We start from the raw sequence: 57554 nt of genomic DNA, 5'->3' as shown, positions 1-57554 counted from the left end.
GTCGGCTCCAGCTCATAGGTGGCGTTGAGCAGCCGGTGAAGCTGAGCCTGACCCTTGACTGGTGTGTAATGTCTGTCCACTCCGGCGGCAAAGGTCGAAAAGCCCACTGCATCGCCCTGGCGCAGGGCAACGTAGCTTAGAAGCAGACAAGCGTTCAGTGCGTGGTCGAAATGAGAGAGGTCGTCGTCCTGACTGCGCATCTGGCGCCCGCAATCCAGCAGAAAGACGATCTGCTGATCGCGCTCATCCTGGTATTCCCGCGCGATGGGCATGCGCTGACGCGCGGTCGCCTTCCAGTCGATCTGGCGCAGGCTGTCGCCGTCGCGGAATTCCCGCAACTGATGGAACTCAAGACCCGTGCCGCGGCGCTGGTGCTGGCGTATGACGATTTGCCCCAGCAGGTTGTCCACTGCCAGTAGCTGACCATTGTGCAGCCGAGCGAAATCCGGATAGACACGGACGACATCGGTCAGCGGCAGGTATCTGCGGCTCCACCACAATCCCAGCGGGCTGCGCAGTTGAATCTCACATTGCCGCAGGGCCAGAGGACCTCGGCGCACCGGGCGCAGGCGATAGCCGACCTGGGCACTGCTGTGCGGTTCGAGCGTCAGGATTTGCGGCAGATGCTCGAACTCAAGCTCAGGTGGTGGATGATCGAACAGGACGATGGTTTGCCCGGACTTCGCCAGCGACTCGATTTCCAGGCGCACTTCGCTCCAGCGCCCCAGCGCCAGACTGCCCGGCAGTTGCCGACGCAGCCGAGGCGAAGGCTGACGGGCGAGCCGGATGGCGTCGACCAGCGCGAATCCGGTCAGCGCCAGCATCACGGCCCAGTACAAGTCTGCCGCTACCGACGGCAGACGGTCATTCGCGATGCCAAGCACAAGCCCGACGCCCGTCAGCACGCCTGTGTAGCCTAACAGCGCAACCGAAGGTTTCAGCGTCTGCTTCATGAGCGCGGAGCCGGCACCTGGTCCAGCATTTGCCGGAGTACCTGATCCACGGAAATACCTTCGATATCCAGTTCCGGTGAGAGTCTTACGCGGTGACGCAGCACCGCCAGCGCGCACGCCTTGATGTCGTCCGGCACCACGAACCCGGCTCCGCGCAACAGCGCTCGCGCCCGACCGCCGCGCACCAAGGCAATGGAAGCCCGAGGTCCGGCGCCGAGCATCAGTCCGGGCCAGGTCCGGGTGCTGCGCGCCAGCCGCACGGCGTAGTCCAGGACCTGATCGTCGATGGGCAGGTCGCTGGCAATGCGTTGCAGCGCCTGGATGTCCCGCGCCTGCATGATGACCTTCAAGGGCTGTACGTCGAGCATGTCGGCCCGGGTCGAGCGACTGACCTGACGAACCATGTCCAGCTCCTGCTGGGCTGCCGGGTAGTCCATGCGCAGCTTGAGCATGAAGCGGTCGAGCTCGGCCTCCGGCAGCGGGTAGGTGCCTTCCTGCTCGATGGGGTTCTGGGTCGCCAGCACCATGAAAGGCTGCGCGATGGGCAATGCCCGGCCTTCCAGCGTCACCTGTCGTTCCTGCATGGCTTCCAGCAGAGCCGCCTGGGTCTTGGCCGGCGCCCGGTTGATCTCGTCGGCGAGCAACAGATGGGTGAACAGCGGCCCCTTGCGCAATTTGAACTGCTCGGTCTGCATGTCGTAGACGGCGTGTCCGGTGACGTCGCTGGGCATCAGGTCCGGGGTGAACTGGATGCGGGCGAAGTCACCGCCGAAACACCGGGCCAACGCACGAACCAGCAGTGTCTTGCCCAATCCGGGTACGCCTTCGAGCAGCACGTGACCCGCGCCGATCAGCGCAGTCAGTACATCGTCGATCACCGCGTCCTGGCCGATGACTGCTTTCTGCAGTTCGCCACGCAACGCCTGCGCCAGCTGACTTGCGCGCTGACGCTGCTGGACCGGGTTGCTGACAGGCGTGTCGGTTGTCGGTGTATCGCTTCCTGAGGTCGTGGACCGCGGGTCGCTCGCTGGATCGCTCATAGGGAATTCCTGAGGGTTTGCAAATGGGCCACCTGACGCGTGAAGTCAGTCTGCGAGATATGCTGCGCGGGCCTGGGACGCAGTGCGTCGCTGACGAAGGCCGTGGTCTGTTGGCTCAATCGCGCCAGCACCTGCCATTGCTCGGCGACGACCAGATGTTCGAAGCCGGGATGACGCTGGCGGGCGCGACGCGCGATGTCCTGGCGAAGGTTCGTAAGCAAGACTTGCTGACCGCCGCGCCGCGCCATGAAATCGGCGCAGGCGCGAGCATGTTCGGCGAGTTGGCGCCGAGCCCTGGTGGCGGCGGGCAGGACTGGGCCGGTTCGCGACGCGTAACGCCACAAGGCCAGGATCAGTAGCAGCGTCAAGGCAGTCAGCGCCAGCGGGAAGTGGCGCACAAGCAACGTGAACAGATTGTCATGCCGGGTCTGGACGACCATCGTCACCGCGCTGTCCTGGGTCAGATACCACAACAGCCAGGCGTTGTCGTAGCGGGCGATGGCGCGGTTCTTCCACAGTTGCGCATCGCTGAGCACGGTAATGGTTCCAGTGCCTCTTTCGATCTGGAGCAGGTGAGTCGCTTCCGCGCTGTTGGCCCATGAGTGTGCTATATCGTCCGGGTCTTCCAGATGCAGGGCGGGGTCGAAACTCATGTAGGCCGGAGCCTGCTCGTTTTCCAGATACAGGCGGGTCAGCTCCGGCCAGGGCGTGGCCGGTGGCTGGTAAGGCGCGGGTGCCAGGGGAACCGGCAGGTTCGACTGCGCGATGCTTTGCTGGCGGTCCTGTGCCTTGATGTCCCTTGTCAGGTAATGGCGAACGCCCAGTCTGTCCAGCAGCAGGTCTCCGCTTCGGTCGCGCGTGGGCACCCACAGTTGCTCGGCGGCGACTATCAGGCGTCCGCCGGACTCGACCCACGCCAGCAAGGCATCGACATCACCGGGCGTCATGCCCTTGCGGCTGTCGAGTAACAAAAGTGTTTTGGCTTGCCGGCTCGGGTCCGGGAGGTCTTTGTAGGTGTCAGCGACGCTCACCGCAACCGAGCGTTGGCGCAGGAAGTACTCCGCTGCGAGATAAGGGTTTCCTCTGGCCTGGGGCGACGGACCCTGGTCAACGACCTCTTCGTAGTATTCCAGGCGTGTAACGGCATAGCCCGCGAGCAGCACCAGCAGCACCAGGCCCCCCAGCAGCAAGTAGTTCCTGCGTCGGCTCATGTCGTGGCCCTGTTTTCGAACAACTGACGCCAGCCGCTGCAAAGTTCGACCTGGACCGAGGCCGGGGGCAGTTGGTGGCCGTAGGCGAGATTTTGCCAGTGGAATGTCAGGCTCCGACTGAACCGGTCGAGCGCGGGCTGATCCAGGCCGGCGATTCGGACCAGTATTTCTCCCTCCGTATCCGCGCTGGTGACCGGTAACCGGTGCTCGACAAGCAGTCGGCTGAGCAACGCCCGATACAGCAGGGCCAGTGCCTCCCTGGGCTGTGTGGACCAGAGCCGTTCCGCGCTGCCGGCAATGTCGTCCGGAAGCGTTTCCACCCCGATCCGCAGACCGAACAATCGCTCGGGTATATCCCGCGACGGCACGGCAGAAGCGATCCGGCGTGGGACGAACACGGCGAACCATGCGCGGTAACGCCAGATCAGCACAGCGATAGCTGCGAGCAGAGCCGCCCACAGGACAATCTCGAAAAAGCGGGCAATGGCCTTGGCCGAACTCATCAAACGCTCTAGCCAGGCAAAAAAGGAATCTGCACCTGCCCCTGACGATAAGCTGCGCGCATCAGCTTGCTTTTCAGGAAACCGCCAGCCGGAAACCCGCTCGAGATTGGCGAAGGGTGGTTGTTGCAATACAGCCTTGATCGATTGCTGCGCGGCCTGGCTCGACAGCGCCTGGCCCATAAGGCGGGGTACGTCCGGTGGTGCTGCCTGCTCGGCCGACGGGATTGCGGATTCCGGTAGCGGGCAGACCATGACCGGCTCGTCCGCCCACACCGGAGCACTGTTCGGTACAAGCGCGAGTGTCGCTACGATCAACAACAGGTAAGCGCTGCCGGTCAGCCGCTGGCGCAGGCGTCTGAACACCAGTTCGATATCCCAGGCCTCCAGTACGGTGCGGCGGTTGAGATACAGCGTGAATCCGCAGGCGACGTAGACAGGCTCCCAGACGATCAGAACCAACGCATAAAGCGCGTTGCTCAGATGGTCCAGCCAGACGGTTTCGATGTCTGTCGTCAGCAGGCTTCGCCAGAGCCATTCGGTTTCCATTTGTTGGGGAACGAGGGCGAACAGCAATAACGCCAGCCCCGTCCAGAGGATCGTTTCCAGGTGCAGGCCGACCACGGTCAGCAGCCGGGCATGACCTCGGTCCCGGCGACAGAGTGTTTCGATCCGTTGTGCGCGCTGCCGACCAGAGAGCTTTTCGAGCTGTTGTACCGGCAGCAGGAAGCTGCGGCTCAGGCTCAGGCGCCGCCATAGCAGGCTGGGGATCAACTGTGACCTCAAGGTCGCCGGCCATGCCTTGAGCGCCTGGGTTAGCGAAGGCGCCTTGCCGAACAGCGCCTGTGACAGGATCAGCAGCGGCAACCGCTCGAAGGCAGGCTTCAGCCACCAGAACACAAGCACAGCGAGGTACGGTCGATCATGAAAGATCAGGCTCAGCAAGGCGAATACGGGCAGGGTGACGATTGCCCAGCTGCTCATCAGCAGGCAACGATGTTGACCAGCCAGCAGGACACCCAGATCGATGGCTTCCATGGGTGAGCGCGGGCGCAGCTCCACCGAGGCTTCAGTCAGGCGCATGAGCGCGGCGTCCGGCGAAGGTCAGATAGCTGACGACCACTACCCATAACAGGACGCCGGTCAGATATTTGAGCGCGGGTCGGGGCCATGCCATCGACGACCAGTAAGCCTCGATGAATGCGGCGATCACCAGTAACAGGATCACTCCCGCCATCAGCTCTATGCTTGACCTGCCGGCCTTGCGCAGCGCTTCAGCCCGTCCGTACCGTCCTGGCGCGAGCACCGCCCAGCCGAGTTTCAGGCCGGCTGCCCCGGCCAGCGTGATACCGGTCAGCTCGAACGCACCGTGGGCGATCACGAATGACCAGAAGTTATGGCCGGAACCCGCGCCGGTGAGATGACCAGCGACTGCGCCGATGGTGAGCCCGTTGAACAGCAGGAAGAACAGACTCCCCAGTCCCAGCAGCAGGCCCGAGGCGTAGGTCTGAAAGGCGATGCCGATGTTGTTCATGATGTAGTAGCCGAACATCATCCAGTCCTCGCTGGATTCCCGCTCAAGAGGCCCTCCGATGCGCGACCTCGCTGGGTCGTACAGGCTTTCCATCTCGTTCACCTGTTCAGGATCGATCACGCTGTAGACCAGTTCCGGAAACTGATAGACCAGTAATCCCATGCCGATCAGGCTGCTGAAGAACAGCAACCCCGCGGTCAGCACGAACCACCGCTCGGCCCTGACCCGTCGGGCAAACCCGGCGAGTACGAAGCCTGCCAGCCAGGCGCCGGGCGTATCGCGATGGCGGTATAGCTGCTGGTGCGCGCGCATCGCCAGACGATGCAGATGGTCAATCAGATGACTGCTGTAGCCGCGCTCCCGGGCCAGTGCCAGTTGATGACACAGCTTGCGATAGTCGCCCGCGAATGTCTCGGCGGCGGGCGTACCGCCGCGACCGCGTTCGATTTCATCGAGCTGCTCGCTGAATCGCTGCCACTGCGGGTGATGACGGGCTTCGAACAGACTCTGCTTCATAATGGCTCCAGCAGTCCGCGCGCCAGGCCGTTGACGTGGGCGACCGCTGCGTCGTCCGGGATGTGCAGGGGCGCTGCGATGAGGACGGCCAGTTCCTGGGTCCGCTCGCTGGACAGTTCGCGCTGGCGCTCGGCCAGGTCGAGGATGGCGTGCTGCTCTTCGAGCCGGAGCGCGACCGGAGCGGCCAGAGGCGCGGCTGGCGGCAGAACGGGACGGGCGAGCGGCGTGTCCTGGTGAATGACCAGCGTGCCCGCCGCAAGGTCGCCGAGTCGTTTGAACTCGGCGTGATTGAGACAGCTGAAGGCGCCGATGCAGTAACCGAACGGCAGCATGTCGACGAATCTCAACAGGTTGCGCGACAGGGAAGAAGCCCAGCCTATCGGGGTTCCGTCGTCATGCACTACCCTGAGCCGCAACATCCGCTTGCCGGGGGTACGGCCTTGGTCCAGGACTTCGAAGAGCACCATGTACCACCAGTTGAGGATGAACCATGCGATAGCGGCCAGTCCGAAGCCCAACTGGTCGAACACCAGGAAAATCACGACCAGCACGCCGGATGCGAGCGCGCGAATGGTCAGGTCAATGGCGAAGGCCAGGGCGCGGGGCACCAGCCCGGCGGGCCGCAGGACCAGGTCGGTGCCTTCCGGTGTCTCGATTCTGATCCGCGTGTCCAGTGCCCCGTGCAAGGGGGCTGCCTGTGGCGGCATTTGAGCTGATGTCATTAGCGGCGGGCGTCGTCCGTTGTGGAAACTGATGCTAGCTACCACGAGGTTGCCAGGCAACCTGCCAGAGTCGCCGATGCTTGTATGAAAGGGTTACGTCTGTGGATGGATGTCTCCGGATTGGCCAGACCCTGGTCGCAAGCCCTACACTTTGCGGGACTCAGGTTCAGGACAACACAGTGACTTCCAGCATCTTCTGGTACGACTACGAAACCACCGGCATCAACCCGCGCAACGATCGCGCGCTGCAGATGGCGGGGATTCGTACCGATGCCGATCTCAATGAGATCGCGCCTCCCGTGAATCTTTTCTGTCAGCCCGCGGATGACATCCTCCCCCATCCGGCGGCCTGTGTGATCACCGGGATCACGCCGGGCCGTCTGGCCGAGAAGGGCCTGTGCGAGGCCGATTTCATGACCCGTGTGCATGCCGAACTGGCCGCGCCGGGCACCTGTGGCGCGGGATACAACACCTTGCGATTCGACGACGAGGTAACCCGTTACAGTCTGTATCGCAACTTCTTCGACCCCTACGGCCGCGAATGGCAGGGGGGCAACAGCCGCTGGGACCTGATCGACGTGGTACGAGCAGCCTATGCGTTGCGTCCGGATGGAATCGTCTGGCCCCAGGAAGAGGGGCGGGTCACGTTGAAGCTGGAAAGGCTGACCGCCGCGAACGGGATCGATCACGGTCAGGCCCACGATGCACTGTCCGATGTGCGCGCTACGATCGCACTGGCACGGCTGATCCGTGACCGGCAACCTCGCCTCTATGACTATCTGTTCGCCCTGCGCAGCAAGCACAAAGTGCAGGAGCAGATTCGTCTCATGCAGCCGCTGGTGCATATTTCCGGCCGCTTTTCCGCGGCCCGCAATTATCTGGGCGTGGTCGTGCCACTCGCCTGGCACCCGCACAATCGCAACGCGCTGATCGTCTGTGACCTGCATCTTGACCACGCTCCGCTGCTCGAACATGACGTCGAGGTGCTGAGACAGCGTTTGTATACCCGTCGCGAGGCGCTGGCGGAAGGCGAATTGCCGGTCCCGCTCAAATTGCTCCATATAAACCGCTGCCCGGTCATCGCGCCTTTGAATGTCCTGCGCGAGGAGGATCAGCAACGGTTGCAACTCGATATGTCGAGCTATCGCGCCCGTGTCGCACAGTTGGACGAGAGTCGTGAAGTCTGGCAGGAGAAACTGCGTGCGTTGTACGGGAAGGACGACTTCGAGGGTCACCAGGACCCTGAACAGCAGTTGTACGGTGGATTTATCGGCGAGCGTGACCGTCAGTTGTGCGAACAAGTACGTCAGGCGCAGCCCGAACAGTTGGGTAAAGAATCCTGGCCGTTCGACGACCCGCGCTTGCCCGAATTGTTATTCCGCTACCGCGCCAGAAACTTTCCGGACACCTTGACCGGCGCGGAACGCAAACAATGGCTGGAGTTTTGTCAGGCCCGGCTGCAGCATCCGGAATTCGGGGCTCCCAACACGTTATCAAGTTTTACCCAGGCGCTGAACGAATTGTTGCCAACTGCGACAAGCGAGCAGGTCGGCATCTTGAGTCAATGGCAGGACTATGTAGCGTCCTTACGAGCACGACTAATGATATGACGTTAAAGGGTAAAAATTCTGACAATAAAAAACGCCAGCGTGCTGGCGTTCTTTCAGATCACAAGGTACAGCCCCCAAGGCTCAGCCCAGCAAAGTAGCCCAGCTTTCTACCTCGTCACCGCCCCACTTGGCTTTCCACTCTTTCAGCGTCTTGTGGTTGCCGCCCTTGGTTTCGATGACTTCGCCGTTGTGCGGGTTCTTGTACTGCTTGACCTTGCGCGCGCGCTTGGTGCCGGTGGTTTTTACCGCGCCACGCGAGCCCTTGTTAACTTTGGCGTCCGGATCCAGCAGGGCGATGATGTCACGCAGGGACTTCTGATATTCGCCCATCAGGGTGCGCAGTTTGCCTTCGAATTCCAGCTCGGTTTGCAGTTTGTCGTCTTGCGACAGGTTCTTCAAACGGGCCTGGAGTTCTTTGATGGCTTCTTCCGTGGCGCGGTATTCGTTGATCAGGGACATGAGGGAGACCTTATGTTGAGCAGGGTTTCAGGGTTACAGTGGGGGCAATAATAGTCAGAGGTATCTGGCAAGTAAACATGAAATAAATGTTTTATTTGAACTGCGCGTCAATATACGTGCGTCCTACAGACGCGATGAACTAGCTACGGACTGTATCGAGCCGCAAATACAAGGTCGATAAACCTGTACAGCCGCTGTCGCGCCGGGAAGAATCGTGTGAATGCAATGATCAATAGTGGCAGTCTGCAACTGGATAGCAGCGGGCGACATGACGTGGTCGGCATCCTGTGAAACGAATACTGCAGTTTTGTCCCGCAACCGCTAGAATGGGCGCCTTTGCGAAGTTCTGGAGTTTTCCCTAATGCGCACTTTTCGTCTGGTGATTTCTTGCCCGGACCGTGTCGGCATCGTTGCCAAAGTCAGTAACTTTCTGGCCGCCCATAACGGCTGGATTACCGAAGCGAGTCACCATTCGGACAATCTCAGCGGCTGGTTCTTCATGCGTCATGAGATTCGTGCCGACACCCTGCCGTTCGATCTGGAAGGTTTTCGCGAGGCGTTCGCGCCCATCGCCGAAGAATTCTCCATGGACTGGCGCATCACCGACTCGGCGCAGAAGAAACGCGTCGTGCTGATGGCAAGCCGCGAATCGCATTGCCTGGCCGACCTGCTGCATCGCTGGCACAGCGATGAGCTCGATTGCGACATCGCCTGCGTGATTTCCAACCACCAGGACCTGCGCAGCATGGTGGAATGGCACAACATTCCGTACTACCACGTTCCGGTCGACCCCAAGGACAAGGAGCCGGCATTCGCCGAGGTATCGCGTCTGGTCGGCCATCATCAGGCTGACGTCGTGGTGCTGGCGCGTTACATGCAGATCCTGCCGCCAGCGCTTTGCCGCGAATACGCGCATCAGGTGATCAACATTCACCACAGCTTCCTGCCATCCTTCGTGGGCGCCAAGCCGTACCACCAGGCGTCGCTGCGCGGCGTGAAACTGATCGGAGCGACCTGCCACTACGTCACCGAGGAGCTCGACGCCGGCCCGATCATCGAGCAGGACGTGGTCCGCGTCAGCCACAGCGACAGCGTCGAGAACATGGTTCGTTTCGGCCGCGACGTGGAAAAGATGGTGCTGGCCCGCGGTCTGCGCGCGCACCTCGAAGACCGCGTTCTGGTTCACGATAACAAGACTGTGGTATTCGACTAAGCATCTCGCAGGCGGGCGAGCAGCTTGAGGGCTGTTTTCCCGCTGCATGCCATCACCGGGAGCAAGCGCCATGCACGATCCTCTCGACAAAGCCGTTTCCAGGGCGCCGGCCACGGTGGGAGAGGGTTGTCTGAGCCGCTACGATCCCGACGAGTTGACGGACGACAACGGCGCCGACTTCGACGGAGCCGAGCGGCTCTGGCGCGAGCTGCATCCCGCCAGCGACGAATCTGCTCCATCGGATGCCAAGACCGACGCCTGAGCATTCAGCCAGGCGATCTTGGTCATTGGCGTGCGACCCTGTTCCAGCAAGCGTTCGATCAGGTTCAGCCAGTAGTTGCGCGACATTTCGTGGAGCATGTCGACTGGGTGCAGGCCGAGTCGAATGACGGGGGCCGCCTCCAGCCTGCGTTCTCGCCACAGGCTGTAGACGCGTGAAGCCGCGCGTCGCCAGGCACTACGAGCGCTCCAGACGATGCCGGGAGCGTCTATCGCCGAGAAGTCTGGCAGTCTGTAGAAACAGTTGACGTCGCTGGTATAGGTCAGCGGCAGACCGCGCAGTGCGCAGCGCGTGCCTTCGCTCATCAGCCACGCCGGGGCGACGAAACCCTGTACCGGCCAGTCCAGCCGGGAAAACAGTTCCAGGCCTCGCTGGATGCGAGTGGATGCCTGTGCCTCGCTCAGGGCATAAAACTCGCCTTCCCAGGTAATGACACGGCGCATGAGCCAGTCGCGTGGGGTGCGCGGCGCCGGCCCGTCGTCGCAGTGGTAGTAACCGTGCAAAGCCAGTTCATCTCCGCGTTGCAAACGCTCGTGCAGCAGCTGTTGCAAGCCTTGGGCACGCTCCAGAGCGCCTTGTCTGTGAAAGTCGGGTACGACCAGCCAGGTCATGGGGATATTCGCCTGCCTGTCGATTCGCTCCACGAACGCCCGGTAGGCAGGCCAGGTCTGCGGCGCGACATCGTGCAGCACCACGATCAGATGGGTCTCAGGCATGGGCGGCCACCGACAGGGTACGGCCCAGAACCGCCCGGTAATGCTCCAGCAGACCGGCGACGACCGAGTCCCAACTGTAGCGGCGCTCGACATGAAAGCGCGCCGCCCGGCCTTTCTCCCGCACGTCATCGCAGAACAGCTGGCGCACCACGTGAGCCATATCGTCGGGGTCGTTCGGCTCGCAGAGCAGGCCGCACGCAGGCGTGACGATTTCAGCAAAGGCGCCGGCGGCGACCGCAACCACCGGAAGGCCGCTGGCCATCGCTTCAAGCACGATCAGCCCGAAGGTTTCCTGATCACCCGCGTGGAGCAGCGCGTCTGCGCTAGCGAGGAGCCGTGCCAACTCTGTGGTCGCGCAGAAATGGCCGATGACCGACACGTTGCCGGGCACTTGCAACGGCATGTGCGAGCCTACCAACAGCAGGTGATAGCGTGAGCCGAGCCGTTTCATGCAGCGCAACAGGATCGGTAGATTCTTTTCTTTCGAGCCGCGCCCGGCAAAGATCAGCAAGCGGGTATCCGGCTTGAGTCCAAGCTCCTGCCTCAGACGATCGTCCCGGCGGTCGGGGTTGAACATGTCGAGATCGACACCCAGCGGCTGTACGTGAACGTTCTCTACGCCCATCGCACTGAGCCTGTCGACCATGATCTTGCTGGGCGCCAGCACCCGATCGAAGTTGCCATACAGTTTGCTGATGTAGGCCTGAACTCCGGTCTCGGTCCAGCTGCCGACGCGATTGCTGACCAGCAACGGCAGGTCGGAGTGATAGAAGCCGATCACCGGCACTTCCAGCTGGCGGCGAGCGGCCAGTGCCGCCCACGCGGTCAGGTACGGGTCGCCGACCTCGATCAGGTCCGGTTGCAGTTCGTGCAAGGCGGCGTGCCAGGGCGAGGCGCGGAGCGGAAAGCGATAGCCGTTGCTGAACGGCAATGTCGGCGCGGGCACCTGGTAAATACCGTTCTTGTGACCGGCCTTGGGCCCTGGAATCAGCAGGCTATGCCGCACCTCGGGATGAGTTCCCAACCTGAGGTGCTTGGCATCGAGATAAGTGCGCACGCCGCCGCTGGCCGGCGCGTAGAACATCGTCATGTCCGCAATGTGCACGGGAACACTCCTGATCGTTCTTTGCTGATCTCAGACAAGAATAGTTGCTCGAAGCGGAATCCACTCGTGCTTGAAAGAGCTCGGGGCCGCGCTCAGGGCTCGACCTCAAAGCGGTCGCCGGGACAGTTGGCGAAACTGGTCAATACTTGCCACTGCCATGTACCAAGGGCCAGCGAACGTGCCGAAGAAAGAGGATGACGACATGCAGGATTCTCAGCAGATTGCGCTGGGCGCGGACCCGTCCGCGCAACCGGTGTATCAGGCGTTGCGCCTGACCAATCGCCACGGATTGATCGCAGGCGCGACCGGGACCGGCAAGACCGTGACTTTGCAGCGGCTGGCGGAAGCGTTCAGCGATGCGGGGGTCACCGTATTCGCCGCCGACGTGAAAGGTGATCTCTGTGGTCTGGGCGCCGCGGGTAGCCCACAGGGAAAGATTGCCGAACGCATCGCGCAGATGCCGTGGCTGACCCATGCGCCGCAGGCTTGTCCGGTGACGCTCTGGGATGTCGACGGCCAGTCCGGGCATCCGCTGCGCACCACGTTGAGCGAAATGGGTCCGCTGCTGCTGGGCAGCCTGCTGGAATTGACCGATAGCCAGCAGGCTGCGCTCTACGCTGCATTCAAGGTGGCTGATCAAGAGGGGCTGTTGCTGCTTGATATCAAGGATCTCAAGGCACTGCTCAATCACTTGCGCGACAACCCTGGGTTACTCGGCGAGGACAGCGCGCTGATGACGACCGCGTCCAGTCAGGCCTTGCAGCGCCGGCTGGCGGCGCTGGAGCAGCAGGGCGCCGAAGCGCTGTTCGGCGAACCGGCTTTGCAGTTGGAAGACCTGTTGCAGCCGGCGGCGGACGGGCGAGGGCGCATTCACCTGCTGGATGCCCGCCGCCTGGTGCACGAAGCGCCCAAGGTCTATGCCACCTTCCTGTTGTGGTTGCTGGCGGAGTTGTTCGAGCAGTTGCCCGAACGAGGCGACGCGGACAAGCCATTGCTGGCGCTGTTCTTCGACGAGGCGCACTTGCTGTTCGCCGATACGCCTAAAGCGTTGCAGGAACGTCTGGAACAGGTGGTGCGGCTGATTCGCTCCAAGGGAGTCGGCGTATATTTCGTGACCCAGTCACCCGGCGACCTGCCCGACGACGTGCTGGCGCAGCTCGGATTGCGCATTCAGCACGGGCTACGGGCCTTCACCGCCAAAGAGCAGAAAGCCTTGCGCGCCGTCGCGGACGGGTTCCGGCCGAATCCGGCTTTCGACACGCTCAAGGTGCTGACAGAGCTGGGCATCGGCGAGGCGCTGGTGGGAACGCTGGAGGCGAAAGGCACGCCGGCAATGGTGCAAAGGGTCATGATCGCACCGCCTCAGTCGCGCATTGGTCCGCTGGACGATAACGAGCGTCGTGCCCTGGTGGCAGCGTCGCCTTTACGGGGGCGTTACGATCAGGCGGTCGACCGGGAATCGGCCTATGAAATGCTGGTCACTCGCAAAGTGGCTGAACCGGCCTCCAACGAACCGGCGCAGCGCAGGGAACCGAACGAAGAGAGCTTCAGTGAGAAGGCGGGCGAATTTCTCGGCGGGCTGGCCGGGCAGGCCATGAAGAACGCGATGCGTCAGGCGGCCAATCAACTCGGCAGGCAATTGGTCAGAGGCTTGATGGGATCGTTGCTGGGAACGAAAAAGCGTCGCTAGGCAAGAGGGCGACGCGGGTGCGCCGCCCTCTGCTTGATGTCAGGCCAGGACCAGAGTCGCCAGCCAGAACAGGAATGCCGACAGCGCGACGGTTGCTGGCAGGGTCAGGACCCAGGCCAGCAGGATGTTGCGCACGGTGCCGCCCTGTAGGCCGCTCTTGTTGGCGACCATGGTGCCGGCCACGCCGGACGACAGGATGTGAGTCGTCGAGACCGGCAGGCTGAAGACGTTGGCAAGACCGATGGCCGAAGCGGTCACGATCTGCGCTGACATGCCCTGGGCGTAGGTCATGCCCTGCTTGCCGATCTTCTCGCCGATGGTCAGTACCACGCGCTTCCAGCCCACCATGGTGCCGATGCCCAGCGCCAGCGCCACCGCCAGGATCACCCAGAACGGCGCGTACTCGGTCGTTCCGGTCAAGTCCTTGCGCAGCTTCTCCAGATCGGACTTCTCTCGCGCGCCCAGGTCAGGCAGTTTGCTGACCTTGCGAGCGGTGTCGTCCAGGCACAGCAGGTAGCGACGGACTTCGATGCGCTGCTCGGAGGACAGCGCGTGGTAGTCGGTCACGCCGGTCAGGCGATCGAGCAGTGCGTTGATGGTCGGCTCGGTCTGGTCCGGGTTGCACGCCGCGGTGGAAGGCAGGTCGCCCTTGGCGGCCTTGCCCAGCGCCAGATACTCGCCCAAGGTGGCGTTGTTGCGCTGATAGAACTGGCTCAGGTGCAGCGTCGCGTCCCGGGTACGTTCGATCTGGTAGGTAGTGCTGCCCAGGTCGAGAACGAACTGGCTCGGCACGATGCCGATCAGCACCAGCATGATCAGGCCGATGCCTTTCTGACCGTCGTTGGACCCGTGCACGAAGCTCACCGCCATCGCGGAGATGACCAGTACCAGCCGGTTCCAGAACGGGGGATGTTTCTTGTCGTCCAGCTTGCGGCGCTGTTCCGGCGTCTTGTGCATCTTGGACTGCGGACGCCACCATTTCAGACCGATCAGCACCAGCCCGGCGACCGCGAAGCCCGCCAGCGGCGAGAACACCAGCGAGGCGGCGATATCGATCGCTTTCTGCCAGTTGACGCCGTCGGCCAGTGGAATGTGGTTGAGCAGGGCGTTTGCCAGGCCCACGCCCAGAATCGAGCCGATCAGCGTATGCGAGCTCGAGGCCGGGATCCCGAAATACCAGGTGCCCAGGTTCCAGGTGATCGCCGCCGCGAGCAACGAGAACACCATGGCAAGGCCGTGACCGGTGTTAACGTTGATCAGCAGTTCGACGGGCAGCAGGTGCACGATGGCGTACGCGACACCGACCCCGCCCAACAGCACGCCGAGGAAATTGAATACACCGGAAAAGAACACGGCCAGATGAGGCGGCATGGCTTTGGTGTAGATGACTGTCGCCACCGCGTTTGCAGTGTCATGAAAGCCGTTGATGAACTCGAACGTGAGGACGAACGCCAGAGCGAGCAACAGGCTCACAATCACCCAAGCATCTAGCCCGCTGAATAAATCGATCATGTAGGTTTTCTGACCCGGTCTGAAGGGGGCGCGATTATGACAGAAAAAATACTGATCGACTTGCAGCGGCTGACCGGTGTCGCCTGAGATCAACAAAAAGACGCACGAACGTCGCTCTCGCGAGCAGGACGCGAGGCTTGTCGCATGGGGGCCCAAGACGCTCGCGGACGTGCTGCCGCGCGTGATCAGGACTCGCTTTTCAGATCCTGCTCCATCTTTTGCAGCTCTTGCTTGAATGCCTGATCGAGAATGCTGGCTTTCTTGCGCCAGGGTTTGCGCTCAGGATCGGGTTGGGCGGCATACGTGGTAACTTCTCCGCCATACACTTCCTTGTATCGGTGCTCCTGGCGCTCTAGTTCCGCGCGCAGTTCATCTTTAGTCACGGTTGTACCTGAATAAGTGAAAAGGAATCTGGCGTTAGACGGTGTTCGCAAGATAACCGGACTCGACAGTGCCGTATGAAATCGCCTGAAAAATGCCTGTTTACCCAAGGTCGACAGCATTTCTCGACAGGCTCGACTTGTCTTCGCTCGTCTGATCCGCAAACGCCCTCTGCACACAGCACCGCAAATGCGCCCACTTGTGCGACCCGACCGTCATGCGGATAAATCCCGTGCAGTCCGGGCAGCCTGGAGCGCTGTTGGGGCTCGTGGCTACGGGCACCAGATTCGATAGCTGTCGTAGCGACATGCGCCTGTTGGAGCCGGCTTCGCGGCCACTACAGCAAGCCGTGGGCAGACGCCTCATGATGGGCCGCGCGCAAGTATGCGCCGACCCTCTGCGAGCTACTATCTCCAGAAAGTTTGGAGTCGTCAACTAGGTGATCGGCAGGTTGACCTGAAATTTCATTAAAAAGGGTAATGGCGGAGGAGGTCTGTCTAGTTTCATGTGTTATTGAAAGTGACAGAACTTTCATAATGGTTATTCCGTCGCTGACGGACGGAATTCTGACGACGGAAAGTCTCGATTGTTCTGCACGAGTGAACAGTGAATCTATGGCGCAGATGACATGCGATAGGTGAACGCCGAAATGAAAACGGCCTCGCTGTCAGGCAAGGCCGTTGCCGAGGACTTCTCAGTGGGTACCTGACCAGTATTTCCAAGAAGTCACTTCGTGGCAGGGCTAAAGGTATAAGCATATTTGCGACGGGTCAATTGCGATTATCGGCCAGTCGTTCGATAATCGCACAAGCTGCCGGGCTTTAGAGACGACGGGCGAGCGAAAAGACATCTATATGGCGGTATGGGCAGGACGAGGACACGGCGATGAATGATGAACTGAGGAACTCCTTTGCCTCGTTGGCGCCGCCCATCGTGGCGTCGCCGGCCAAGCGAATACAGGCATTTACCGGGGATCCGGATTTCATGACGTCCCTGGCGCGGGGCTTGGCTGTCATCCATGCCTTCCAGGAGCGCAAGCGACATCTGACCATCGCTCAGATCAGCCATCGCACCGAGATCCCGCGCGCTGCCGTTCGTCGGTGTCTGCATACGCTGATCAAGCTCGGCTATGCCACGACCGACGGGCGCACTTATTCGTTGTTGCCCAAGGTATTGACGCTTGGGCATGCCTATCTGTCATCGACGCCGCTCGCCGTCTCTTCTCAACCGTACCTTGACCGCATGAGCGATCAACTGCACGAAGCCTGCAACATGGCTACCCTTGAAGGCGACGACATTCTTTATATCGCTCGCTCCGCTACGACCCAGCGGCTCATATCGGTGGACCTGTCGGTGGGTGGACGACTGCCGGCGTACTGCACGTCCATGGGACGGATTCTGCTGGCGGCGCTGGATGACGTGTCATTGCGCGAATACCTGGATCATGTCGATCTGCAGCCCAAGACCAGTCGAACGATCCGGACCACCGAGGCGTTGCTGGAATGCTTGCAGCAGGTACGTCAGCAGGGCTGGTGCATCGTCGATCAGGAGCTGGAGCAGGGGCTGCGTTCGATTGCAGTCCCGGTCTATGACGCGTCGGGACAGGTACTGGCGGCACTCAACGTCAGCACCAGCGCGGGCCGCGTCGCCCGCAGTGAACTGGAACAGCGTTTCCTGCCGATCATGCTCGACGCCAGTCGTGATCTGAGCACGCAATTGTTCACCTGACGAGAGTGCATGAATTGGTTCGATAATCGAACGGTTAGTCGATTATCGGATTGTTTGCGCCGACTCGCAGGCATAACCTCCTGTTCATACCAGCGCAGTCCTGCGCTGATCAATGAAATGTGATGGTGAGCCTGGGAGCACGTCATGGCTGAAATTCTTTCCTTACGCGATGCGGTGAAGCAACTGGTCAACGATGGCGACACCGTTGCGCTGGAAGGCTTCACCCATCTGATCCCCTCCGCGGCGGGACATGAAATCATTCGTCAGGGCAAAAAGGACCTGACCTTGGTTCGCATGACTCCGGACCTGATCTATGACCAGTTGATCGGCGCTGGCTGCGCGAAACGCCTGGTTTTCTCCTGGGGCGGCAACCCCGGTGTCGGTTCGCTGCACCGTCTGCGCGACGCGGTCGAGAAGCAATGGCCGCATGCGATGGAAATCGAAGAGCACAGCCATGCCGACCTCGCCAATGCCTATGTCGCCGGCGCTTCAGGCTTGCCGTTCGCCGTGCTGCGCGCTTACGCCGGGTCCGACCTGCCCAAGGTCAACCCGCTGATCAAGACCGTGACTTGTCCGTTCACCGGAGAAGTGCTGGCGGCCGTGCCATCGGTTCGGCCAGACGTGACGGTGATTCATGCGCAAAAAGCCGACCGCAAGGGCAACGTGCTGCTCTGGGGCATCCTCGGCGCGCAGAAAGAAGCCGCGCTCGCCGCGCAGCGCTGCATCGTGACGGTCGAAGAGATCGTTGACGATCTTGAGGCGCCGATGAATGCCTGTGTGTTGCCAACCTGGGCGCTGAGCGCGGTCTGCCTGGTACCGGGTGGCGCGCATCCATCCTATGCCCATGGCTATTACGAGCGGGACAATCCTTTCTATCAGGCCTGGGACCCGATTGCCCGGGACCGCGAGGCGTTCACCGCGTGGATCGATGAGTACATCCACGGCACGGCGGATTTCAGCGAGTTCCAGAGCAAACTGGCCAGCGCGGCGGAGGCAGCACAATGAGCTACAGCACCAGTGAAATGATGACCATTGCCGCGGCCCGGCGCCTGCGCAATGGCGCGGTCTGCTTCGTCGGCATCGGCCTGCCCTCCAAGGCCGCCAACCTGGCACGCCTGACGTCGTCTCCGGATGTCGTGCTGATCTACGAGTCTGGCCCGATCGGTGCCAAGCCCAGCGTGCTGCCGCTGTCGATCGGCGACGGCGAACTGGCGGAAACCGCGGATACCGTGGTGGCGACCAGCGAGATCTTCCGCTACTGGCTGCAGGGCGGCCGAGTGGACGTGGGCTTTCTGGGCGCGGCTCAGGTCGACCGCTTTGGCAACATCAACACCACGGTCGTGGGCGATTACCACAATCCCAAGGTGCGCTTGCCGGGTGCGGGCGGCGCGCCAGAGATCGCCGGTTCAGCCAAGTCGGTGCTGATCATCCTCAAGCAGTCGGCACGTTCCTTCGTGGAAAAGCTCGATTTCGTGACCTCCGTGGGCCACGGCGAGGGCGGCGATTCGCGCAAGCGACTGGGGCTGCCCGGCGCGGGGCCCGTCGGGATCATCACCGACCTGTGCATCATGGAACCGGAAGCCGGCACCAACGAGTTTGTCGTCACCACCCTGCATCCGGGCGTCACCCGTGAACAAGTGATCGCCGCCACCGGCTGGAAGATTCGCTTCGCCGATGACGTGGCGTATTCCGAAGAACCTACTGATGTCGAACTGACCGCCTTGCGGGAACTGGAAGCGCGTACCGCTGCCGCTCACGGTCAGGTCGCAGGAGAAGCCTGATGCGCGACGTATTCATCTGCGATGCCATCCGTACCCCCATTGGCCGGTTCGGCGGTGGCTTGTCGACGGTGCGGGCCGACGATCTGGCGGCCATCCCGATCAAGGCGCTCATGGAGCGCAATCCATCAGTTGACTGGGAAGCGGTGGACGAGGTGTTTCTCGGCTGTGCCAACCAGGCCGGGGAGGACAACCGTAACGTCGCGCGCATGGCGGCACTGCTCGCCGGGCTGCCGGAAAGCGTGCCGGGCGTCACCCTCAACCGCCTCTGCGCCTCGGGCATGGACGCGATCGGGACCGCGTTCCGGGCCATCGGCTCGGGCGAAATGGAGCTGGCGATCGCCGGCGGGGTAGAGTCCATGTCTCGCGCGCCGTTCGTGATGGGCAAGGCTGACACCGCCTTTTCACGCAACATGAAACTCGAAGACACCACCATTGGCTGGCGCTTCGTGAATCCGCTGATGAGGGAACGCTACGGGGTCGACTCGATGCCCGAAACCGGCGACAACGTGGCGGATGATTACCAGGTTTCTCGAGCCGATCAGGACGCTTTCGCCCTGCGCAGCCAGCAACGCACCGCCGTTGCCCAGGCTGCGGGCTTTTTCGATGAAGAGATCGTGCCCGTTCGTGTGGCACACAAGAAAGGCGAAACCATCGTCGACAAGGACGAGCATCCGCGCGCCGACACCAGTCTGGAGACGCTGAGCAAGCTCAAGCCGGTCAATGGCGCCGACAAGACCGTAACTGCGGGAAATGCTTCAGGCGTCAACGACGGTGCCGCCGCGTTGATCCTGGCGTCGGCCGAAGCGGTCCAGCGCCACGGCCTGACGCCACGGGCGCGCATTCTGGGCATGGCGAGCGCGGCGGTGCCGCCACGGGTCATGGGCGTCGGCCCGGTGCCGGCAGTCAAGAAGCTGGTGGAGCGCATCGGCCTTTCGGTTGCCGACTTCGATGTGATCGAACTCAACGAAGCTTTCGCCAGCCAGAGTCTGGCGGTGGTGCGCGGGCTGGGTCTCGCCGACGACGCGCCGCAGGTCAATCCCAACGGCGGTGCCATCGCGCTGGGCCACCCGCTGGGCATGAGTGGTGCGCGACTGGTGCTGACCGCGCTGCACCATCTTGAGAAGACTGGCGGCCGTCGCGGTCTGGCGACCATGTGCGTCGGTGTCGGACAAGGACTCGCCCTGGCGATCGAGAAAGTTTAAGGCAGCTCACAGGGCTTTAATGGCCCGACATTCAACCACCCGGATCACGGCTTTGCCTCCACGAAAAGGCAAACCCGTGATCCGGGTTGTTGTGCTTGTCATGCCGTGGTGTTACTGATTGTTTCTGGTTATCAATCTGGATGGGGTAATAATGACAACTACAACGACAGAGTCGCACTACACCGGGGAAGAACGCAGCAAGAGGATTTTCGCCATCGTCGGCGCGTCTTCCGGCAACCTGGTGGAGTGGTTCGACTTCTACATCTATGCCTTCTGCGCAATCTACTTCGCGCCGGCTTTCTTTCCCTCGGATGATCCGACGGTTCAATTGCTCAATACCGCCGGGGTGTTCGCCGCCGGCTTCCTGATGCGTCCCATCGGTGGCTGGATCTTCGGCCGGGTCGCCGACAAACATGGCCGCAAGAATTCCATGCTGATCTCGGTGAGCATGATGTGCGCGGGCTCGCTGATCATTGCCTGTCTGCCGACCTACGCTTCCATCGGCGCCTGGGCACCGGCGCTGCTGCTCGCGGCGCGGCTGCTGCAAGGCTTGTCGGTGGGTGGCGAATACGGCACCACGGCCACCTACATGAGCGAAGTGGCGCTGCGCGGCAAACGCGGCTTCTATGCGTCGTTCCAGTATGTGACCCTGATCGGCGGGCAGCTGCTGGCGGTACTGACCGTGGTCATCCTTCAGCAATTTCTCACCACCGAAGAGCTGCGCGAGTACGGCTGGCGCATCCCGTTCGTGATCGGTGCCGCCGCCGCGGTCATTGCCTTGCTGCTGCGTCGCAGCCTGAACGAAACCACCACCGCCGAAAGCCGTGAGGACAAGGATGCCGGCAGCATCAAGGCGCTGTTCAAGCATCACAAGGCGGCTTTCATAACCGTACTGGGCTACACCGCCGGCGGCTCGCTGATTTTCTATACCTTCACCACTTACATGCAGAAGTATCTGGTGAACACTGGTGGCATGGAACCCAAGACCGCCAGTTACATCATGACCGGCGCGCTGTTCCTTTACATGTGCATGCAGCCGCTGTTCGGCATGCTGGCCGACCGGATCGGGCGTCGTAACTCCATGCTCTGGTTCAGCGCGTTGGGCGCTCTCTTCACAGTGCCGATCCTGATGACGCTGAAAACCACCACCAGCCCGTTCATGGCCTTCGTTCTGATCACCGTGGCACTGGCGATCGTCAGTCTCTACACCTCGATCAGCGGTCTGGTGAAGGCCGAGATGTTTCCCCCGCAAGTGCGCGCGCTGGGCGTTGGTCTCGCCTATGCGGTCGGTAACGCGATATTCGGTGGCTCGGCGGAATTCGTCGCGCTCAAGTTCAAGGCGGGTGGCATGGAAAGCACGTTCTACTGGTACGTCACTGTCATGATGGTGGTAGCGTTCCTGTTCAGCCTCCGCCTGCCCAGGCAGCCGGCGTATCTGCACCACGACCTCTGACCGGTCAGGCATAAAAAACCCACCATGCGGTGGGTTTTTTATTGCTCGGTCAACCATTCGATCAGAACAATTGGACCGAAGGTTTTTCCTTGGCGATCGGTTGATTGTCGCCCGTGTTCTCGTACCAGCCGCCACCGAGGGCCTTGTACAGATTGACCTCACTGGTCAGCTGGGCAAGACGGTCGGTGATCAGGGTCTGCTGAGCGCTGAACAGCGAGCGCTGCGCATCGAGGAACGTCAGGTTGCTGTCGATGCCGATCCGGTAGCGACGCTCAGCCAGGCGGTAGTAATCCTGGTTGGCCGCGACGAAATCGCGTTGCGCCTGGAGCTGGTCCTTGAACGTGCGACGCGAAGCCAGACCGTCGGACACTTCCTGGAAGGCTGTCTGAATCGACTTCTCGTAGTTGGCGACTTCGATCTCTTTCTGGATTTTCGAGTAATCCAGGCTGGCGCGCAGGGCGCCGGCGTTGAAGATCGGCAGGCTGATATTCGGCTGGAACAGCCAGGTGCCCGAACCGCCTTTGAACAGGCCGGACAGGTCGGTACTGGCGGTGCCGGCGTTGGCAGTCAGGCTGATGCTCGGGAAGAACGCGGCCCGCGCCGCGCCGATGTTGGCGTTGGCGGCCTGGAGCGCATGTTCGGCCTGAAGAATGTCCGGACGGCGCTGCAACAGATCCGAAGGCAGGCCGGGCGGCAGCTCGGTCAGCAGATCGGCATCGAGTTTCTGCGGCGTCGGCAGGTTATCCGGCAGACCGGTGCCCAGCAGCAGGACCAGGTTGTTCTGGTCCTGAGCGACCAGACGCTGGTACTGCGCCAGTCGCGCGCGAGCGCTTTCGACCGAGGTGCGGGCCTGGCTCAGGTCCAGCGCCGAAGCGACGCCCACTTCGTTGCTGCGCGAAGTCAGCCGCAGGCTTTCTTCGTACGTCTTGAGGGTGTCCTGGGTCAGCTTGAGCAGCTCTTTGTCGGCCTGCCAGGTCATGTAGGCGTTGGCGACGTTGGCGACCAGACTGATCTGGGTGCTGCGACGCGCTTCTTCGCTGGCGAAGTAGGTCTGCAGCGCCTGCTCGCTGAGGCTACGGATACGTCCGAACAGGTCCAGCTCGTAGGCGCTGACGCCCAGCGTCGCGGAGTAGGAACTGGTGATGCCCGAACGGCCCAGCTGAGACATGTCGGCCGGCACGCGCTGGCGCGAGCCGGTTGCATCGGCCGAAACGCCGGGGAACAGGTCGGCACGCTGAATGCGGAACTGCGCCCGGTACGCTTCGATGTTCAACGCCGCGACCCTAAGATCACGGTTGTTGACCAGTGCGGTCTGGATCAGCTGTTGCAGCGCCGGATCGCGAAAGAACTGGCGCCAGCCTTGCTCGGCGGCGGCCATGTTGGCCGCCTCGGCCGGCGTATACGCCGGGCCTTGTGGGTATTGCGCGGCAATCGGAGCTTCCGGTTGCTTGTACTCGGGGATCAGGGAGCAGCCGCCGAGAATGAACGCGGTGACTGCCAGAGAGATCAGGGACTTGCTCATTGGCCAGCCTCGGTGTGTGGAGTTTCGTTCTTCTTCGCCTGGTCCTTGTCTTTGTCCTTGCCCTTGAACATCGAGGACACGGCGACATAGAACATCGGGACCCAGAAGATCGCCAGAATGGTGGCTGTAATCATACCGCCGATCACGCCCGTACCGATGGCGTGCTGGCTGCCCGAGCCGGCGCCGCTGGAAATGGCCAGCGGAACCACGCCGAGGATGAAGGCCATGGACGTCATGATGATCGGACGCAGACGCATACGGCAAGCTTCCATCGCCGCTTCGACCAGGGTCCTGCCTTGCTCATGCAGTTCCTTGGCGAACTCGACGATCAGAATGGCGTTCTTGGCCGCCAGACCGATGGTCGTCAACAGACCCACCTGGAAGAACACGTCGTTCGACAGTCCGCGCAGGCTGGTTGCCAGCAGCGCGCCGATGACGCCCAGCGGCACCACGAGCATGACCGCGATCGGGATCGACCAGCTTTCGTACAGCGCCGCCAGACAGAGGAAGACCACCAGCATGGACAGTGCGTACAACGCAGGCGCTTGCGAGCCGGACAGACGTTCTTCGAACGACAGGCCGGTGAACGAGTAGCCGATGCCCGCCGGCAGCTTCTGAGCGATGGCTTCGACTTCCGCCATGGCCTGACCGGAGCTGTAGCCCGGAGCCGGGGTACCCAGGATTTCCATCGCCGCCACACCGTTGTAGCGAGAGAGCTTCGGCGAGCCGTAGATCCATTCACCGGTGGCGATGGCGGACAGCGGAACCATGGTGCCGCTGTCGTTGCGCACGTACCACTTGTTCAGGTCTTCAGGCGTCATGCGACCGAAGGCTTCGCCCTGTACGTACACCTTCTTCACACGACCGCGGTCGATGAAGTCGTTGACGTAGCTGCCGCCCAGTGCGATGGACAGGGTCTGGTTGATGTTGGACAGAGTGATGCCCAGCGCGCTGGCTTTCTCGTCGTCCACGGTGAGCTGGTACTGCGGCTCGTCGTTCAGACCGTTCGGACGTACGCCGGCGAGGATCTTGCTCTGCGCCGCCATGCCGAGGAACTGGTTGCGGGCTTCCAGCAGTTTCTCGTGACCGACGCCGGCCTGGTCTTGCAGGTAAACGTCGAAACCGGTGGCGTTACCCAGTTCCAGAACCGATGGCGGTACGACGGCGTACACCATCGCGTCGCGGAAGCTGGCGAAATGCTGCTGCGCACGCTCGGCGATCTTGAACACAGTATTGTCGCTGTCGCGCTCGTCCCAAGGCTTGAGCATCACGAACGCAAGACCCGAGCTCTGGCCGCGACCGGCGAAGTTGAAGCCGTTGACGCTGAACACCGAGTTCACACCGGCGCCTTCACCGTTCTCCTTGTCGAGCAGGAAGGTACGCATCTCGTCGATGACTTTCTGCGTACGCTCCGCCGAGGAGCCAGCCGGAGTCTGGACCTGGGCGAAGATCACGCCCTGGTCTTCTTCAGGCAGGAACGCCGACGGGATGCGGGTGAACAGCCAGATCATGCCCGCGACGATGATCAGGTACACGACGAAAGCCGGCAACTTGTGGGTCACCATGCGCTTCACGCCGTTCTCGTAGCTGACCACGCTGCGGTCGAAGGTACGGTTGAACCAGCCGAAGAAGCCGCGCTTGGGTTGACCGTGCTTCTCGGGATCGATCGGCTTGAGCATCGTGGCGCACAGCGCCGGGGTGAAGATCAGGGCCACGAGCACCGAAAGGGCCATGGCCGAGACGATGGTGATCGAGAACTGCTTGTAGATCACACCTGTGGAACCGCCGAAGAACGCCATCGGCAGCAGTACCGCCGACAGAACCATGGCGATACCCACCAACGCACCCTGGATCTGCTCCATGGATTTGCGCGTGGCTTCCTTGGGTGACAGATGCTCCTCGGCCATGACCCGTTCGACGTTTTCCACCACGACGATGGCGTCGTCCACCAGAAGACCGATGGCGAGAATCATGCCGAACATGGTCAGTGTGTTGATGGTGAAACCGAACGCGGCGAGGATGCCGAAGGTGCCCAGCAATACGACCGGCACGGTCATCGTGGTGATGATGGTGGCGCGGAAGTTCTGCAGGAACAGGTACATCACCAGGAACACCAGCACGATCGCTTCGATCAGCGTATGAACGACGCCGCTGATGGATTCGGTCACGGTCGGGGTGGTGTCATACGGATAGACCACCTTCATCCCTGGCGGGAAGAAAGGCTCCAGCTCGGACACGGTCGCGCGAATGGCCTTGGCGGTATCCAGTGCGTTCGCGCCGGATGCCAGCTTGATCGCCATACCCGAGGCAGGGCTGCCGTTGAACTGCGCGTCGATGCTGTAGTTCTGACCGCCCAGTTCGATGCGGGCGACGTCTCGCAGACGAACCTGAGAACCGTCGGTGTTGACCTTGAGCAGAATGCTGCCGAACTGCTCCGCGGTCTGCAGGCGGGTCTTGCCGATGATGGTGGCGTTCAGCTGGGTGCCGGGCAGGGCGGGCAGGCCGCCGAGCTGGCCGGTGGCGATCTGTACGTTCTGGGCCTGGATCGCTGTGCTCACATCGACCGGCGTCAGCTGGAAGTTATTGAGCTTGGACGGGTCCAGCCAGATGCGCATCGCATACTGCGAACCGAATACCTGGAAGTCACCCACACCCGAGGTCCGGGAGATCGGGTCCTGGATGTTGGACACGATGTAGTTGGACAGGTCGTCCTTGGTCATGCTGCCGTCTTCGGACACCAGACCGATCACCAGCAAGAAGTTTTTCACCGATTTTGTGACTCGCAGACCCTGCTGTTGCACTTCCTGAGGAAGCAGCGGGGTCGCCAGGTTCAGCTTGTTCTGGACCTGTACCTGGGCGATGTCCGGGTTGGTGCCCTGGTTGAAGGTCACGGTGATGGTCATGCTGCCGTCGGAGTTACTTTCCGAGGACACGTATTGCAGGTTGTCGATACCGTTGAGCTGCTGCTCGATGATCTGCACCACAGTGTCCTGCACGGTCTGCGCGGAAGCACCCGGGTAGGTCACCTGGATCGCGATGGCGGTCGGAGCGATCGCCGGATACTGGTTGATCGGAAGCTTGAGGATCGAAAGCGTACCCACCAGCATGATCACCAGGGCTAATACCCAGGCGAAGATGGGGCGGTCAATAAAAAATCTGGACATCTATCACTCACCCTTGCCATTGGCAGCGGAAGCAGACTGGGCCTCGGTGAGGTTGGATGCGTCCTTGACCTTCACTTCAGCGCCCGGCTTGACGAATTGCAGACCTTCGGTGATCACCCGGTCACCTTCGGCAAGACCTTTCTCGATCAGCCAGTACGCACCGGCGGTACGGTTGGCGACCAGCTCACGCTGCTCGACCTTGTTGTCCTTGTTCACCACCAGAGCGGTCGGCTTGCCCTTGAGGTCGCGGGTCACGCCTTGCTGCGGCGCGAGAATGGCCTTGCTGTTGACGCCGGCCAGCAACTGGGCGTGCACGAACATGCCGGGCAGCAGAACGTGGTCCGGGTTCGGGAACACGGCGCGCAGCGTCACCGAGCCTGTGGCCTGGTCAACCGAGACTTCGGAGAACTCCAGACGACCTTCCTGTGCGTACTCGCTGCCGTCTTCCAGCGTGAGTTTCACGGTCGCGGCATTGTCGCCGGCCTTTTCCAGACGGCCGCTGGCGAGATCACCGCGCAGCTTGAGCATTTCAGCGGAGGACTGGGTGACGTCGACATAGATCGGGTCAAGCTGCTGAATGGTCGCCATTTCGGTGGTCTGACCGCTGGTGACCAGCGCGCCTTCGGTCACGCTGGAGCGGCCGATGCGCCCCGAGATCGGCGCCAGCACGCGGGTGTAACGCAGATTGATCTGCGCCGTCTGCAGCGCGGACTGGGCTTCCTGGGTGTTGGCCAGCGCAGTGTCGTATTCCTGACGGCTGACGGCCTGCTCGTTGACCAACTGCTTGTAACGATCAGACATCGACTTGGCGGACTGCAAGGTCGCCTTGGCGCTGTTAGCGGTGGCTTCGTACATCGCAGGGTCGATCTGATACAGCTGCTGTCCGGCTTTCACATCGGCGCCTTCCTTGAACAGACGCTTGAGAATGATGCCGTCTACCTGCGGCCGGACTTCGGCAACGCGAAACGCGGTGGTCCTGCCCGGCAGCTCGGTAGTCAAGGTGTAAGGCTGGGCCTTGAGCGTGACGACGCCGACTTCGGGCGTCTGAGGGGCGGGCGGTGCCGCGTCTTCCTTCTTGCCGCAGCCGCTGAGCAGGGAGGCCAGGGCGACGGCAGTGACCAGGACGGTAACAGCTGGCTTGAATTGCATGAAGATCCTCGGGGGCAGGAGCCTGTAAACGCTTGGAAAGGACAATGTTAAAAAACTTTCGGCTAGATAAGTAGCATGCTAATGAATATACTTACATTCACGGCTGTTTGTAAACACCTCATAAAGCAATTGGCCGCTATGAGGACAGTCGGTAAATCGCTCGGGACAAGGCACTACAAAAGCCGCCCGATAACCGCCGCAGGCAGCTCGATGCATCAGCCTGACGAAAGATTCTTGAGGTTTTATTGCCATGGTCCGTCGTACGAAAGAGGAAGCCCAGGTTACCCGTACCCAGATTCTCGAAGCCGCCGAGCAGGCGTTCTATGAGCGCGGCGTGGCCCGGACAACCCTGGCGGACATCGCGACGCTCGCGGGCGTGACGCGCGGCGCCATCTACTGGCACTTCACCAACAAGGCCGAGCTGGTCCAGGCCATGCTCGACAGCCTTCAGGAGCCGCTCGAGGAAATGGCGCGCGCCAGCGAGAGCGAGGACGAAGAAGACCCGCTGGGCTGCATGAAAAAGCTGCTGATTCATTTGTTTCATGAAGTTGCACTGGACCCGAAAACCCGTCGCATCAATGAAATCCTTTTTCATAAATGTGAATACACGGACGAAATGTGTGATTTTCGGCGCCAACGCCAAGCCAACGTCGTGGAGTGCCATGACCGGATCGGACTGGCCCTGACCAACGCTGTGCGCCGCGGGCAATTGCCTGCCCGGCTGGACACCGGTCGTGCCGCAATCTGTCTGTTCTCGTACATCAACGGCATTCTCGACCAGTGGCTGCTGGTGCCCGAGCGCTTCTCGCTATTCGAGGAAGCCGAGCGGCTGGTCGAGGTCTGCATGGAGATGCTGAGCCTGAGCCCCGCATTGCTGAAATGCGAGGCTGCCCCCGCCTGATCGTCGGGCGGTGCTCGCGGTTTCCTCGTGCCGCCAGACATCTAACCGCAACCCGCCTGGTGATAGCCAGCGTGTTTACCCAGTGTTTACGCTTTATGCGTCTATTTGTCGCAGGTTCCGGATGGGATGCTATCCGTCGCGTCTGAAGGATGCAGGTAGGACATTTCTCGATACATGTAGCTGATTTCCCAAAGTATTTGGGGTGTATTGCCTGCTTGCATTTCTCCCTTCACTCTTCATGCCTCGATCAATCATCAGGAGCGAAGGCAGCATGTCCGCGGGATCTTGCGCCTGCCTCGGCCGTTCCAATCGGCGCGAGCACCGTGGGCAAGGACGCCCTCTGTTTCACCCGGCAAGAGAGGAGGACAGATGTCCGAGCTCTTGACCGGTTCCCGTCGCCTGCTCGACAGGCTGGAGCGTCGGGCTCGAGACATCAGCGTCGATGCGCCTTGCGGCGTTCCGGTCGTGCGGCTGGGCCTCATCACTACGCTGTACTTCAAGCAGGGGCACACTCCCGAGCTCAAAAAGCGGGTCGAAGCCTGCTTCGTCCGTTTTTATGCGACCTTCAAGCCTGCGCTGAAGTGGCAGCTTTACAAGCGCATGCGCCGCCTTACTCCATCGGGTTTCGCCTCATGCCGACGGCAGATTCTGTCGAGTCCCGAGACGGACCGCTTCGTCTGGTCGATCGCCAGCGCGACTCAGGCCGAGGTGGCGACGCACAGTCTGTTCGTCATGAACACGTCTCTGAGCCAGGCGAACGACGATCGATCCTGTCTGAAAATGGTGCTGCCCTGGACCTGTCTGACCGAACCTGACGGACTGAGGCGTTACGAAGACTGGGTGCGTTACCTGAGCAGCCAGGTCCGTGCCGAGCACGGTTTCGCCGGGCTGGCCTGTATTCTGCCCTGCGACGGTCATCAGTATCTGCATTGGGAATATCGTCTGGCCCAGCAATATTCGGGGCTGATGGTCGACCCGGGTCCGCATATAGAAAGCCTGAGGCTGCTTGACCGGATAAAGGGCGTGAGCTGGTACACCGTACTGGGCGAGGTCTTCGTTCGCAGGTTGGGAGGCAGCGACCGGCTGCGCGGTCGGCTGAGCCAGCACAGCGACGTGGTGTTCCACACCTACGAGCATGGGTTGTTGATCCGCGCCGGCAGTGTGCCGCAATTGGCAAGCTCCGACGAAGAACCGGCGACGGCCTATGCAGCGGTCAACCGCGTCATCAGGCCAGTGCGCTTGCAGGACACCGGGAACCTGCACCCTTACCTGGCGCCCGGACTTGGCTTCACTGAAGAAACCACAGCGCAATGGTACGCACGCTTCGATGAAAAGCCGGTGCCGCCCATCGAGGCCGGGCAGCCGTGCCCCAGAGCAGGCTACTGGTTCAGTAACGCCCAGATAGGCTCACGCCGGTTATTCCGTGAAGGGGAGGTCATGCCGGCTTTCGAGCACATCAGAGGCAAGCGCGCCCGATGGTTCTGGGACGAACAGCAGGACTGACCGTCCCGGTTCACTCCCGGCCACGCAGCAGATTGTTCGGCATGGTCCAGGCTGCCGCGAGGCCAAACAGCGAAACGGCCGCGCTGACCATCAGCAGGTGGCGGAATGTCAGCGCCAGCTCCGCACGCAAGGCTTCGAGGGCGGGGCCGCTGGCGGCATTGAGGCTGTCGAGCAGAACGTTGCCTGACGAGCCTTCACCGCCCAGTGCGTCATGGCTTACGTGACCGATGGCGGTTTGCTGAAGCATGGCGAGCAACAGCGCCGACATGATTGCAACGCCAACGGCGCCTCCCAGCGAACGGAACAGGTTGGTGGTGCTGGTGGCGACGCCCATGTCCCGCACGGCAACCGAGTTCTGGGTACCGACCAGCGACGTCGGGAACTGCATGCCCGTTGCGATACCGGTCAGGACCATGAACAGGCTCATGAGTACCACCGAGTCGGCGGGGGTGAAGGCCATCGCCAGGATGGCGATCGGCATGAGCGACGCGCCGGCCAGGATCAACGGCTTGTAGCGCCCGGTCAAAGCAGTGCGTCGCCCCGCGAAATAAGCGCCCATGGGCATGCCGATCGCCAGCGGCAGCAGATGCAGCGCGGCGCTGTCCGATCCGCCGCCGGTCACTGTCTGGTAACGCAGCGGCATCAGCACGATCAGCGAGATCGCCTGAAAACTGGTGAAAAACACCGTGCACCAGCAGAGTACCGCGCTGCGGTTGGTGAACAGATGCATCGGCAGCAGCGGCTCGGCGGCCCGCCGCTCGTGCCAGACGAACAAGGCCAGCGCCAGGCCTGCCAGGCCGAGCAGCAATTGGACGGCGCGATCCCCCAGACCATGTCCTTGACCGATTTCGGTGATCCCGAGCAACAGCGCAGTCAGGCCGATGATCATCAGGACGGTTCCCAGGTAATCGATGACAGGTTTGCGTTGCGGCACCGGCAGGCCGATCAGCGTGCGTCGGGCGATCACCAGGGCCGCAATGCCCAGCGGCAGGTTGATCAGGAACACCCAGCGCCAGGACAGATATTCGGTCATCAACCCGCCCAGTACTGGCCCAGCCACGCTGGCCGCGGCGTACATGCTGCTGAAATATCCCTGGTAGCGGCCGCGCTCCCTGGGCGGCACGATATCGGCGATGATCGCCTGACTCAGCGAAACCATCCCTCCCGCGCCTATGCCCTGGAGAACCCGGGCCAGTATCAGTTGCTCCATGCTCTGCGCCCAACCGCAGAACAGGGACGCCAGGGTGAATACCCCCAGCCCGAACAGCATCAGGTTGCGGCGCCCGTAGAGGTCGCCCAGCTTGCCGTAGATCGGAACGGCAACCGTCAGCGCCACCATGTAGGCGGAAATCACCCAGGCGAGCAGATCGACATCCTTGAACTGAGCAGAAATGGCCGGCATCGAGACGGCGACGATGGTCTGGTCAAGCGCGCTGAGAAAGACCGCCAGCATGAGGGCGGTAAGAATGCTGCGAATGGCCGGTGGCGTTTGCGTAAGACTGGTCAAGACGGATCCTGAAAGCGATGGACATCGCCCTGCAAGAGGCGGAAAGGTCTCGCCAGTCTAGTCCGATAGCCTGCTAATCGATAGCAGCCTTGGCTTGAAAATCCATGTATCCGGTCAGCAAAGCAGCGTCATCGCAGGGCGCTGAAGGTGGAATTGGCCGGTACGCAGTGGCCGATCATGCAAGAGGCGGTCTGGGGTGCCTGACGAATCATTTCCACCCGCCATGCTCCGGCAGCGTACAAGGCAACGACAGCGGCGATGCCCAGCGCAGCCATGCACCTTTTGGTTTTCACTTTCATGACGCCCTCCCTGTACAACTACTGAGCAGTTACAAAGGACTGATGAAAGTGTAGGACAACCTTTAGGTTCGTGTGGGAATCCCGAGATAACCTGGCTTAGAATCCGGTTCTTGATCCGCACACAGGAAATGGCGAATGGCACGCAAGGAATTGAATGGCTTCGAAGTGGTGAGTGCCGTGATCCCCGGTGAAGGGGGCTATCGAGCCGCAGTGGCCATCAAGGCGCTGGGTTTCAGCGGGGCGCCAGGTTTTCATGCGATCCTTCCGGGGCAGACCTTCAAGACCGCGCATGACGCCGATCTGGCCGCTGTCTCCGAGCTGGAGCGGCTGGTTGATGTCGACACGGATGGCGAACCGGTCTGGCCGCTGGCCTGAAAGACAGTTCTTACGAATTTACCTGACCCATCGCGGTGCCGGATTCCGCTGCCGCTGTGCGGCAGATCGCTGGCAAGCCAGCTCCTACAGACAGCGCTGATGTTGTAGGAGCCAGCTTGCTGGCGATGAACACCACTCAAGCCTGCGGCCGGTACATCTTGAACAGGTTGTTCGGGTCGATCTGGAAGTAATCGGCCGGACCGCCGCCGCGCAGGATCGGCTCTGCCGCCGCTGTGTCATAGATGCCGTCCTTGAGCAGCCACTTGGCAATGTGCACAGCCACCACCTCACCCAGTATCAGCCAGCTGGGCACCAGCTCCTGGTCAGCGCGTTGCAGTTGAATGATCTGCGAAACCTTGCATTCGAACGATACCGGTGTTTCCAGCACCCGCGGCACCGATACGACCTGCGACGCAAGCGGCGTCAGGTTTGCCAGATCGAACTCGCTCACCTCGGCGGATACCGGCGCACAGCTCTGATTCATCGCTTCGGCCAGGGAGCGGGTCGCCAGATTCCAGACGAATTCGCCCGTCTGTTCTATGTTGTTGAGGCTGTCCTTGCGGCCCACGCTGCAAAAACCAATGATCGGTGGCACGTAGTTGAAGGCGTTGAAGAAGCTGTACGGCGCCAGGTTGAGCTTGCCGTCCCGATCCTGAGAAGAAATCCAGCCGATGGGGCGCGGACCTACGATGGCATTGAACGGGTCGTGTGGCAGGCCATGACCTTTGGAAGGTTCGTAGGAGTGAATATCGTCTGACATCGCTTGATTCCTGTGACCACGGATGAAGGAAGCAAGCATAGTGCTGGGCAATGGTTGCGAACGCCAGAGGCAGATACAACCAACAAGCCCGGCAATGGCCGGGCTTGAGAAGGTAGAGTCGCTTTGATCCGTAGGAATCAGCCCAAGCGGTTAGCACCTACACGGTCAGCTCCGTCGGAAGCCTGACGGTTGGCGCCTACACGGTCAGCGCCGTCGGAAGCCAGGCGATTGGCACCTACGTGGTCCGCGCCGTCCGACGCAAGGCGGATCGAGCCGACGTTGGTGTGGACGGTTCCGCCTTCAGCGACCAGCGCCGAGCGCGAAAGGTTGCCCGAGGTCATGGCCGGAGCGGCGAAAGCGCCGGAAGCCAGTACGGAAAAAGCGATGCCCAGAATCAGTGTGTTGGTTTTCATGGCTGTGTCTCCAATTCGTGGGATCGGTTGTGATCCCGTGTTGGAGCCAATGCTACGCGCCCACGCGACAATCAAAAGTCATTCGCATTGCTACCCATCATCGCCGTAAATGATAGTTGGACGCATCGCCCGATTTTCGGGCCTTGGCGGGGAGAGTGCGCTGTAAGCGGGCAACCCAGGCAGAAACGCTGGCAAATCTCCTCTTGACAATATTTTGCATATAAGCAGTTCCAAGGCGCAGCGCTGATACGTCCAGGTTTTTGCACTGTTTCGGTTCGCGTGCGAGGCTGGATACCCATGAAAAAGGGCAGCCCCTTACCGGCGGCTGCCCTTGGTATCAATCCGACGCGAGATCAGTCGGTTTCAATACGGGAGTGCTTGCGCGTGTCTTTCATGGTCACGTAGACCGCCAGCGAACAGGCGATACAGGCTGTGACATACCAGTAATAGCCGGTTTCCATACCGATACTCTTGAACCACAAGGCAATGTATTCAGCGGTGCCGCCAAAAATCGACACGGTGAGCGCGTAGGGCAGGCCAACGCCCAGTGCACGGATTTCGGTCGGGAACAGCTCCGCCTTGACCACTGCGTTGATCGAGGTATAACCGCTGACGATGATCAGCGCGGCCATGATCAGGAAGAACGCGCCCCACCAGGTTTCGATGGTGTGCAACGTGCTCAGGATCGGCACGGTGAACAGGGTCCCCAGCACGCCGAAGGCGATCAGGATCGGGCGACGTCCGACCTTGTCCGAGAGCCCGCCTACCACCGGCTGCAACAACATGAACAGGAACAGCGTGGCTGCGGAAATGGTGGTCGAATCGCTGATGCTCATGCCAACGGTGTTGACCAGGTATTTCTGCATGTACGTGGTGTAGGTGTAGAACGCCAGCGTACCGCCCATGGTCAGGCCGACGACGGTCATCAGCTCCCGGGGATGACGCAACAGGGTGCGCAGCAGGCTTTCCTTGGGCTTGGTCTTCTTGTTACGGGTGAAAGACTCGGTTTCCTCCATGCCCCGACGCAGAAACAGCGCGACCACCGCGCACAGCGCGCCGATGGCGAACGGAATGCGCCAGCCCCAGGAATGCAGCTGTTCGGTGGTGAGGATCTGTTGCAACACGATCAGTACGCCCAGCGCAATGAGCTGGCCGGAGATCAGCGTTACGTACTGGAAGCTGGAGAAGAACCCGCGACGCTCTTTGGTCGCCATCTCGCTGAGATAGGTCGCGGATGTTCCGTACTCGCCGCCTACCGACAAGCCCTGCAGCAGGCGAGCCAGCACCAGCATGATGGGCGCGCCGACACCGATGGTTTCATACCCTGGCGTCAGGGCAATGATCAGCGAGCCGAAGCACATCAGCAGCACCGAGGCCATCAGCGCGGCCTTGCGTCCCTTGTAGTCGGCATACATACCCATCAGCCAGCCGCCGATCGGGCGCATCAGGAAGCCGACGGCGAAAATCGCGGCGGTGTTGAGGAGTTGCGCGGTGCTGTCGCCCTTGGGGAAAAAGACTTTGGCGAAGTAGAGCGAGAAGGCGGCATAGACATACCAGTCATACCACTCGACCATGTTGCCCACCGAACCACTGAAAATGGATTTGAGGCGGCTTGACGTGGACTTCTCGGCGGCGCGGGTGCCGGCCGAGTCCTTCGGGAGGGAGTTGGAGATTTCCATGGTGTTCCTTGCAGTCATTATTTTTAGAGGAGGGCTCGATCGGCCCCGACGGTCTCTTCAATGGACCGCCTTGTCAGTGCTATAGCAGGACCTGTGCCATACCGGTCAGGCGCGAGTTAGAGGGGGGCAGGGCAGGCTAATAAGCGGAAATCCGCTCATCGACGGAGTTGGAGTAGGCGGAAATCTGCCGATGTCGCCGTCCATGGCGGAGTTGCAGAGAGCAAGGGTGTTCGGGCTGGTCAGCCGGGCCTGCGTCCGACCACTTCCTGCAGCCTGGCGGCCAGTTCTTCGGTGGAGTACGGCTTTTGCAGAATCTCGAAACGGTGCTCCTGATCCTTGGGAAGCTGGGCCAGGTCCTCGCTGTATCCGGTGGTCAGCACCACGGGCAGCCAGGGGTAAAGCTGCTGGATGCGCTCATGGAGTTCGATTCCGTTCATGCCCGGCATCGCGATGTCCGAAAAGACCACCTGGAATTGCGCGGCGTCACGCGCCAGCTCGTCCAGAGCTTCCCTGGCACTGGTGACCCAGCGCACCTGGAAGTCCAGTCTCTCCAGCATCGGCCGGGTGTAGGTACCGATGTTCTGGTTGTCCTCGACCATCAGTACGCTCAGCCCTTCCAGCGTCACCGATTCAGGCGGCTCGGTGTCAGCCGAAGGGCTGTCATCGGCGGGCGCGCTCGGCAGGTACAACGTAAAGCAGCTGCCATGACCCAGTTCGCTCTCGACCAAAACTTCGCCACCGGATTGCTTGGCGAAGCCGAACACTTGCGAAAGCCCCAGCCCGGTGCCTTGGCCGACGCCCTTGGTGGTGTAGAAGGGTTCGAAAATCGCACCAAGCTTGTCCTGTGCGATTCCCGTGCCGGTGTCAGTCAGGGAAATGGTGACGTAACCGTCGGTGCCCGGCAGCTTCGGCGACTCGCCGCGGGCCCGCTCCACCCGGATTTCGAGCGTGCCGGCGCCGGACATCGCGTCGCGGGCGTTGACCACCATGTTGACCAGGGCGGTGTCGAACTGGCTGCCATCGGCAAAGATGAAGCATGGCTCGTCAGGTACTTCAATGCGTACTTCGATACGCGAACCCGTCAGGGTGTCCATCATTTCGCCGATGCGCATGACACTTCGGGCAACGTCGAAAACCTCCGGTTGCAGGGCCTGGCGTCGCGCGAACGCCAGCAATTGACTGGTCAGCCGCGCGGCGCGCTCGACCGTGCTGGAGATCGCATTGACGTATTTGAGGCGACGCTCTTCCGGCAGGTTGGCGGGGCGCAGCAAGTCGCTGCAGGAACGAATGACCGTCAACAGATTATTGAAGTCATGGGCGACGCCGCCGGTGAGCTGGCCGATCGCTTCAAGTTTCTGCGATTGCCGCAGCGCGTCTTCGGAAATTCGCAGCGCCGTGTCGGCTTCGACCTGGTCCTGGATATCGCGCCCCACGGCATGGATGAAATGCTGATCCGGCACTGCGGTCCAGGCGATGGTGCGCCACGAGCCGTCACGGTGCCGATAACGGTTTCTGAAGTCGGGAATGTTCTGACCATGCGCCAGACCGTGCATGGCCCCGCGAGTGCTGTCGATGTCGTCGGGGTGCACCAGATCCAGGAACTGGCGACCCACCAGTTCTTCTTCGGGCCAGCCCAGCGCGTGGGTCCAGGCGGGGTTGACCGCACTGACGATACCGTCGAGCTGCGCGACCAGCATCAGGTCGGTGGACAGTCGCCAGATCCGGTCCCGATCCTGGGTGCGTTCCAGCACCCTTTGCTCCAGTGAATCGTTGAGGGCGCGCAGGGCTTCCTGGGCGTCGCGCAGTTCGGTCATGTCGCGCGATACGCAAAGAATCTTTTCCGGACACCCAGCGTTGTCGAAGATGGGACTGACCTGGACATGCCACCATTTCGTCGTGCCGGCGACGGTCCGGGCCATGCCCATGAAACTGGCGCTACGGCCGGCGCGGGCGGCCTCCACTGCGGCGCGGGCATCGAGATTGCCCTGATCTTCCCAGAAATCGGGCCACGGGCAGCCGCGAATGGCGCCGAAATCGGCCACCTCCATCACCCGCTGGCCGCCTTCACTCATGAACATCAGGCGCGCGTCCAGGTCGAGCACCTTGATGCAGTCGTCGATGCTCGACAGCACCCGATGAGTAAAGGCTTCGTTCTCGTTCTGCCGCGCTTCAGCCGTGACCCGCGTGGTGGTTTCGTTGACGTGACAATACAGACCTTCGATAAGGCCGGTGTCGCCGTACAAGGGTGAAAAGGACAGCGACCACCAGGTCTGCTGCGGCTTTCCGTCACGATAGATCACGCGCGGCAGATCGTCGGTACGCGCGCCGAGGCCCGCAAGGGCCTGTTCAGTCTGCGGCCGGACGTGGTCCCAGGCCCGGCCCCAGACCGAGACGACGGGTTGCCCCATCGCTTGAACGACCGGGACGGGCAATACCTCGCGGTAGGCGTCGTTGAAGAACAGCACTTGCTCTTCTCCCCAGACCAGGCAAGCGCTGTCCGGGCAATCGAGCATCAGGTTCATGGCCCAGAGCAATGACGACGGCCACTGGTCGCGCGCGCCGAGGGGCGAGCCGGACCAGTCTGTCTCGCGAATCAGTCGGCCCATGTCGCCGCCGCCCGAGGGCAGCATGAGGGGTGTACTCAAAATGGAAGCCCCTTGTGGCGCAATGGAGGGTAAAGCGGGGCATCATGGCACTGCCGGGCGAGACTGACCACCTTTCCCGCCCGAGCCGGGTGCTTGCGCGGGAAAGGACTCGCACGCGGCGGGCAATCAAAGTAGAAACATTTCCCGAGTCAGGCCATGGCGCTGCATCTTTTCGTTGAGCGTGCGACGCGGCAGTTGCAGTTCTTCGAGTACGGCCTTGATGTCGCCCTTGTGGCGGCTCAGGGCGGCGCGCAGGCACTGCGCCTCGAAAGCTTCCTGCTGGGCCACCAGGGACTGGCCCGGCTGATCGGGTTCGGTGGAAACAGGGTTGAGTCCAAGCGCTTCGCGTTCCGCCGCGTTGGCCAGTTCCCGGACATTGCCCGGCCAGTCGTGACTGAGCAGCCTGCCAAGCTGCACTGCGCCGAGCACCGGTGGTTCGCGACCGACTCGCGACGCGGCGGCTCGGGCGTAATGGTTGAACAGCAACGGAATGTCCTCGCGGCGCTCGCGAAGCGGCGGCAGGCGCAGTTCGGCGACGTTCAGGCGATAGGCCAGGTCTTCTCGAAACCGGCCTGCCCGCGATTCTTCGAGAAGATCAGGTTTGGTCGCCGCTACGATGCGCAGATCCACCGCGATGCTCTGGTTGGAGCCCAGGCGTTCCAGTTTCCTGTCCTGCAGCACCCGCAACAGCTTGACCTGCTGGGCCATCGGCATGCTCTCGATCTCATCCAGAAACAGCGTGCCACCATCGGCGTATTCCAGTTTGCCTATCCGCTTGCCCTGAGCGCCGGTAAAGGCGCCGCTTTCGTGACCGAACAGCTCCGCCTCGAACAAATGCTCGGGAATCGCCGCACAGTTGAGCGCCACAAACGGCCGCGCAGCGCGTGGGCCGAAGTCGTGCAGGCAGCGTGCGACCAACTCCTTGCCGCTGCCGGTTTCACCGCGAATGACCACATTGACCGGAAGCTGCGACAGATCGAGCACCTGGCGGCGCAAAGCCTGCAGGGCCGGCGAAACGCCCAGCAAGGTCGCATCCAGCTTGCTGCGCGCGTCGGCCTGCTCATGCAGCCGGCGATTTTCCAGCACCAGCTGGCGCTTCTCCATCGCGCGACGCATGGTGCCCAGCAGCGCTTCCGGGCTAAAGGGTTTTTCGAGGAAATCGTACGCCCCGTCGCGCATGGCCTGCACTGCCATGGGCACATCGCCGTGCCCGGTCAGAAGGATTACCGGCAGATCCTTGTCGCGAGCCTGCAGACTTGCCAGCAGTTCAAGTCCGTCGACGCCGGGCATGCGCACATCGCTGAGCACCACGCCGGAGAAATCCTCGGGCAGGTTCGCAAGGCAGTCCTGAGCACGACTGAACAGCCTGACCTCGAATCCCGAAAGCGTCAGCCATTGCTGGACCGCTTCGCGAATCGGTGCCTCGTCGTCCACTACTATTACCGAGTTCAACATGCTGTGTCGGACTCCAGAAAGTTATTGGGCAGATAAAACCAGAACACCGCGCCATCGCCACGGTTTTCAGCGTTCAGCCGATCGCCCAGCTCATGAATGATCGCGTACGAGACCGCCAGCCCCAACCCGAGCCCGTCGCCGACCGGCTTGGTGGTGAAGAACGGGTCGAACACATTGGGAAGGTGCTCGGCGGCAATGCCTCCGCCGCTGTCGGCGACGCTCAGTCGCCAGCGACCCTGCTCGGCTTCGATGCTGACCTCCAGGCGCCGGGTCGGCTTGTCGCGCATGGCGTCCAGCGCATTGCGCAACAGATTGATCAGCACCTGCTCCAGACGGATCGCATCGCCGCGTACCCAGGCCGGACGAGAAATATGCAGGACGCATTCGACGTGTTCTTCCCGCAGGCGGGGGTCGAGCAGCAACAGTGCCTGATCGACCACCGTCGCCAGATCCAGGCGCTCGCGCAAGCCCCTGGGGCTTTTTCGAGCGAAGGTCTTCAAGTGTCCGGTCAGGGCCGCCATCCGTGTGAGTTGCTGGTCCACTGGCACCAGCGCCTTGCAGGCGTCGTCGATCCTGCCCTGGTCCAGCAGCAGGCGCACGGTCGCCAGCTGCATGCGCTGGGCGGTCAGAGGTTGATTGATTTCGTGGGCCAGTGCCGCCGACATCTGCCCGAGCGCGGCCAGCTTGGCGGACTGGACCAGACCGTCCTGAGCCGTGCGCAGGTCGCGAGTGCGTTCCTGCACGAGCCGTTCGAGTTCGTCGCGACTGCGCTCGCGCAAACGCGCCAGGCGCCAGCGCTGGTACAGAAACAGGCCCAGGAAGACCAGCGTCAGCCAGATCCCGGCGGCGGCAAGCGCGGCATTGCGGATATCCTCCGTCGCGGTCTGCGGCTTGCGCAAAAGATGCAGCGTCCAGTTTTCATCGTGCAGCGGCAGCGATTCCCACAGATACTCCGCCACGCCGTCAGGGCCTTCGACGCGACTCAGCCGGCTCGACGGGCCGAAGCTGTCCAGGGTCCGGCTGCGCAGAGGCGAGAGCGGCTTCTTGTCGTACTGGCGGGTGCGCATCAGTTCTGCGCGGTTTTCCGCGGAAATGGGCTGCAGCTCGCGATAGCGCCAGCCGGGCCGGTTGGCAATGAACACAATGCCCTTGTCATCGCTGACCAGCAGCAAGTCCTCGCTCTGGCCCCATTCATGCTCCAGGTCGGGGAACTCCAGCTTCACGACCATGGCGCCGCTGAACACGCCGGCGTCATCGAGCACTGCATTGGACAGGAAGTAGCCCGGGATGCCGGTGGTGACACCGACCGCGTAGAAGCGGCCGACGCCGTTGGCGCGGGTCTGCTGGAAGTAGGGACGAAAACCGTAGTTGTGACCGACGTAGCTGTTGGGCTTGCGCCAATTGCTCGCGCCGACTGCCAGGCCATTGCGGTCGAGCAGTTCAAGAGACGAAGAATTGGCCGTGTGATTGATCTTTTCCAGCTTGCGGTTCAGCGCGTCCTGGGCTGTCGGGCTGATGGGCCCGTCCACGGCCGAGCGGATTTCCGGGTCCAGCGCCAGAACCGAGGGAAGTGCGCGATAGCGTTCGATCAGGGTGTGCAGGCTGTTGGCATAGAGCGACAACTGCCCACCGGCCCGGACGACCTCTTCCGACAACGCATGGCGCTGGGCCTGACGCATCGCAAGGCCGGCGCACAGCGCTGCGCCGGTCATGATCAACACGGCATACACAGTGATGCGCAGGTAACGGTGCTTGAAAAGCATGACAGATGGCCTGCCTGAAAGATCCGGGCGAACGCGCCCGCGGGCTGAGCCGCGAGCGCGCCGTGGGTGTTACAGCAGGTTGAAGGTCGCCTGCTTCACCGCTTCGGAATCGAGGCCGATCATCACCCGGAACTCCCCAGGCTGTGCGACGTACTCCAGTTGCGGATCGAAGAATTTCAGGTCCGCTTCGGTAAGCGCGAAGCTCACCACTTTCTCCTCGCCCGGTTCGAGCGTGACTTTCTGGAAGTTCTTGAGCTCCTTGACCGGACGGCTGATGGAAGCGGCGACGTCGCGCAGATACAACTGAACGGTGGTGCTGCCCGCCACCTTGCCGGTGTTTCTGACGGTCACGCTTGCGGTCAGCTTGCCGTCGCGAGCCATTTCCTTGCTGGACAGGCGAACGTCGGACACGTCGAATTGCGTGTAGCTCAGGCCATAGCCGAACGGGAACAGCGCGCCGTTCGGTTCCTCGAAGTAATGCGAGGTGTAGTTGCCCGGGCTGCCCGGCGTGTAGGGGCGACCGGTGTTCAGGTGAGCGTAATAGACCGGCAACTGGCCGATCGAGCGCGGGAAGGTCATCGGCAGCTTGCCCGACGGGTTGTAATCGCCAAACAGCACGTCCGCCACTGCATTGCCGCCTTCGGTGCCAGGGAACCAGGTTTCGAGCATGGCATCGGCCTGTTGCTGCTCGTCGACCAGGATCAGCGGCCGGCCGTTCATCAGCACCAGCACCAGCGGCTTGCCGGTGGCCTTGAGGGCTTTGATCAGATCGCGCTGCTTGCCAGGAATGTTCAGGCTACTGCGGCTGGCGGATTCGTGGGACATTCCGCGGGACTCGCCGACAACGGCGACGATCACCTCGGCCTGTTCGGCGACCTTCACGGCCTCGTCGATCATTTCCTGCGCGGGGCGCGGGTCTACCTCGACCTCGGGCTCGATGAAATTCAGGTATTTGAGTACCGCCTCATCGTCGCTGACGTTGGCGCCGCGAGCGTAAAGCAGCTTCGCCTTGTCGCCGACCGCGTTCGCCAGTCCTTCATACACCGTCACCGACTGGTTGGGACGGCCGGCGGCCGACCAGCTGCCCAGCATGTCGAGCTTGCTCTGGGCCAGGCCGCCGATCACGGCGATGGTGCCCTGTTTTTTCAACGGCAGAGTGTGGTTGTCGTTCTTCAGCAGCACCAGCGTCTTGCGCGCGACGTCACGCGCTTCGGCGCGGTGCAGCCGATCGTCGGAGTAGGTATCGGCCGGATCTTCTTCGGCAACCCCGATCCGGCCATACGGCGCGGCGAACAGCCCCATGTCGTATTTGGCGCCCAGCACTTCACGCACGGCGTTGTCGATCTCCTGCATGGATACTTCGCCGTCCTTCACCAGCCCTGGCAACTGCTCGCCGTAGGCAACGTCATTCATGCTCAGGTCGATACCGGCCTTGATCGCCAGCTTCGCGGCTTCGCGGTAGTCCTTGGCGACGCCGTGCTCGATCAGCTCCTTGATAGCGCCGTGGTCACTGACGGTAACGCCTTTGAAGCCCCAGTCCTTGCGCAGCAAGTCGTTCATCAGCCAGGTGTTGGAGGTGGAGGGGATGCCATTGATCGAGTTCAACGCCACCATGACGCCGCCGGCACCCGCATCGATGGCGGCACGGTAGGGCGGCAGGTAATCCTGGTACATGCGCGTCTTGCTCATGTCCACGGTGTTGTAGTCACGGCCGCCTTCGACCGCGCCGTACAGGGCGAAATGCTTGACGGCGGCCATGATGCTGTCATTCGCTGCAACGTTTTGGCCCTGGAACGATCTGACCATCACGTCGGAAATGCGTGATACCAGGTAGGTGTCTTCGCCGAAACCTTCGGAGCTGCGGCCCCAGCGCGGGTCGCGAGAGATGTCGACCATCGGCGCGAAGGTCATGTCCAGACCGTCGGCGCTGGCTTCTCTGGCCGATACCCGACCAGTGAGCGCGATAGCATCCATGTCCCAGCTGGCGGCCATGCCCAGGCTGATCGGGAAGATGGTGCGATGACCGTGAATCACGTCGTAGGCGAAGAACATGGGGATCTTCAGCCGGCTCTTGGCGACCGCCGCTTCCTGCAAGGGGCGATTTTCAGCGCGTGTGATGGAGTTGAACGTGCCACCGATTCGTCCGGCGGCGATTTCCTTGAGAATCAGAGGCTTGGGCATTTCCTGGCTGATGCTGATCAGCCGCAGTTGCCCGATCTTTTCATCGAGGGTCATCTGCTTCATCAGGTTGGCGATGAAGGCATTCTTGTCCTCAAGCTTGGTTTTTTCGGGAGCGACCACCGCGGCGGTAACGTCGGCAAATGCCGTATGACTGGTCAAGGCGACCAGCAGACCTGCTAAACACAGCTTATTCATGAATGATTTCTCAAGGCTTTTTACGGGCAACTCGCGTTTAATACCCGCCAGCCAGATATTGGGTTTTAGACCTTTGGCATTTATTGTTCGAGCCAGGCAAAGCGTAGCCGCTGTCCGACGGCTCGTGGAGGCATCGGCGAAGCGGCGTTGTCAGACCGATACTCGGTGTTGGCGTCGGATTATGCCGGGGAACGACCGATTTGGCTAAGTGTGTCGAAACGGGTGATTCAGTCAGGTAGTGGAGGTTGGGTTTTGAAGTGTGTGTTGCGGCTGATCTTGCCGATCCTGATGCTGCTCGGCGTCGCGGCGAACGCGAAGGCCGAGGCGCCGGCACTGGTGTTTCCGCCCATGACCGGGAACGTGGTGGACGCCGCGCAAATACTCGACAGTCAGACCGCCATGCGTCTGGCCCGCTTGCTGCGCGCTCATGAGCAGGTGACCGGCGAGCGGGTCGTGGTTGTCACCCTGGGCGATCTGCAGGGCGCGAGCATCGAAGAATTCGGCGCCCGCCTGGGCGATGCCTGGAAGCTGGGGCAGGGGGGCAAGCAGGACAGTGCGCTGTTGCTCGTCGATCGCGACAAACGCAAGGTGCTGATCGAAGTCGGTCCGGCGCTGGCAGCCCGGCTGACCGACGCCCAGGCGTCGCTGATCATCAATGTGCTCATCGCGCCGGACTTCGAGGACAACCGCTTCTCGTCAGGCATCGAGCGTGGTGCCCAGGCGATGCTGGTGGCGCTCGGTGGACATATACCCAATTACCCCGAACCTGGCCCGGACTCGGATGACTATCAGCCCGCGCCCGAGGCGGAAAAAGCCTGGCGGGTGGCGCTGGTGCTGGTGCTGGTGATCGGGATGATCGTCGCGGTCAGTGTCAGGCGCGGCGCGCCCTGCGGTGCCGCGCTGCGAGGCAGGAGCGGCGCTGAACCCAACCGTTTTGGCGGAGGCGGCGCATCGGGCAACTGGTGAGCGTGGTCGAATTACGAGGAAACGATGGCCTTACTCAATAAAGAAGAACAACGACAGGTGGCTGAAGCCATAGATCGAGTCGAGCAACGCACCGATGCCGAGCTGGTGACGGTTCTGGCGACCCGCGCCGACGACTACGCCTACATGCCGCTGATCTGGGCCGGCATCATCGGATTGCTGGTACCCGGCATCGTCAACTACTGCCTCGAATGGCTGGATGCCAACGAGCTGTTGCTGGCGCAGATGGTGACGTTTATCGGCGTCGCGCTGCTGTGCCGGATCCCGCCGGTGAACACCTGGCTGGTGCCCGCGTCGGTGCGGCGCTGGCGGGCGGGCAATTTGGCACGCCGGCAGTTTCTCGAACAGAACCTGCACAAGGCCCAGGATGGCACCGGTATTCTGGTCTTCGTCAGCGAGGCGGAGCGCTATGTCGAGATTCTGGTGGACCATGGAATTGCCAGCCGTCTGCATGACGACACCTGGAAAGCCATGATCGATGTCTTTACCCAGCACGTCCGCGACGGCCAGGCGCTTCAGGGTTTCCTGGGCTGTATCCATGCCTGCGGTGAACTGTTGGCCGATCATGTGCCTGTCACCCAGAGCCGGGGTGAATTTCCGAACCGGCTGGTGGTGCTGGGGTAGGGGACGGGATCTGACAGCGCCCGGGCGCTGGCAAATAAATATGCCTGGGCAACCGTACCGGGCGTAAAATGCCGCCCTGTTTTTTTCGCGTTCTCGTCAGGAGCGCCTGAGGCGATACAGATGTCCGACACTACCAATACCCTTTCTCCCGCCGCTGTTGCCCACCGCGCCGAATTTCTCGACCTGCTGGAAACCAGTCTTTCCCAGGACGCCCTCGTCAAGCTGGTGCTGGCCAGACACGTCGGCGAAGAAACGGAGTTGCAGCGCGTCATCATCAAGCCGCTGCTGGTCAAGGCACAGCCGAGCCTGTCGTTCGTCTACCGCTACAAGACACGCGATATCACCAAAAACCTGCCACGCACCGAAGCGCTGGCCCGCATTGCCGAGCTGGTCCCGACGTCGTTCAAGAACGCTCATTTGCTGACCCTGACCGATGAGGTGCAGCTGGAGTTTTCCAAGAAGAACAAGACGGCGCTGTTCCGCAACAAGACCCAGAGCACGCGCGATGTTCCCGCGAGCGGCCATGACCGGGACAAGAAACGCTATCTGGAGCTGAGCAGGCCGTTCCTGACCGATCTGGGCGTGACCAACAGACAGCACGAACTGATCCCGGCCATGTCTCGCAAGTGGAAGCAGATCAACAAATTCATCGAGGTGTTCTCCCATGCGCTGACGGCTTCGCCGCTGTCGCTCGATCAACCGATCCGGGTAGCGGACTTCGGCTCGGGCAAGGGCTACCTGACGTTCGCGATCCACGATTACTTGCGCAACACCTTGCAGGCCGAAGGCCAGGTGACCGGCGTCGAGTTGCGCGAAGACATGGTGACGCTCTGCAACGCCGCCGCAGCGCGGCTCGATCACCCGGGGCTGGTTTTCCAGCACGGCGACGTGCGAACCGTTGCGCCCCGCGAACTGGACGTCATGATCGCGCTGCACGCTTGCGACATCGCGACCGATTACGCCATTCACATGGGGATCCGTTCAGGCGCCTCGATCATCATGTGTTCGCCGTGCTGTCACAAGGAAGTCCGCCAGCAGATCCAGAGCCCTGGCCTGCTACGGCCCATGCTGCAATACGGCCTGCACATGGGGCAGCAGGCCGAGATGGTCACCGACAGTCTGCGCGCGTTGTTGCTGGAAGCGTGCGGCTACGAGACCAAGGTGTTCGAATTCATCTCGCTGGAACACACCAACAAGAACAAGATGATCCTGGCGGTCAAGCGCGCCCGGCCGGCGGATAGCGCCCAACTGCTGGCACGGATTCAGGAGCTCAAGGCGTTCTACGGGATCGCCGAGCAGTGTCTGGAAAAACTGCTGCTGGAAGACCGGTTGCTCGATTGAGGCGGCGTCAATCGCCAGCAAGCTGGCTCCTACAGGCGCCTGTAGGAGCCAGCTTGCTGGCGATGAACGATAACGCGGATGGATGACCTGCGCCGCATCGCGGCAGATCGCGGCTAACGCCGCTCCTACGGGTCGACGTGGGGCTGGGGATGCAGCATCTTGCGGGCTTTCTCCAGCAGTTCGGCCAGCTTGAACGGCTTGATGATCATGTCCATGCCGTCGCCGAGGAAGCTGCGCCGGTTGACGGCATTTTCGGTGTAGCCGGTCATGAGCAGCACCGGCAGTTCCGGGCGCAGTTGCCGCGCGCGGTCAGCCAGCTCCCGACCGCTCATCCCCGGCAGCCCTACGTCGGACAGCAGCAGGTCCACCGAGCGGTCATCGCCCAGGATCGTCAGCGCGCTCTGGACATCCGGGGCGAGGCTGCAGCGGTAACCGTTTTCGATCAGCAATTCGTGAACGAACATCCTTACCGAGGCCGTGTCCTCGACGATCAAAATATGTTCCCCACCGCCGGGCAGCAGTGTCGCCACAGGCTCGACGACCTCCGGGACGACGTCGATGCGCGCCGGGATCATCAAAGTCACTTCGGTACCGTGGCCCACCACGCTGCGTATCTGTATGTCGCCTCCGGACTGACGGGCGAAGCCATAGATGGACGACAGGCCCAGCCCGGTGCCCTCGCCAAGCGGTTTGGTCGTGAAGAACGGATCGAACACTTTGTTGATGACGCTGTGCTCGATCCCCACGCCATCGTCCTTGACCGAAATCACGATGTAGGGGCCATCGGCGAGCTTGGGATCCCCTTTGGAATGCGCGGCGAATGTCTCGACCCGGATGGTGCCGCCTTCGGGCAGGGCGTCGCGGGCGTTGATCACAAGATTCAGGACCGCGCTTTCCAGCTGGCTCGGATCGACCATGGCGACGGATGCGGTGGACGTCAGGTCCATCTCCAGCATGATGCGTTTGCCAATGGTGCGGCGCAGCAGATCGTCCAGCGAAGCGATGTGTCGGTTGATATCGATCGGCCGCGCGTCCAGGGGCTGTTGCCGGGCAAACGCCAGCAGACGCTGAGTCAGTGCCGCGGCACTCAGGGCCGAAGCCAGAGCGCCTTCGGTATAGCGCAGCACCTTGTCCGGCTTGTTGTCCAGCGTGCGCTTCCTGATCAGTTCCAGTCCGGTGATGATCCCGGTCAGCATGTTGTTGAAGTCGTGCGCGATGCCGCCGGTCAGCTTGCCGATGGCATCCATCTTCTGTGCCTGCAACAGACGTTCTTCGGTCTTGGCGCGCTCGGCCACCTCGAACGCCAGTTTGGAGTTGACGTTGTTGAGCTGGTGGATGTGCGAACGCTCGCGCTGGCGATGCTCGGTCACGTCTTCGACGAACACCAGGCTCATCAACGGGGTCCGGTAGGGGGAGATCCGCCATTCGGTATCCCGGGTCTGACCGCGAACAGACATGCCCACGCTGCCTTTCCAGCGTTCGCCGGCGCGCAGGGCCGCGGCAAGCTCTTCGATGACCTCATCCTGATCGTCGGCCAGCGAGCCGAGCAGGGTGCCTCGCGAATCGGTAGGGCCAATCAGCTGGGCAAAGGCGTGGTTGCACTCATGAACCTTGAAGTCCACGTCGACCACGGCGATGGGCGCCGACACGTTGGCGAAGATTTCCCCGAAACGCGCTTCGCTGTCACGCAATGCATATTCGGTGTCGCGCACGCGCAGCAGTGTTCTGATCGTCGCCAGCAGTACGTCGGGATCGACCGGGTGGACCAGATAGGCGTCGGCCCCCGCTTCAAGGCCGGTGACGATATCGGCGCTCTGCATGGAAGCCGCCGAGACATGGACAACCGGCAACAAGGCAGTCAGCGGGTCGGAGCGCAGCAGGCGAACGATATCGAAGCCGCTCATGTCCGGAAGGTTCACATCCAGAATCAGTGCGTCCGGCACCCCGGCGGCGATCATTTCCAGGCCGTCGGTGCCGTTGCCGGCTTCGCTGACCACAAAGCCATGTCGCTCCATGCGGCGCCTCAAGGCGTAACGTGTGGCGTCATTGTCGTCGACGATCAGCAAGCGCAATTCACGCGTCATCGCGGGACTCCCCGGCGATGGCCAATGGAATGATCACATAGAAGGTGGAGCCGACGCCCGGTGTGCTGTCCACGCCCACGCGTCCTCCCAGCAGCTCAGCGAAACGCTTGCACAACGACAACCCGAGGCCGGTCCCGCGCAAGCGTTTTTGCAGCGGCGAGTCGATCTGGGAGAAATCCTCGAACAATTCGTCGTGCATGGTTTCGGGGATACCGACGCCGGTGTCGTGGACCGCAAAGCGCACTTCCTCGGCGTTTTCCAGCGTCGCCGAGACCCGCACTTCGCCGCGCAGGGTGAACTTGAGCGCGTTGGAGATGAAGTTGCGCAGAATCTGCGCGAGCTTCTTGTCGTCGGTGAACAGCCGGGGGAGGCCGGCGGGCGCCTCGAAAATCAGGTCGACCGAGGACATGTTGACGATGGGCCTGAACATGCCCCGCAGCGCGGCGAACAGGTCGAACATGTCGAACCAGGCCGGCGAAATGGTGATGCGGCCGGCTTCGATCTTGGCCAGGTCGAGCAAGTCGTCGACCATGTCGGACAGCTCGCGCGCCGCACCGCTGACGAACGCGACCTGACGATGCTGCTCCGGACTCAGCGGCCCATCGATCTCGTCTTTCAACAGGCTGGCAATGCTCAGGATCGAACCCAGGGGCGTCCTGAACTCATGGCTCATGTAGGAGAGGAACCGGCTTTTAAGGTCCGAAGCCTGACGCAGTGCGCTGGCCTGGTTGTCCAGCTCCGAATACAACGCCAGCACACCCTGATTGGTCTCGTCGAGTTCAGCCCGCAGAGCCGCGGTTTCCTGACGCAGACGTTCCACTTCAAGGGCCAGATCCTGCTGCTCCTGATCGTGTGGAGAGGGAGCGGACGAATCAAGCATCGATAGCCTCCAGGGCAATGACCAGAACGGTTACGTCGTCTCGACCACGACAGAAATCGCGGTGCAACAGGGCTGCGATGATCGCCGGGTGACGATACGCCAGCCCCGGGTAATCCCGCAGATTCCAGCGCGACTGCAGGCCATCGCTGTACATCACCAATAGATTTCCACAAGCATTCTGGTGTTCAAAGGCCTGGACCTTGCGGTATTGCAGCCCGACGATCCCTGCATGCGACGCCAGGCCGTGGCTTTTATCGTTGCCGATGACCGTCGCACCGATATTGCCGATGCCGACGAACCGCAGCGCATTGCGGTGTGAATCGAATTGCGCAACGGCCGCGGCGCCACCGCGCGTCCCTCTCATGGCCTGATGCAGGTGCTCCATGACGGACGTGCCCGGGTCGAACGGAGCAGAGGCGAATGCCGCTTCCCCGGCGCGTGCTGCCTGTTCGGCTTCGGTGCCATGTCCCAGCCCGTCGACGATCAGCGCGCTGATCTGGCTGTTTTGCACCACTAATGACCAGACATCTCCGCAGGCGGGATCGTTCAACAGCGAGTGCTGGCTAACGCCGAACCTGAGATCCCGGGCGCGCGAGCCCCGTGGGTAGAAGCGCGTCAGGATCACCGAACCCTTGGCGTCGGTATACAGGTCGAAGACATCGGCCTGCCGGGAAATGGAGCCGAGGCCGATGCCTTGAGTGCCGCCTGTGGAGAATCCGTCCGGCATGCAGCGCTGCTCGTCGAAGCCCGGCCCGCGGTCCAGGGCAATGATTTCGATGCCTTTGATCGCGCCGCTGGGCATGAGCCTGAGGTGCAGCTCGCCATGCCCGGCATGCTTGAGCAGGTTGCTGGCGAGTTCGGTCGCGGCCAGGGCGACCCGGCCAGCATCCGTCGGATCGAAGCCCTCGCTCTCGGCCATTTGCTGGGCAGTACGTCTGGCATGCCCGACCTGGCTGACATCTTCGACGGGCAAGACCAGAGTTGCGGTGCCGCTGAGGTTCATGTCCATCGGGTTATGGTGATTCTCGTGCCGGCGCCGGGGGCAGTGTCCAGTTCAAACTCATCCACCAGTCGCTTGGCGCCGGTCAGACCCAGTCCCATGCCGTTGCCGGATGTCCAGCCATCGGTCATCGCCAGCTGGATGTCGGGTATGCCAGGGCCTTCGTCGCGAAAGGTGATGCGCAAGCCCGTGCGCACGCCTTCGTCGATGATCTCCCAGTCCATCGAACCGCCGCCGCCGTACACCATGGTGTTACGCGCCAGTTCGCTGACCGCGGTGACCATCTTGGTCAGATCCACCAGACGCATGCCGCATTCCTGAGCCAGCTTGCGTGCCGTCTGGCGCGCCAGAACGACATCCTGTTCGATCAGGACCGGCTGCGAACCCGCGCTGCGTATGCTCATTGAGCACCTGCCCGCTCTTGCAGAAGCTTCATGCCGCGCTCGACGTTCAGTGCCGTGCTCACGCCCGGCAGCGTCATGCCCAGCTCGACCAGCGTGATCGCAACCGCCGGCTGCATGCCGACCAGGACCGTCTGCGCGTCCATGATGCGCGACAGGCCGGAGATGGTGCCGATCATGCGGCCGACAAATGAATCGACGATATCGAGCGCCGAAATATCGATGAGCACGCCTTTGGCGGACGTTGCGCTGATGCGTTCGGCCAGATCGTCTTGCAGGGTCAGGGCGAGCTGGTCGTGCATGTCCACCTGAATGGTCACCAGCAGAAACGGCCCCATCTGCAGAATCGGGATTCTTTCCATCGGCTTACACCGCAGCCTTGGTCACGGTCGTGCCCAGACGGCGCAAGGCAAGCGCCAGCGCATCGGCCAGGTTCGACTTGGTCACCACGCCTTGCAGGTCCAGTCCCAGATGGACGATGGTCTGGGCGATTTGCGGACGTACGCCGCTGATGATGCAATCGGCACCCATCAGGCGGATGGCCGTGACAGTCTTGAGCAGATGCTGCGCGACCAGGGTATCGACGGTCGGCACGCCGGTAATGTCGATGATCGCGATTTCCGAGCCGGTGTCGACGATACGCTGCAACAGCGATTCCATGACCATCTGGGTGCGCTGTGAGTCCAGTGTGCCGATCATGGGCAGGGCGAGCACGCCTTCCCAGAGCTTGACCACCGGCGTCGACAGTTCGAGCAATTCTTCCTGCTGGCGCTTGATGACCGCTTCGCGGGATTTCTGGTAGGTGCGCATGGTGTGCATGCCCAGGGTGTCCAGCAGCTCGGAAGTCTCAAGCAGCTGTTCTGCAAGCAGGGCCGGGCTGTCGGCATATTCTTCCTGCAATACGCCAAACAGAGGACCTTTGAGCGTAAAGATGAAAGCTACGGTCTGGTGCGAATCCTGGCCGGCCAGTGCGCGGCTCGCCGAGAGCTTCTCGAGAAAATGGCGAATCTCGTCCCAGTCGCTGCCTGCCAGCGACTGAGCGCTCTCGCGTTCAGATGTCGAAACGAGAAGACTGAGAAACTCCTTTGTCTGAGCCTTGACGTCTTCCTCGCGCAGGTTGCGCATGGCTCCGCTTGCCTCCAGGCTGGCGAGCCAACTGGATACGAGTCCGGCTTGAGACGTCTTGATCGCTTGGACGGTACGCTGTATCAGGCTTGCCATGCTTCAAACTCCTTGAATTTCAATGAGGTCGGTCTGGCGTAAGGATAAGGATCTACAGGATCAATAGCGCCTTGCCAGCAATGCGGAGGAGTGTCTACCTTTTGCGCCGAATTGCAAGCTGACGACCAGAGGATTTCGGATCTCAGACTACTGTCAGGGGCTGGCAGACGATATCCAGCATTTTTCGGTCGCAGTTAGGTGGGGGTTTCACGCAAAAGTTGCATGCAATCCCGCATGAGACGAGGACGCGCCGACGGCGTGTTCAGTCGCAGTCGGCAAGAGAAGTGGAAAGCTGGCCCAGCGCGCTGCGGTCTTCCTTGGGCAGGGAGCGGTACTGCTGGACGATCCGGGCCTCTTCGGGGGTAAGGCTGGCTTCCGGAGTTGGCGTGCGGGTCCCGAGCAGTACATAGAGAATATCGACGCCGCTGGCAGCGATGCCGATCAGGTAACCCGCCTTTGGCTGGCGCTCGCCCGCTTCGTAGTGGGCCTGAGCGTTGGTCGCGATACCCCCGAGCGTGGCGAACTCCTGCTGCGTCAAGCCGAGTTTTTTGCGCTCTTCCCGTAACCGTTCGCCCACATGTTTCACAGGCACATCTCCGCTGTTGTGGTCAGACCCTATGTTTCAGTAGAGCAGAGCAGGGAAGAACATGCTCGCAACCCGTCGTCAAAATGTACTCAAAAGGGTTTTTTTCACGTTTTAGTGTATGTTTTTGGATAGCAATACGGTCAGGCTTGTCAGCTGGACGTGTTAAGGCGCCGGCGCGGATTCAGCCGTGAAAGACAGGCTCGGTGCAGGTTGTGCAGCGCCAACGCTCGCTGGCGCTTGTACGCTTTATCAAGCCACCCAGCTTTCCACAGTCTCGGCACCGTATTCGGCTTTCCACTGCTTGAGCGTCTTGTGGTTACCGCCTTTGGTTTCCACGACTTCGCCCGAGTGAGGGTTCTTGTAGAGTTTGACGCTGCGAGGCTTGCGACTGGCCTTGACCGGGGCAGCCGGTGCCTTGCCCGGGCGCGACGACAATTGCGGATCAAGGATCGAAATAATGTCCTTGAGGCTTTTGTTGTATTCACCCAACAATTCACGAAGTTTGCTTTCGAACTCGATTTCCTGCTCAAGCGCCTTGTCGCCTTTCATGGCTTCCAGCGCCTGAAGCTGTTCAGCAAGGTGGCGCTCAAGTTGACGGTATTCAGCCAGTTTGGACATGATTTGTTACTCCGATTCGAACATCGTTTTCATACCACGATGGTGCGCCCATGCGTGCGTATGGCAAGAGTGGATAAACCGGTCTGAGACCCGGTGAATTTCATATCTGTAAACTTGGGCCTGGCCGAGCGACTGCTAGTTGCCGCAGGCACCGATTCTGCATGGCAGCGCGCGGTAAGCCCTGTTATCGGGCCTGCCGCTGACGGGCGCCTGATGCCGGCGGCTGATACGCAGAACGCCCCATAGCATTGCACAGGCTATCGCCAACCAGGCGGCGATCATACTGAAGATTGTCATTGCAAGGCTCATACATACCTCCATTGCGTTGTCTTCTTCGTGCTCTCCCATTAACTGACCGCCGCCTTTTGCAGGGATTCCAATTAATTCTGATCGAGAGGCTCAAGCGTGTGCGACTTCGCATAAATATCGGTTAAAACAAAATTTTCACAAGTTGGACTTGGCAGCCGGTCTGCAGTCATCTTTGGGCACTTTGCCTAGTGGTTTGAACGTGCCCCGAAGAGACCCTGAACAGTTACGGCTCCTCTGCCGCAGCTTCAAGTTCGGCGTACCACTGCGCGTAAGGCGTGTTGGCAACCTTGTGTCGATTGAAGTCCGGGCTGCCGTCAGTCCACCAGACCGGACCGCGCTCGCCGAGCGCGACCTTGGCGGTCTGTGCCTGTGCACGGGCCGATTTCAGTCTGGCCGCGTCCGCCGACTTCTTCGCTTCCTTGACTCCACGTCTTGCGTCCATCAGCTCCTTGACCAGCCGTTGCCGCTCCGGCTCTTCCAGCGCAGGGTTGGTGCAGCGCCAGAGCTGGCCTTTGACAACGAAATAGCGACCGTCGGGAGTAGTGGGATACATGGGCTCGACTCTGGCTGCACAAGGCGGATGGATAACCAGTGAGAGCGTCATGCCGTGCGGAAAATTCAGATCCGGAGCCAAGTCAGTCAAACGCATTACAGAGTGTTCAGCCGCTGGGGATACACGCCGCGTTATCCAGACCGGACTCGCGCCAGCGACTCCAGACCTTCTCCCAGCCTTGCTCATGACTCACACCTTCAACCACTATCACCCGATTGCACGCGTCATTTCCCGACCGCCTGTAGTATTCCTGCGTCAGCGCGGTCGGAACGACTTTATCGAGGCTTCCGGAAAAGTGCCGCTGGGGTAAGCCTGTCAGGCGAAGCCGGTAATCCAGAGGGTCAAGTGAACCCGCAAGGGGCGACAGGTTCTGGACGCGCGCCCACAGTCGAGGGCTCAGGTTGCCTGCAAGTGTTTGAATCTGTGCCACGTCGTCACGCTGCGCAGCCAGCAGAAGCGCCAAGGCACCGCCGCCGGAATAGCCGATCAACTCGAATGACTGATTGCGGTAGCGTTGTTTCAAAAGGTCCAGTGCCGTGCTGAGGCTGGTAACCACTTCTTGCGAGAAACGTTTGTCTGTCCAGAGTGCTGTCGCGCAGGCGGGGGCAGTGACGAACTGACACGGTCGCGCGAGATAGATATTGGGAGCCGGGTCCTCGATCGCCAGGCGTGGCACCAGCAGTTTGCGTGGGCTGGGGTCGAGGCTGGGTTGGGTGGCCGTCGCCCAGGCATGGCCGTCTCCCTCCAGGTACACCCGCAAACGGTCCGCATGCCGGACGTTGCCAGGCAGCAGGGCGGCCAGCGCGAACGGCTGGCCTGGCAGGATTTGCAGTTGGCGACCATGTGCGTCAGCCAGTTGTTGCAGCATCTGGCGCGGCGACTGGCAGCCAGCGACAAGAGCGCTGATCAGCAGCGCTGCCAGTGGCCCAAAGCAAACGCCCCAGCGAGGGCCGGGGCGCAATTTTCTCATCAGAAGTCGTAGCGTACTTTGGCGGAGAACACGTCGGCATCGAAGCCAGATTTGCCGATGTAATCGTAATTGACGCCCAAGGTCACTGCGCCCAGCTTGTAGTCAGCGCCTATGCCCGCTTCGAAACTGTCGCGCACCGCTTTCGCACCGTTGGTTACGAATGGCGTGCTGCCGAGCAGAAAGGTGGACGTGCTCCTGGCCTCGTCAGCCGCAAAATCGTGATAGGCCATCAGTCTGGCTTGCGGCTCGAACGAACCTGCGCCAAGCATGAAGCGGCCTGCCACGCTCATGCCTGCACCCAGCTCGATAACTTCGTAACGCTGGTCCTCGACCTTCAACGCAGCCGACGAGTTTTTCTCACGGTAGCCGTCAATGTTCACCTGGCTGTAGCGAGCAGCAAGACGCGGCTCGACCAGCAGTTGCGGGGTGATACGGTAAGTGTAACCACCCACGAGGTTCAGACCCAGCAGGTCGCTGTCATAGTCTGACTTGGCGCGCGTGCCGGCGATATTGCGTTTGCCCTGGTTGTCGTTGAGACCGTAAGTCAGGCTGGCGTCGAGGAAGTAGTTACCCAACTCGAAACCGCTGTACAGGGTGAAGGCATGGCTATCGACTTGAGTCTTGTTACCGGTTTTGCCGTTTACGTCGGTGTTGACGAAGCTGTATGCCAGGCCAAGGGTCAGGTTTTCATTGAGTTTGCCGTCCGCACCCACTGCTATCCCGTGGCTGTAGGCGTTGTAGCCCGCCACGTTGTCGCGCCGACCTTGAGTGGCGTCGCTGTACAGCGACTGGACCCACACACCTGCTTCTTCAAAAGCCTCGCCCGAAGATGCACCGCGTATCGAACTGGTGCGACTGCCGGTGACGCCGCTGATCAGGTTCTGGCTGGTGGTCGCGGCACGCGTAGCGCCGCCGTTGATGTCCGGTGTCATTTGCGAAGCCAGACTCGCAACTTGAGCCTCATCGGCATTGAGCAACGCCTTTTTGAAGGGATCGCTGTCGCTCAGCTTGCCGATGATGCTGTCATCGACAAAGTGGGTCAGCGTTTTCCCATTGTTGGCCGAACCGCCATGGTCGGTCACGATCTGGGTAACTTCCTCCCTGGCTTTACCGGTTACCACGGCGACGACTTGATTGCCGGTGACGGTGTAACTGTCGACCTTGAGCAGCGCTGATGTGCTGACGACATCCAGCTTGCCATCCGGATCGATTTCTTCGCCGTCTCGGGTCAACAGCTCGATGTTGCCCGCTTCGATCAGTTTGTAGGTAGTGCCACTGGCGCTGAAATCTTCGCCTTTGGCTGCCAGTTTTACCTGGGCGCCCTGCGTGAATTGAGTGGTTCCAGTGACTTTCAGTACCGCGGTATTGACGTCGGTGGCATTGCTGAGATTCAACGCCAGTGCAGAATTGCCAGCGACGTACAGGTTGCCGTCGATGCTGGTGTGCGGGGCTTCAAGCGTAAAAGTGGTCGCCAGATGGTCACTGACGCTGCCTACGTCGATCCAGCCGTCGTCTTTCAGACGAATGTTGTAACCGTTGGCGCCGGCGCCGGTCGCAGTGAAGGACGTATCGCCTTCTAGTTCGATGTTGCTCAGGTCTATCAGGTTGCCGACAACGACACTGCCTTTGCGCAGAATCAGCTCGACCGGGCGGTTGCTCTCGGACGCGTCGATAGCTTTGTCAGCAGAAATGATGGAGCCGCTGTTGAACAGGTTGAGGGCGCCTCTTTCCAGAAACCACGGCTGAGCGCCCGGAACATCGAAGCGCGTATTGCCAATGGAGATGGCAGTGCCTTGAGCGCGGATAGTCCCGTCGTTGGTCAGATGTACGCCGTTGCCGGTGAAGCTGGCACCGTCGATTCGTACGCCTTCGGCTTGTTCGCCGGTCGCAACGATGGTGCCCTGATTGTCAAAATATCCAAGAGTCGCAGAAGCGCCTGCGTTGCTGGTCGTCAGATCGATGGCCGTTGCGCCTGCGCCCGTCACCTCGACTTGGCCGCGATTGATCAGGCCATTCAAGATCCTGCCGCCCTCCACACTGACGCCTTTTGCTCCTTCACCGCTTGTGCGGGTGATCGCGGCATTCAGAATCAGATCCCTGTCGATAGTCGAGTCAGTGAGCGTGATGATCTTTTGCAAGCCGGCACCGCTGTAACCTCCGGAAATATCGAGGTTGCCAGTATGCGATTGACCTGCGCTGTTGAATCCTGCACTGGTCAGAAGGGAGGTTTCGGCAAATGTGGGCAACGCCCAGACAGACACCGAGAGGGCGAGAAGCGTCTTGTGTATTACAGGGATCACAGTTCATTCCTTAAACAACTTGTCAGCAAACTTCCGTGCTTGGGAGAACCTGGCTGCAACAGTCAGTAGCGGAGATCGCGCAGCACGGCGCGCAATGATACCAAAAAGCCATCTTTGCGGGAGTGGCGGCTGTCGGTCGGATGGGCGAAGGAGAATGGATACTGCTGAATCTGCCATTGGCCGATATGGACATCTTGCTGAGGGATAACGGATGCCGACAGAAACGGACAGGAGGAATGTGCTGGTTTAATGGTTCCGGACACCTCAATAGGGGAAACTACACCCACTGAGGAGTCTCCATGAGCAAGAAGAACAGAAGCTTTGATGTCAGCTTTAAGCTGGAAGTCGCCAAGATGGTCAAGGATCAAGGCATGAGCGTCAGCCAGGTCTGTCGTGATCTGAACCTCGGCGATACCGCAGTGCGCCGCTGGGTTCAGCGGTACGAATCAGAACAGCTGGGTGGTGCCGGGATCGGCAAGCCGCTGACGGCCGAGCAGCAACGTATTCGTGAGCTTGAGCAGCAAGTTCGCGACCTGAAAATGGACAACGACATCCTAAAAAAGGCT

At 61.4% G+C, this 57554-nt stretch carries 50 protein-coding genes and 1 pseudogene (1 of these 51 running past the window's edge); 16 read left to right on the top strand and 35 right to left on the bottom strand.

Going from position 1 to position 57554, the window contains the following annotated elements:
* The 6 genes in view from TRP66_RS09545 to TRP66_RS09520 are tightly spaced (at most 8 nt apart) and all read right to left on the bottom strand, a layout consistent with a single transcriptional unit that may run on beyond the window.
* Positions 1 to 941, bottom strand: partial view of a DUF58 domain-containing protein gene (locus TRP66_RS09545; RefSeq protein WP_333401748.1) — the 5' portion only. The gene continues 382 nt to the left of window position 1, outside the view; the window shows 941 of its 1323 coding nt (coding positions 1–941); its start codon is at positions 939 to 941; its stop codon lies beyond the left edge, outside the window.
* Positions 942 to 949: 8 nt separating this feature from the next.
* Positions 950 to 1993 (bottom strand): AAA family ATPase, encoded by a 1044-nt coding sequence (locus TRP66_RS09540; protein ID WP_333401389.1) that lies wholly within the window; start codon positions 1991 to 1993, stop codon positions 950 to 952.
* Entirely contained in the window at positions 1990 to 3204 is a 1215-nt protein-coding gene (locus TRP66_RS09535; RefSeq protein ID WP_333401388.1) for a DUF4350 domain-containing protein, read from the bottom strand. Before TRP66_RS09535 ends, TRP66_RS09540 begins: the two co-directional genes overlap by 4 nt.
* Positions 3201 to 4787, bottom strand: coding sequence for a DUF4129 domain-containing protein (locus TRP66_RS09530; RefSeq protein WP_333401387.1), 1587 nt, complete (start codon positions 4785 to 4787; stop codon positions 3201 to 3203). The genes TRP66_RS09535 and TRP66_RS09530 overlap by 4 nt, the downstream gene beginning before the upstream one ends.
* Positions 4774 to 5754, bottom strand: coding sequence for a stage II sporulation protein M (locus tag TRP66_RS09525; RefSeq protein WP_333401386.1), 981 nt, complete (start codon positions 5752 to 5754; stop codon positions 4774 to 4776). Before TRP66_RS09525 ends, TRP66_RS09530 begins: the two co-directional genes overlap by 14 nt.
* Positions 5751 to 6476: an RDD family protein gene (locus TRP66_RS09520; protein WP_333401385.1), complete on the bottom strand. Its 726-nt coding sequence runs from the start codon at positions 6474 to 6476 to the stop codon at positions 5751 to 5753. The genes TRP66_RS09525 and TRP66_RS09520 overlap by 4 nt, the downstream gene beginning before the upstream one ends.
* Positions 6477 to 6655: 179 nt before the next feature.
* Between TRP66_RS09520 and sbcB the strand changes: the two genes are divergently transcribed.
* Positions 6656 to 8086: an exodeoxyribonuclease I gene (gene sbcB, locus TRP66_RS09515; RefSeq protein WP_333401384.1), complete on the top strand. Its 1431-nt coding sequence runs from the start codon at positions 6656 to 6658 to the stop codon at positions 8084 to 8086.
* Positions 8087 to 8167: 81 nt separating this feature from the next.
* Here the strand turns inward: sbcB and mvaT are convergent, their stop codons facing one another.
* Entirely contained in the window at positions 8168 to 8545 is a 378-nt protein-coding gene (mvaT, locus tag TRP66_RS09510) for a histone-like nucleoid-structuring protein MvaT (RefSeq protein WP_333401383.1), read from the bottom strand.
* A 361-nt stretch (positions 8546 to 8906) separates the two neighbouring features.
* Here mvaT and purU point away from each other — a divergent pair, with 361 nt between their 5' ends.
* On the top strand, positions 8907 to 9758 hold the full coding sequence (gene purU / locus TRP66_RS09505; protein WP_333401382.1) for a formyltetrahydrofolate deformylase: 852 nt from the start codon (positions 8907 to 8909) through the stop codon (positions 9756 to 9758).
* Positions 9759 to 9828: 70 nt separating this feature from the next.
* Positions 9829 to 10020 carry a hypothetical protein gene (locus TRP66_RS09500; RefSeq protein ID WP_333401381.1) on the top strand — a complete coding sequence of 64 codons (192 nt, stop codon included), beginning with the start codon at positions 9829 to 9831 and terminating at the stop codon, positions 10018 to 10020.
* Here the strand turns inward: TRP66_RS09500 and TRP66_RS09495 are convergent.
* Positions 10008 to 10754: pseudogene (locus TRP66_RS09495) on the bottom strand (DUF2334 domain-containing protein); the annotation flags it as partial. The gene TRP66_RS09500 and the pseudogene TRP66_RS09495 sit on opposite strands and share 13 nt — an antisense overlap.
* Entirely contained in the window at positions 10747 to 11859 is a 1113-nt protein-coding gene (locus tag TRP66_RS09490; protein WP_333401380.1) for a glycosyltransferase family 4 protein, read from the bottom strand. The gene TRP66_RS09490 and the pseudogene TRP66_RS09495, both read right to left, overlap by 8 nt.
* Positions 11860 to 12061: 202 nt before the next feature.
* Between TRP66_RS09490 and TRP66_RS09485 the strand changes: the two genes are divergently transcribed.
* Complete coding sequence (locus TRP66_RS09485) at positions 12062 to 13549, top strand: helicase HerA-like domain-containing protein (RefSeq protein WP_333401379.1); 1488 nt, start codon at positions 12062 to 12064, stop codon at positions 13547 to 13549.
* 39 nt (positions 13550 to 13588) lie between these two features.
* On the opposite strand, the gene TRP66_RS09480 is transcribed toward TRP66_RS09485, so the two are convergent.
* Complete coding sequence (locus tag TRP66_RS09480) at positions 13589 to 15061, bottom strand: inorganic phosphate transporter (protein ID WP_333401378.1); 1473 nt, start codon at positions 15059 to 15061, stop codon at positions 13589 to 13591.
* Between the two features lie 185 nt (positions 15062 to 15246).
* Positions 15247 to 15444: a hypothetical protein gene (locus TRP66_RS09475; RefSeq protein ID WP_333401377.1), complete on the bottom strand. Its 198-nt coding sequence runs from the start codon at positions 15442 to 15444 to the stop codon at positions 15247 to 15249.
* 883 nt (positions 15445 to 16327) lie between these two features.
* Between TRP66_RS09475 and pcaR the strand changes: the two genes are divergently transcribed.
* The 5 genes from pcaR (at position 16328) to TRP66_RS09450 (ending at position 21606) form a co-directional block, all read left to right on the top strand.
* Positions 16328 to 17170 (top strand): pca regulon transcriptional regulator PcaR, encoded by an 843-nt coding sequence (gene pcaR / locus TRP66_RS09470; RefSeq protein ID WP_333401376.1) that lies wholly within the window; start codon positions 16328 to 16330, stop codon positions 17168 to 17170.
* Between the two features lie 144 nt (positions 17171 to 17314).
* Positions 17315 to 18175, top strand: a complete 861-nt coding sequence (locus TRP66_RS09465; protein WP_333401375.1) for a CoA transferase subunit A — start codon at positions 17315 to 17317, stop codon at positions 18173 to 18175.
* Positions 18172 to 18951 (top strand): CoA-transferase subunit beta, encoded by a 780-nt coding sequence (locus TRP66_RS09460; protein WP_333401374.1) that lies wholly within the window; start codon positions 18172 to 18174, stop codon positions 18949 to 18951. Before TRP66_RS09465 ends, TRP66_RS09460 begins: the two co-directional genes overlap by 4 nt.
* On the top strand, positions 18951 to 20153 hold the full coding sequence (gene pcaF, locus TRP66_RS09455) for a 3-oxoadipyl-CoA thiolase (RefSeq protein ID WP_333401373.1): 1203 nt from the start codon (positions 18951 to 18953) through the stop codon (positions 20151 to 20153). The genes TRP66_RS09460 and pcaF overlap by 1 nt, the downstream gene beginning before the upstream one ends.
* A gap of 151 nt (positions 20154 to 20304) precedes the next feature.
* Positions 20305 to 21606 (top strand): MFS family transporter, encoded by a 1302-nt coding sequence (locus tag TRP66_RS09450; protein ID WP_333401372.1) that lies wholly within the window; start codon positions 20305 to 20307, stop codon positions 21604 to 21606.
* A 61-nt stretch (positions 21607 to 21667) separates the two neighbouring features.
* Here TRP66_RS09450 and TRP66_RS09445 read toward each other — a convergent pair whose 3' ends face one another.
* The 3 genes from TRP66_RS09445 to TRP66_RS09435 are packed head-to-tail and all read right to left on the bottom strand — an operon-like array spanning position 21668 to position 27441.
* Entirely contained in the window at positions 21668 to 23128 is a 1461-nt protein-coding gene (locus TRP66_RS09445) for an AdeC/AdeK/OprM family multidrug efflux complex outer membrane factor (RefSeq protein WP_333401371.1), read from the bottom strand.
* Complete coding sequence (locus TRP66_RS09440; RefSeq protein ID WP_333401370.1) at positions 23125 to 26292, bottom strand: efflux RND transporter permease subunit; 3168 nt, start codon at positions 26290 to 26292, stop codon at positions 23125 to 23127. Before TRP66_RS09440 ends, TRP66_RS09445 begins: the two co-directional genes overlap by 4 nt.
* A gap of 3 nt (positions 26293 to 26295) precedes the next feature.
* Positions 26296 to 27441 (bottom strand): efflux RND transporter periplasmic adaptor subunit, encoded by a 1146-nt coding sequence (locus TRP66_RS09435; protein WP_333401369.1) that lies wholly within the window; start codon positions 27439 to 27441, stop codon positions 26296 to 26298.
* Positions 27442 to 27691: 250 nt separating this feature from the next.
* On the opposite strand from TRP66_RS09435, the gene TRP66_RS09430 reads away from it, so the two are divergent.
* The gene (locus tag TRP66_RS09430; protein WP_333401368.1) at positions 27692 to 28342 is read left to right on the top strand and encodes a TetR family transcriptional regulator; all 651 of its coding nucleotides are present in this window, start codon (positions 27692 to 27694) and stop codon (positions 28340 to 28342) included.
* Positions 28343 to 28711: 369 nt separating this feature from the next.
* Positions 28712 to 29845: a DUF3396 domain-containing protein gene (locus TRP66_RS09425; protein WP_333401367.1), complete on the top strand. Its 1134-nt coding sequence runs from the start codon at positions 28712 to 28714 to the stop codon at positions 29843 to 29845.
* Between the two features lie 10 nt (positions 29846 to 29855).
* On the opposite strand, the gene TRP66_RS09420 is transcribed toward TRP66_RS09425, so the two are convergent.
* Both TRP66_RS09420 and TRP66_RS09415 read right to left on the bottom strand, forming a co-directional pair.
* Positions 29856 to 31352 carry an MDR family MFS transporter gene (locus tag TRP66_RS09420; protein ID WP_333401366.1) on the bottom strand — a complete coding sequence of 499 codons (1497 nt, stop codon included), beginning with the start codon at positions 31350 to 31352 and terminating at the stop codon, positions 29856 to 29858.
* A gap of 128 nt (positions 31353 to 31480) precedes the next feature.
* Positions 31481 to 31651 (bottom strand): hypothetical protein, encoded by a 171-nt coding sequence (locus TRP66_RS09415; protein ID WP_333401365.1) that lies wholly within the window; start codon positions 31649 to 31651, stop codon positions 31481 to 31483.
* Between the two features lie 135 nt (positions 31652 to 31786).
* Here TRP66_RS09415 and TRP66_RS09410 point away from each other — a divergent pair, with 135 nt between their 5' ends.
* Positions 31787 to 32026, top strand: coding sequence for a hypothetical protein (locus TRP66_RS09410; RefSeq protein WP_333401364.1), 240 nt, complete (start codon positions 31787 to 31789; stop codon positions 32024 to 32026).
* A gap of 136 nt (positions 32027 to 32162) precedes the next feature.
* Here TRP66_RS09410 and TRP66_RS09405 read toward each other — a convergent pair whose 3' ends face one another.
* From TRP66_RS09405 to bglX, 7 genes are all read right to left on the bottom strand, one after another.
* Positions 32163 to 32786: a flavin reductase family protein gene (locus TRP66_RS09405; protein WP_333401363.1), complete on the bottom strand. Its 624-nt coding sequence runs from the start codon at positions 32784 to 32786 to the stop codon at positions 32163 to 32165.
* Positions 32787 to 32923: 137 nt separating this feature from the next.
* Positions 32924 to 33199 (bottom strand): hypothetical protein, encoded by a 276-nt coding sequence (locus TRP66_RS09400; RefSeq protein WP_333401362.1) that lies wholly within the window; start codon positions 33197 to 33199, stop codon positions 32924 to 32926.
* 353 nt (positions 33200 to 33552) lie between these two features.
* On the bottom strand, positions 33553 to 34878 hold the full coding sequence (locus tag TRP66_RS09395) for an MFS transporter (protein ID WP_333401361.1): 1326 nt from the start codon (positions 34876 to 34878) through the stop codon (positions 33553 to 33555).
* Positions 34879 to 35117: 239 nt separating this feature from the next.
* The gene (locus tag TRP66_RS09390) at positions 35118 to 37484 is read right to left on the bottom strand and encodes a PAS domain-containing protein (protein ID WP_333401747.1); all 2367 of its coding nucleotides are present in this window, start codon (positions 37482 to 37484) and stop codon (positions 35118 to 35120) included.
* Positions 37485 to 37649: 165 nt separating this feature from the next.
* Entirely contained in the window at positions 37650 to 38978 is a 1329-nt protein-coding gene (locus TRP66_RS09385; protein ID WP_333401360.1) for a sigma-54-dependent transcriptional regulator, read from the bottom strand.
* Positions 38972 to 40741, bottom strand: a complete 1770-nt coding sequence (locus tag TRP66_RS09380) for a sensor histidine kinase (protein ID WP_333401359.1) — start codon at positions 40739 to 40741, stop codon at positions 38972 to 38974. Before TRP66_RS09380 ends, TRP66_RS09385 begins: the two co-directional genes overlap by 7 nt.
* A 69-nt stretch (positions 40742 to 40810) precedes the next feature.
* Positions 40811 to 43117 (bottom strand): beta-glucosidase BglX, encoded by a 2307-nt coding sequence (bglX, locus tag TRP66_RS09375; protein WP_333401358.1) that lies wholly within the window; start codon positions 43115 to 43117, stop codon positions 40811 to 40813.
* Between the two features lie 288 nt (positions 43118 to 43405).
* Between bglX and TRP66_RS09370 the strand changes: the two genes are divergently transcribed.
* The 3 genes from TRP66_RS09370 to TRP66_RS09360 all read left to right on the top strand — a co-directional run bounded on the left by TRP66_RS09370 (position 43406) and on the right by TRP66_RS09360 (position 46066).
* Positions 43406 to 44083: a TPM domain-containing protein gene (locus TRP66_RS09370; protein WP_333401746.1), complete on the top strand. Its 678-nt coding sequence runs from the start codon at positions 43406 to 43408 to the stop codon at positions 44081 to 44083.
* 24 nt (positions 44084 to 44107) lie between these two features.
* Complete coding sequence (locus tag TRP66_RS09365; RefSeq protein ID WP_333401357.1) at positions 44108 to 44725, top strand: TPM domain-containing protein; 618 nt, start codon at positions 44108 to 44110, stop codon at positions 44723 to 44725.
* Between the two features lie 120 nt (positions 44726 to 44845).
* Positions 44846 to 46066 carry a class I SAM-dependent methyltransferase gene (locus tag TRP66_RS09360; RefSeq protein ID WP_333401356.1) on the top strand — a complete coding sequence of 407 codons (1221 nt, stop codon included), beginning with the start codon at positions 44846 to 44848 and terminating at the stop codon, positions 46064 to 46066.
* A 125-nt stretch (positions 46067 to 46191) separates the two neighbouring features.
* Here the strand turns inward: TRP66_RS09360 and TRP66_RS09355 are convergent, their stop codons facing one another.
* The 12 genes from TRP66_RS09355 to TRP66_RS09300 all read right to left on the bottom strand — a co-directional run bounded on the left by TRP66_RS09355 (position 46192) and on the right by TRP66_RS09300 (position 57275).
* The gene (locus TRP66_RS09355) at positions 46192 to 48150 is read right to left on the bottom strand and encodes a response regulator (RefSeq protein WP_333401355.1); all 1959 of its coding nucleotides are present in this window, start codon (positions 48148 to 48150) and stop codon (positions 46192 to 46194) included.
* Positions 48140 to 49030: a sensor histidine kinase gene (locus tag TRP66_RS09350; protein ID WP_333401354.1), complete on the bottom strand. Its 891-nt coding sequence runs from the start codon at positions 49028 to 49030 to the stop codon at positions 48140 to 48142. The genes TRP66_RS09355 and TRP66_RS09350 overlap by 11 nt, the downstream gene beginning before the upstream one ends.
* On the bottom strand, positions 49023 to 50033 hold the full coding sequence (locus tag TRP66_RS09345) for an ATP-binding protein (RefSeq protein ID WP_333401745.1): 1011 nt from the start codon (positions 50031 to 50033) through the stop codon (positions 49023 to 49025). Before TRP66_RS09345 ends, TRP66_RS09350 begins: the two co-directional genes overlap by 8 nt.
* Entirely contained in the window at positions 50030 to 50434 is a 405-nt protein-coding gene (locus TRP66_RS09340) for an anti-sigma regulatory factor (protein ID WP_333401353.1), read from the bottom strand. The genes TRP66_RS09345 and TRP66_RS09340 overlap by 4 nt, the downstream gene beginning before the upstream one ends.
* Positions 50431 to 50793 (bottom strand): STAS domain-containing protein, encoded by a 363-nt coding sequence (locus TRP66_RS09335; protein ID WP_333401352.1) that lies wholly within the window; start codon positions 50791 to 50793, stop codon positions 50431 to 50433. Before TRP66_RS09335 ends, TRP66_RS09340 begins: the two co-directional genes overlap by 4 nt.
* A gap of 4 nt (positions 50794 to 50797) precedes the next feature.
* Positions 50798 to 51652 (bottom strand): STAS domain-containing protein, encoded by an 855-nt coding sequence (locus TRP66_RS09330; protein WP_333401351.1) that lies wholly within the window; start codon positions 51650 to 51652, stop codon positions 50798 to 50800.
* Positions 51653 to 51914: 262 nt separating this feature from the next.
* A complete protein-coding gene (locus TRP66_RS09325; RefSeq protein WP_333401350.1) occupies positions 51915 to 52238 on the bottom strand; it encodes a helix-turn-helix domain-containing protein in 324 nt (107 codons plus the stop codon).
* A 249-nt stretch (positions 52239 to 52487) separates the two neighbouring features.
* Positions 52488 to 52856 carry a histone-like nucleoid-structuring protein, MvaT/MvaU family gene (locus TRP66_RS09320; protein ID WP_333401349.1) on the bottom strand — a complete coding sequence of 123 codons (369 nt, stop codon included), beginning with the start codon at positions 52854 to 52856 and terminating at the stop codon, positions 52488 to 52490.
* A 532-nt stretch (positions 52857 to 53388) separates the two neighbouring features.
* On the bottom strand, positions 53389 to 53718 hold the full coding sequence (locus tag TRP66_RS09315; RefSeq protein ID WP_333401348.1) for a hypothetical protein: 330 nt from the start codon (positions 53716 to 53718) through the stop codon (positions 53389 to 53391).
* A gap of 106 nt (positions 53719 to 53824) precedes the next feature.
* The gene (locus TRP66_RS09310; RefSeq protein WP_333401347.1) at positions 53825 to 54688 is read right to left on the bottom strand and encodes an alpha/beta hydrolase; all 864 of its coding nucleotides are present in this window, start codon (positions 54686 to 54688) and stop codon (positions 53825 to 53827) included.
* Positions 54688 to 56988, bottom strand: coding sequence for an autotransporter family protein (locus TRP66_RS09305; protein ID WP_333401346.1), 2301 nt, complete (start codon positions 56986 to 56988; stop codon positions 54688 to 54690). Before TRP66_RS09305 ends, TRP66_RS09310 begins: the two co-directional genes overlap by 1 nt.
* A 62-nt stretch (positions 56989 to 57050) precedes the next feature.
* Positions 57051 to 57275, bottom strand: coding sequence for a hypothetical protein (locus TRP66_RS09300; protein WP_333401345.1), 225 nt, complete (start codon positions 57273 to 57275; stop codon positions 57051 to 57053).
* Positions 57276 to 57287: 12 nt separating this feature from the next.
* Between TRP66_RS09300 and TRP66_RS09295 the strand changes: the two genes are divergently transcribed.
* Positions 57288 to 57554 (top strand): transposase (locus TRP66_RS09295; protein WP_333401344.1); only part of this gene is annotated, 267 nt, incomplete at its 3' end.

The organism is Pseudomonas sp. JDS28PS106, assembly GCF_036706555.1.
Lineage (GTDB): Bacteria > Pseudomonadota > Gammaproteobacteria > Pseudomonadales > Pseudomonadaceae > Aquipseudomonas.
This window is presented reverse-complemented; position numbering and strand designations above follow the sequence as displayed.

Coding starts and splice junctions, on each gene's coding strand:
- TRP66_RS09540 (WP_333401389.1), bottom strand. CDS start 1,993: ATGAGCGATCCAGCGAGCGACCCGCGGTCCACGACCTCAGGAAGCGAT.
- TRP66_RS09535 (WP_333401388.1), bottom strand. CDS start 3,204: ATGAGCCGACGCAGGAACTACTTGCTGCTGGGGGGCCTGGTGCTGCTG.
- TRP66_RS09530 (WP_333401387.1), bottom strand. CDS start 4,787: ATGCGCCTGACTGAAGCCTCGGTGGAGCTGCGCCCGCGCTCACCCATG.
- TRP66_RS09525 (WP_333401386.1), bottom strand. CDS start 5,754: ATGAAGCAGAGTCTGTTCGAAGCCCGTCATCACCCGCAGTGGCAGCGA.
- TRP66_RS09520 (WP_333401385.1), bottom strand. CDS start 6,476: ATGACATCAGCTCAAATGCCGCCACAGGCAGCCCCCTTGCACGGGGCA.
- mvaT (WP_333401383.1), bottom strand. CDS start 8,545: ATGTCCCTGATCAACGAATACCGCGCCACGGAAGAAGCCATCAAAGAA.
- purU (WP_333401382.1), top strand. CDS start 8,907: ATGCGCACTTTTCGTCTGGTGATTTCTTGCCCGGACCGTGTCGGCATC.
- TRP66_RS09500 (WP_333401381.1), top strand. CDS start 9,829: ATGCACGATCCTCTCGACAAAGCCGTTTCCAGGGCGCCGGCCACGGTG.
- TRP66_RS09485 (WP_333401379.1), top strand. CDS start 12,062: ATGCAGGATTCTCAGCAGATTGCGCTGGGCGCGGACCCGTCCGCGCAA.
- TRP66_RS09480 (WP_333401378.1), bottom strand. CDS start 15,061: ATGATCGATTTATTCAGCGGGCTAGATGCTTGGGTGATTGTGAGCCTG.
- pcaR (WP_333401376.1), top strand. CDS start 16,328: ATGAATGATGAACTGAGGAACTCCTTTGCCTCGTTGGCGCCGCCCATC.
- TRP66_RS09465 (WP_333401375.1), top strand. CDS start 17,315: ATGGCTGAAATTCTTTCCTTACGCGATGCGGTGAAGCAACTGGTCAAC.
- TRP66_RS09460 (WP_333401374.1), top strand. CDS start 18,172: ATGAGCTACAGCACCAGTGAAATGATGACCATTGCCGCGGCCCGGCGC.
- pcaF (WP_333401373.1), top strand. CDS start 18,951: ATGCGCGACGTATTCATCTGCGATGCCATCCGTACCCCCATTGGCCGG.
- TRP66_RS09450 (WP_333401372.1), top strand. CDS start 20,305: ATGACAACTACAACGACAGAGTCGCACTACACCGGGGAAGAACGCAGC.
- TRP66_RS09445 (WP_333401371.1), bottom strand. CDS start 23,128: ATGAGCAAGTCCCTGATCTCTCTGGCAGTCACCGCGTTCATTCTCGGC.
- TRP66_RS09440 (WP_333401370.1), bottom strand. CDS start 26,292: ATGTCCAGATTTTTTATTGACCGCCCCATCTTCGCCTGGGTATTAGCC.
- TRP66_RS09435 (WP_333401369.1), bottom strand. CDS start 27,441: ATGCAATTCAAGCCAGCTGTTACCGTCCTGGTCACTGCCGTCGCCCTG.
- TRP66_RS09430 (WP_333401368.1), top strand. CDS start 27,692: ATGGTCCGTCGTACGAAAGAGGAAGCCCAGGTTACCCGTACCCAGATT.
- TRP66_RS09425 (WP_333401367.1), top strand. CDS start 28,712: ATGTCCGAGCTCTTGACCGGTTCCCGTCGCCTGCTCGACAGGCTGGAG.
- TRP66_RS09415 (WP_333401365.1), bottom strand. CDS start 31,651: ATGAAAGTGAAAACCAAAAGGTGCATGGCTGCGCTGGGCATCGCCGCT.
- TRP66_RS09410 (WP_333401364.1), top strand. CDS start 31,787: ATGGCACGCAAGGAATTGAATGGCTTCGAAGTGGTGAGTGCCGTGATC.
- TRP66_RS09405 (WP_333401363.1), bottom strand. CDS start 32,786: ATGTCAGACGATATTCACTCCTACGAACCTTCCAAAGGTCATGGCCTG.
- TRP66_RS09400 (WP_333401362.1), bottom strand. CDS start 33,199: ATGAAAACCAACACACTGATTCTGGGCATCGCTTTTTCCGTACTGGCT.
- TRP66_RS09395 (WP_333401361.1), bottom strand. CDS start 34,878: ATGGAAATCTCCAACTCCCTCCCGAAGGACTCGGCCGGCACCCGCGCC.
- TRP66_RS09390 (WP_333401747.1), bottom strand. CDS start 37,484: ATGGGCCGACTGATTCGCGAGACAGACTGGTCCGGCTCGCCCCTCGGC.
- TRP66_RS09385 (WP_333401360.1), bottom strand. CDS start 38,978: ATGTTGAACTCGGTAATAGTAGTGGACGACGAGGCACCGATTCGCGAA.
- TRP66_RS09380 (WP_333401359.1), bottom strand. CDS start 40,741: ATGCTTTTCAAGCACCGTTACCTGCGCATCACTGTGTATGCCGTGTTG.
- bglX (WP_333401358.1), bottom strand. CDS start 43,117: ATGAATAAGCTGTGTTTAGCAGGTCTGCTGGTCGCCTTGACCAGTCAT.
- TRP66_RS09370 (WP_333401746.1), top strand. CDS start 43,406: ATGCTGCTCGGCGTCGCGGCGAACGCGAAGGCCGAGGCGCCGGCACTG.
- TRP66_RS09365 (WP_333401357.1), top strand. CDS start 44,108: ATGGCCTTACTCAATAAAGAAGAACAACGACAGGTGGCTGAAGCCATA.
- TRP66_RS09360 (WP_333401356.1), top strand. CDS start 44,846: ATGTCCGACACTACCAATACCCTTTCTCCCGCCGCTGTTGCCCACCGC.
- TRP66_RS09355 (WP_333401355.1), bottom strand. CDS start 48,150: ATGACGCGTGAATTGCGCTTGCTGATCGTCGACGACAATGACGCCACA.
- TRP66_RS09350 (WP_333401354.1), bottom strand. CDS start 49,030: ATGCTTGATTCGTCCGCTCCCTCTCCACACGATCAGGAGCAGCAGGAT.
- TRP66_RS09345 (WP_333401745.1), bottom strand. CDS start 50,033: ATGAACCTCAGCGGCACCGCAACTCTGGTCTTGCCCGTCGAAGATGTC.
- TRP66_RS09340 (WP_333401353.1), bottom strand. CDS start 50,434: ATGAGCATACGCAGCGCGGGTTCGCAGCCGGTCCTGATCGAACAGGAT.
- TRP66_RS09335 (WP_333401352.1), bottom strand. CDS start 50,793: ATGGAAAGAATCCCGATTCTGCAGATGGGGCCGTTTCTGCTGGTGACC.
- TRP66_RS09330 (WP_333401351.1), bottom strand. CDS start 51,652: ATGGCAAGCCTGATACAGCGTACCGTCCAAGCGATCAAGACGTCTCAA.
- TRP66_RS09320 (WP_333401349.1), bottom strand. CDS start 52,856: ATGTCCAAACTGGCTGAATACCGTCAACTTGAGCGCCACCTTGCTGAA.
- TRP66_RS09315 (WP_333401348.1), bottom strand. CDS start 53,718: ATGTATCCCACTACTCCCGACGGTCGCTATTTCGTTGTCAAAGGCCAG.
- TRP66_RS09310 (WP_333401347.1), bottom strand. CDS start 54,688: ATGAGAAAATTGCGCCCCGGCCCTCGCTGGGGCGTTTGCTTTGGGCCA.